The organism is Dyella solisilvae (assembly GCF_003351225.1).
Lineage (GTDB): Bacteria > Pseudomonadota > Gammaproteobacteria > Xanthomonadales > Rhodanobacteraceae > Dyella > Dyella solisilvae.
Genome location: NZ_QQSY01000006.1, coordinates 1 through 56,905 on the forward strand (window position 1 = coordinate 1; position 56,905 = coordinate 56,905).

Genomic DNA, 56,905 nt, shown 5'->3' on the forward strand with positions numbered 1-56,905 from the left:
GTGCAGTCGACACGGACGCCAGAGCTAGGGGATGCTTGGCAAAGGGGAGGAGTCCATATACGGACCTTTTCGCGCAATTCGCTTGCCGACGCAGCTAGGCTTGGTCATCTCGACCCGAGGGAGGGGGAATGGATAGTGGATCGCCGGGGCGGACGAGCTTCAGCCCAGTGGCGCTGCTCGGATTTCTCGCGGTTTGCGCCGTGCTTGGTTGGGGGATTCAGACCAAATCTGAACTTCTGCGAGTCGGTTTGATGCTGCTGCAAGCAACTTGGCTGGTTGCGGGCTCGGTGGCAGTAGTGTCTCGATGGATGAGTCGTCGGCATCCACGGAAGTAGAGCGCTGGAGTCCGCTTCCGACCCGGGGCGGACACTTCGAAATCGCGAGCAGCGGTCCCAGGCAGTTCCACTGAGTCTAGGTGACACAAATGGATTCGTTCTCTGTTCGAAGCATTTTTCTTTGGGGCCAACGCGATGACCAAAGGCTCGAATACTTATATGAAGAACGAATCACACTTTGGCGAGCGGAGACCATCGACGCTGCCATTGAAATGGCCGAAATCGATGCTCGATCCTACATAGAGGGGTCGGGCGAATACCTAGGGTTTTCGCAAGCATTTGCCCTGTTTGAGCCAGTGGCGTCATCCGGTGCTGAGGTCTTCTCCTTGCTTCGCGAAAGTGATCTTCCGCCGAGGGACTACCTAAATTCGTTCTTCGATACTGGCCATGAACGAGAGCAGATTTCGCCTAAGGAATGACTCCGTTTTACCGTGAACATGTGTGGTTCAATCTGGGCGTCAGGTCCGCTCCCGACCCTCAGCGGACACTTCCCATCTCTGCAACCGGCTCAGTCGAGGCATTGCTTGCTTCGCCCGCTGGGTCGCCGTCGCTCGCATCAGCGTCGTGCTTCCACCACACCTGGATCTCGCGCCACAGGCGATTGCCGCCCACGGCGCCATCCTCGCGATTGGGATCAACGCCAAGCAGGGCCGCCAGGCCCGCCAGCTCTGCCTCCATCGGGTAACGGGCGCCAAGTCCGGTGATGGATCGAAGAATCGAGTAGTGCGAGTGCTCCAGTTCGCTCACCTTGTGGTGTGCGATCACTTGACGCGTGATGATTGCCGACGCCTCGCCGAGCGCAACGTAGGCGCCCGCCAATGCGTTTTCGATTTCCGTTCCTCGCCTCAGGTCGGCGGTGAGGCCACCTGGCAACTGCGCGACGCCGCGGCGAATGGGTACCACGCAGTTGAGCTCGCCGAGCAGTCGCAGTACCGAATCGGCCTGGCGATTGATGCTGGCCAGAGGCAGCTCTGGCCGGTTCGCCCCGGGCTTCGCGCCAATGATGTAGACGCGGGCGTGGCGGCGGCATTCGTCGGCGAAGTCCGCCACATCCTGGTTGGGCGGAGTAAAGAGCGGGTCGCTCTCGACCTTGCGGCGCCACCACTGGTCCGCCACCGCCGCGCCGAGGCCTGCTGCACCCAACAACGCGACAGCGATAGTGAGCGCTAGGAGCACGCATGGCCTCCCAAGCCGCAGCTGCTCCATGAGCCAGCGGAACATCGCACTGGCGCCGCCATGGGCGTCGTGCGACGTGGCTGGCCACTTGCTGATGTCGGTATCCCGGATGCCGCCTCGCTACACATGGATGAGCGCGGTGCGCTGGATTGCGCACGGGGCAAGTGGGTTGGTCGAACGGCGCTCACCGCGCCGGATGGCAGGCACGTTGGGCGCCACCAGAGCATCGAGGCTCGCCCCCGACCGGCCCCGATGGCTGCGATCAGGCCGATGACGAGCAAGGAGCAAACCATTTCTTCCACGGCAACCCTATGTCATTGATTTGGCGGCGATCGAGGCGCCACGTTGATCATCCCCCCGAGACGAACCCGGTTGTCTGCATTACGTGTTTCGGCGCGCTGCCACAAAACCTGAGCGCTACCCCTGGGCCGCCGCAGAGGCACAAGCGAAACCATGTCCACGCAAGGGCCGGCCTTCCCGTATCCACCATCAAGGTCGAGAGCGCAAAGCCATCAGACGGCCTTCGCGCGCGCCCCGCCATGGGGGTTCATGCCCCGAGCATCGTCACATCACCGGGTTATGGCCCGGCAAGTCATGTCGAAGATCGAACCGCGTATTCCGTTACGCGAAACGATCCCCAGTCCTGGTCGCGCCTGCCTGCTGTCCCAATGCCCCCAGGGTGGCGGGATCCCTTATCGCTAGCCTCCCAAACGCGTGCTCTCGACCCTGATCGGACCAAAGCAAAGTGCTCCGGCACGCCTGCGAAAACGAGGTCAGGTACACCTACTGGGGAAAGTGAACCTGACCTTGGCGGGCCCTATGTCAGATCGTCTTCACTGTGGTTTTGCACCGACAGTGCGATCAAGAAATGCGTGAATCTGCGCGGCGATCTCGGGCCCGTTGGTTTCCAGGGCGAAGTGCCCGGTGTCGTAAAAGTGGATCTCTGCGCCGGGGATATCTTTCTTGAACGCCAACGCGCCAGCAGGCGAGAAGAAGGGATCGTTCTTTCCCCACACTGCCAGCAGCGGCGGCTGCCACTTCTTGAAGTAGGCCTGATACGCCGGGTATTGCTTGACGTTGTTTGCGTAATCCAGGAACAGGTCGAGCTGGATGTCGTCATTGCCGGGCCGCGCGAAAAGCGCGGAATCCACGGTATAGCTTGCAGGGTCCACCACCGAATGATCGGGCACACCATGGGTGTACTGCCATTTGATCGAGTCGGGCTTCAGAAAGTCACGCAGGGCCGCGCGGTTCTCCGGCGTGGGGTGCTGCCAATAGGTCTGGATGGGATTCCAGGCGCTGGCCAGGCCTTCGGCATAGGCATTGCCGTTCTGGGTGATGATGGCCGTGATCCGTTCGGGGTGCGCCACCGCCATACGCCAACCCACCGGGGCCCCGTAATCGAACACTTCCATGGCGAACTTGTTGAGGCCAAGCGTCTCGGTAAACGCCTGCATCGTCTCGGCGAGATGATCGAACGAATACGTGTAGTGAGCGTCGGCCGGCACCTCGGTGAAACCGAATCCCGGCAGGTCAGGCGCAATCACGTGATACCGGTCGGCCAGCAGGGGTATCAGGTTTCGGTACATCAGGGACGATGTGGGGTAGCCGTGCAGCAGGAGCACCGTGGGAGCCGCAGGATCCCCCGCTTCCCGATAGAAGACCTTTACGCCTTCAACTTGAACGTAGTGGACGCTTACTGTGGGCGAGGCGGCAGCGGCGAAGGCCTGCCCCCCAGGGGCCAGGCTATCCATCAACAGGGTGAGCGCGCTGGACATCGCGAAGGAACGGAACTTGTTCATGGGACACCTCACACGGCGGGTTGGAAGGGGAGCCACACTTGCTAACCTGTAAAACGCACCGATAGTAGTTACACTATCAGTGTAACTTGTCAAGCACTTCAATACTGGTTACAGTGACTTCGTCCTGGTCACTGCGTGCCCGCCATGAGCAGCAACCATTCGCCTTCCGAAGCACACGACGTCGAGATGCGGTTCCTTGGGGATGATCTCGCCCTGAATTTCATCAATACGGCGTATGGCGTGGGAAAAGGGGCACGCGAATGCCTCCGGACCGACGCGGATGTGTTGAATTGGCTTGGCCGTGCGGAGCTACCGGCGCAAGCGTCAGGGATCAAGCGGGGCGAGCTGGTCCGTCAGGCTCTGGAACTGCGGCAGATCGCGCTTGAACTCGTGGAAAAGCGCGCCACTGGAAAAGCCGGCAATCCGCAGGGGCTGAATCGCCTGTTGGAGGCTGGCTCTCGCTACAGCCAGTTGGTGTGGCCGCGAAGCGGCCCGCCTGCGCTTGCGACCCATGAGCGCCTGGGTGGCGTCGAGGGTTTGCTTCTGCCCGTGGCGCAAGCCGTTGCCGATCTGCTGTCCGGAACTGACTTCCGTTACGTGCGCCGATGTGAAGGTCCGGAATGCACCCTCTGGTTCCTGGACCGCACCAAGGCGCACAGCCGTCGGTGGTGCAGTCCGGCGCTGTGCGGCAATCGCGCGAAGGTGGCTGCCTTTCGGGATCGATCCCGCACCGCATAGCTCGTGTCGAGCGAAACGGTGGCAGGTTCCCCATCGGGGTGTGGAGAGTGCACGCGCCCGATCGTTCGGAGGCGGCTCCGCGTCCAAGCGATGGCGGGTCTCTCCACCGGATGCATGAGGTGATGCACGCTTTCACGGCCGCCTCTCAGACGGCTGACGACGAGTTCGAGCCGTCGGATGCACGGAGTGCTTGGCGTCATGGCATCTGCGCACTCGTATAAGAGCCGACTTCAACCGACCGGAAGCCGGAGGCTCTCGCACGGATGGGCGCTGCGCGCCTTGGTTGGAGCCGCGGTGACCGGTTGGATCACCCTGGCGGGTGATCACTCAGCCGTTAGTCGTCCGCCGTGATGCCATGCACGACACCCGGGGCCTTGCCAACCTGGGAGGCCAATCCGAATGCGATGGCGCCGTAGATGGTTATGCCGAGCAGGGACAGCAGGATCAGCGCAACCGTCGTTCCGGTGGGTTTCTTCAGTTTGAAAGCTTTCATGATTGTTTAGCCCTCGGGCCTCATTCGCACGATGACGTCATGCTTGGGGGTCAAGAGTCTGACAGGTGGATTGATCAACCTTGCGTGGCAAGAGGACGCATGCGTCAAAACGCGCGTTCGTGATAGGCGCTGTTGACCGGTGTGAGGTCGCGCGTCGATCGCCGTGCCCCGGTCCCGGCAGGGTGTGAAACGAGCCTCCGAGACCGCATTGAATCTTGCCGTACGCCCGCCGCGAAGCCTCAAACGCGCCGAACGGACCACTACCCGTTGTGCACCGGAACCGTCCACCGCGTAGAACTCAAGGTCTAACTGACGGCATGGATCGAATGATGAACTTCTCGATCTCCACCACCAGGAAGAACGCGATGCCTCCGCCGATGAGCCAAAGCCATTCCGACCAGGGTAGGGCGTCGGTTTCGAAAACGGCATGGAACGGTGGTGCGTACGTAAACAGGAATTGCAGCACCACCACGCTGGCAATGCCGTACCAGACATAGGCATTGCCTCTGTGCGCGCGCAGCGAAAGCGACGAATCAATCAGGCACCGGCTGTTGAGCAGATAGAACACCTGGCCCAGCGTGATGGCGTTGACGGCGGCCGTGCGCGCCACCTCGTCCGAGGCGCCATTCGCCTTGTTGAGGAAAAAGGTCAGGAGCGTGTAGACCACCAGCGCCGAGCCGACAAAAAGGATGCGCCAGATGCCGAAGCGGGAGACGATCGGCCGTTCCGTGGCGCGGGGCGGCCGCCGCATGATGTCGGCCTCGGGCGGCTCGAACGAAATGGCCAGGCCCAGCGCCACGGAGGTCACCATGTTCACCCACAGCACTTGGGGCGCGGTGATCGGCAGCGTAAAGCCGAACAGGATCGCCACGGCGATCACCGCGCCCTGGGCGATATTGGTCGGCAACAGAAACAGCATCGCCTTCTCGATATTGTTGTAGACCGTGCGGCCTTCCTTCACCGCCGCGGAGATCGAGGCGAAATTGTCGTCGACGAGGATCATCCCCGCCGCCTCCTTGGTGACCTCCGTACCCTTGATGCCCATCGCGACGCCGATGTCCGCTTTCTTTAGTGCGGGTGCATCGTTGACGCCGTCACCCGTCATGGCCACCACCTCGCCGTTGGCCTGGATAGCCTTGACCAGCCGCAGCTTGTGCTCGGGGCTGGCGCGCGCGAATACATCCACGTCGCGCACGCAGTCCTGCAGGGCCGCATCGTTCATCGCCTCGATTTCGGTTCCCGCCACGGCTGTCGCGCCGTCGCCGATGCCAAGCATCTTTGCGATCGCCGCGGCGGTGATCTTGTGATCGCCGGTGATCATCGTCACGCGGATGCCGCCACCATGGCATTCCTGCACGGCTTCGATGGCTTCCTTGCGCGGCGGATCCATCAGGCCGACGAGTCCCAGCAGCACGAGGTTCTTTGGCAAGTCCTGCGGCCCGAGGCCGCCCGCGGCCAGACCCGGGCTCGGCAGCCACGCCAGCCCCAACACCCGCTCGCCCTGCGCGGCGAGGCGGTCACCCTCGCTCGCGAAGCGACTGCGATCGAGCGGCGCCGGACCTGTCTCCGTCTGCTGCCGGTCGCAATGCTCGAGAATCACTTCGGGCGCGCCCTTGACCAGCAGCATCTCCGCGCTGGCCGATCGGTTCAGGGTCGCCATGAACTTGTGCTCGGATTCGAACGGAATCGAGTCGACCCGCGGCGCAGCAACCGTTTCTGCGGCGCGATCCATGCCGAGCTTGTTGGCGAACGGATAAAGCGCGCCCTCGGTGGGGTCGCCCTCCACCTTCCACTTTCCGTCGTCCTGCAGAAGTTCGGCGTCATTACACAAAAGGGAGACACGCCCCATCAGCGTGAGCACCTCCGGCATGGCGCCGAGCGGCTTGCCGGATGCCGACACCTCACCCTCGGGTGCGTAGCCATCGCCGCTGACGTCATAGGCGGCTTCGGCCGTGACGGCGGAGGTGACCATCATTTCCATCAGGGTCAGCGTGCCGGTTTTGTCCGAGCAGATGCGCGACACCGAGCCCAGCGTCTCGACGGCCGGCAGTCTGCGGATGATGGCATTGCGCCTGGCCATGCGCTGCACGCCGATGGCCAGCGTCACGGTGATGAGTGCCGGCAGGCCTTCCGGAATAAGCGAAACCGTGATGCCCACGACGGCCTGGAACAGCTCGACGAAGGTCATGTGCCCGAGCCAGTGACCCCAGGCGAACAGCAGCACGCTGATGAAGGCGATGGCGATCGTGATGACGTGGCCGAAGCGCTTGATCTGGCGAAGCAGCGGCGTCTCCAACGCACTGACCTCGGCGAGCATCTGGTTGATGCGGCCAAGCTCGGTCTGGCTGCCGGTCGCCACGACGATGCCAGTCGCCCGACCGGACACCACCATGGTGCCGGAGAACGCCATGTTCTCGCGATCACCGACCGTCGCCTTGGCTGACACCGCGGCGGTGGACTTCTCGGAAGGCACGGATTCGCCCGTCAACGCCGCCTCTTCGGTGCGCAGGTTCTTGGCGTCGACCAGGCGAAGATCAGCGGGAATCTTGTCGCCAGACTCCAACAGCACGATATCGCCCGGCACCAGTTCCTCGGACGGAATCAGGCGGACCGAGCCACCGCGCAGCACGCGCGCCTCCGCCGAAAGCATGTTGCGCAGCGAGTCGAGCGCCTTCTCGGCGCGCCCCTCCTGTATGAAGCCGAGCAGTGAATTGAGGACGACCACGGCGAAGATGATCGAGGCGTCGAGCCACAGGCTCAGCATCAGCTTGATGAAGCCGGCCACCAGCAGGACGTAGATAAGAACGTTGTTGAACTGTGCGAGAAACCGCGCAAAAGGCCCCTTCTTCTTGCCCTGGGGCAGGCGGTTCGGCCCATAGGTGTTCAGGCGCCCGGAAACCTCGCCGGGATCGAGGCCTTGGGAAGGGTCGACGGCAAACTCCTTCTCCACCGCCTCGGCCGGCATCGCATGCCACGACCTTCCGCTCTCTGTTGAAGGCGTGGTCTCGGTGGGACTCATTGCTGCGTCTCCGGATGAGGTTTTTTGGAGGGCGGGGACTCATGTGAGATGGAAGGCGCGGCGTCGAGATCGAGCGCTTCCGGCGGCTGGCCGCCGCGGCCGAGAAGATGCGTCGCCGCGCGCCAAGCGTGATGGGTGATCCTGGCGAGGCGCCGCGCCGTCTCGATCAGCGAGAACGCATCGGCGGCCGTCAGCTTGCCGGGCGCGACAGACGCGAGGATGGCGGCGCGTTGGTCGCGCTTCAGCCCATCCAGCTCCGCCGCCACGCGTTCCAGTTCGGACAGTCGGGCGCTCACTTCGTCGGAGACCGTCCAGCCAATCGCTTTCGCCCGGTCACTCAGCGCGGATTCCGCCGTGATGGATGCACCAATCGCCTGCGTCGCTCGCATGGCCTGGTCGCACAGCACGACGGGGCGAAGATCATCGGGCGTCGCCGAAGCGGGCGCTTCGGCATACTCCACCAGAATGTCGACGAGCCGCGAGGCATGCTCGAGCGCATGCAACGTACTGGTCAGGCGGAAGCGCTCCTGCTCGGTTTCGGGGGGTTCCTTCAATTCGGACAGGAAATCCCTGGCCTTTTCGAGTGCGGTAGCCGCGGACGCGATGTCCAGCATGGGGCCCCTCTTTCCGACCGAGAGCGCCGCCGATACGGCCATGACGGTCGTCGAGAGCGCATCGGCCACCACGCGTCGCGCGGTCTCGATCGCGATCACCGGGCTCACCAACGCACTTGGATCGAGCGCGCGCTCGAGCGCCGTCTCCTTCGACGGAAGCAGTCGCTCGACGACACGGGTGAACCATTGCGTCGCCGGCAGCAGCACCGACACGCCGACGACGTTGTAGGCCGTGTGATAGGCGGCCAGCAGCGTGGCTCCGTCAACCGACGATGACCAGCGCCGCATCAGCGGCGCCGTGACGGGAAAGGTCGCCACCGCGATCAACGCGGCAATGGTCTTGAACAGCACGTAGGCGAGCGCGAGGCGTTTGGCCGTGGCGCTGGCGCCGATCGCCGCCATGGCCGAGCTGGTCGCCGTGCCGATGTTCTGGCCAATGATCAGCGCGGCTCCCTGCTCGAGGCTCACCGCCCCAGCGAGGAAAGCCGAGAGCGTGACGGCAATCGCGGCCGTGGAGGACTGCATCACGGCGGTCATCGCGATGCCCACCACGATCAGTGTCAGCAGGCCGACAGAACCGGCTGCCCATCCGACACCCGGCGCGCCAAGCACCGCCGGCAGATTGGACGGATGCAGGCTCTGCGCAAGGCCACCCATACCCTGCTGCAGCGTGGTGAGCCCGTAGAGCACCAGCGCGAAGCCCGCAAGCGCGCTGCCCGACGCAGCAATTCTCCCACCGGCCAGCAGCTTCGCCAGGGCGCCGATGAAGATGATCGGCAGTGCATAGGTCGACAGCGACACGTTCACGCCGATGAGCGCGACCAGCCAGCCGGTGCCCGTGGTGCCCACGTTGGCGCCGAACACCAGGCCCAGCCCTTGCGGAAAAGTCAGCAGTCCGGCGCTGACCAGGCCGATGGTGGTCATGGTCACGGCGCTCGATGACTGCACGAGCAGCGTGATCACGGCGCCCCAGAACGCGCCCGAGAGTGGCGTGGATGCCGCCTTGCCGAGCACGGTGCGCAGCGCGGATCCCGCCAGCGCCTTCAGGCCATCGGTCATGATGGCCATGCCGAGCAGGAACAACCCGACGCCGCCGAGAATGACAATGATTGTCGACATGGGATTCTCGCCCCGTCTAGCTTTCGGCCTTGAGCTCCTCGCGCGCCGCGGCGAGATCCTTTTTCTGTTCTGACGTTACCTTGGGATAAGCCAGGTCAAGCTTCTCCAGTGTCTCGACGATCGCCGCCGCGACCACGAGTCGCGTGAACCATTTGTTGTCGGCCGGCACGACAAACCACGGCGCCGCGGGCGTGGCCGTGCCCCGGATCGCCGCTTCGTAGGCCTGCATGTAGTCATTCCAGTACCGACGCTCACGAACATCGGAGGCAGAAAACTTCCAGTTCTTGTTGGGCTTGTCGAGGCGGTCCATGAACCGCTTCTTCTGTTCCTTGTACGAAAGGTTCAGATAGAACTTGAGGATGATCACGCCCTGGCGCGAGAGATACTCCTCGAACCGATCGATGTCGTCGAGCCGCTCGTCCCAGACTTTCTTGCCGATCAGCGTCGGTGGAATTTTCTGTGCCGAAAGCAGCGCCTGGTGCACACGCACCACCAGCACCTCTTCATAGTAGGAGCGGTTGAAGATGCCTATGTGCCCGCGTCGAGGAACTTTCCTGGAGTAACGCCACAGGAAGTCGTGCGCAAGCTCTTCGGAAGAGGGTTGCTTGAACGAGAAGACATCGCATCCCTGTGGATTGACGCGGGACATGACGTGCTTGATCGTTCCGTCCTTCCCTGCAGCGTCCATGGCCTGGAACACCAGCAGCAGTGACCAGGAATCCTGTGCGTAAAGGATGTCCTGCTCCATCGCCAGCCACTCCGACCCGCGCTGGAGCAGCTCTACGGCTTCCTCCTTGTCCATCTTGAGGCCGAGCGTATCGCCGGGATCAAAGTCCTTCAGGCGGAAGCCCTTGCCATCGGTGACGCGAAACGGATCCGTATACCGGCTCAGCGCGTCCAGGATTTCTTTGCGAGGCATCGACGCTTCCTCTCCGTTGTCCGCAGTCAGTGACATCGACGACTGACGCCCATGGGCGGCCACTGAAAGCGTGCGCATGCTGACGGGCCACGGGACGTCATGTGGGGAAGGACGGTCACCGGGCTCGCGTTGTCTTCGACGTCGGCATGCATGGGTCAGGACAGCCGCGTCGACCCGCCCGACGAAGCTGGCCTCACCGGCGTGTACTTCATGTGAAGCGGTCTCCAGTGACGCAGGTCGGCCGGCCCGGTCTTTGGCGCAGGCGAAAATCCTGTGGCGGCGTGCATCCACGTCGCGCCACCTGGAGAGGGCCAGTGCGCGGCGACCCGCGGTCCACGCGCGAGGGAAAGTGGGCAGACACTCGGTAAAACTACTTAGACGCATGGCGTCTCCTGGGTTCCCAAGCGGGATCTGGAATACACCGTGGCGCAGCGGGCATTGCGCAGATCATGGCGGCGCGGATTCCGGCCAGTGTCGGTGGAGAAGCGCTGGAGACGATGCGGCAAGTCGACCCGTGAGCGTGGTGGTATCGTCGCGCCACCTCAAGGGCTCGGTCGGAGGTCAGCGTGTCTCGCATGAAATGGTTTGCGTCGTCATGGACCATGTCTTTGCTGGTCCTCATGGCAGGGTGGTTTGGTGTGGCGCTGTCGACGTGGGCCGCAGACAACGTCGATGACCCGACGGCCGTATTCGCCGTGCCACCACGTGATGGATCGCACGACTTCGACTTTCTTATCGGCGACTGGAAGGCCCACGTCCGGCGCCTGCCCGACCGCCTCAACCATTCCACTGCCTGGGATGTCTACGACGGCATCTCCAATCACCACAAGCTGCTCGATACCAACGCCAACTTTGAGCAGTTCGAGGTGACGAGTCCGGACAAGAAGTTGCACATCAAGGCGCAGACGCTCCGGATGTACAACCCGGAGACGCATCAATGGAGCATCTACGGCCTGGACCTGGACAAGGGTCAACTCGATGCGCCGGTGGTGGGTGAATTCCACGGCAGCCGCGGCGAGTTCTACAACCATCAGACGTGGAAGGGCCGGGTGGTGCTGGTGCGCTGGATGTGGCTCAACATTTCCCCCACCTCGGCGCGCATGGAGCAATCGTTCTCGCCCGACGGTGGCGGGCACTGGGAGGTGAACTGGATCTGCGAGTTGTCGCGATAGGTCGATGCCATTCCCACATGACCGCTCATCCGTAGTGGCGTTCGCAGTGCAAGGAACCTCGGCTATTCGGCCGATGAAATTCTTGGCGAGCCAATCGAGCGCCTTCTGTCTGAAAAGTTTCGCGGGAACCACCACCGCAATGTGCAGCAGTTCGCACGGTCACCGGTGCGTTCGCGGCAAATGGATGAGCGAAACCGCGTCTATGGTCGGCACCGCGACGGCACGCTTATACCAGTCGAAATCGCCATTTCCAAGATCAACGTCAGCGGCCTGATCGAATTCACCGCGGTGATTCGTGACATTGCCGATCGCGTGCGACTGATGGACCTTCTGCAAAAACAGGCGATCACGGATGAGCTGACCGGTCTCCCCAATCGCCGCGAGTTCCTCGATGTGGTGGAGGCGGTGATGGGCGCCGACGCAGACCTGTCGGTGTTCCTGCTAGACGTCGACCATTTCAAGAAGATCAATGACAGCTATGGTCACGACGTGGGCGACGAAGTGCTTCGCCTGTTGTCCGAAGTGGCCATGGCGTCGAGCCGCTCCGAGGACATCTTCGCTCGCTGGGGTGGTGAGGAATTCATTGCGGCGCTTCCCGGCGTCAACATCGAGCAGGCGAAGGCGGTCGCGGAAGATCTGCGTGCCCGGATCGAGCAGCAGGAATTCCAGCACCACTGGCGAAACGGCAAGCCGATTCCTTTCACGGTCAGCATAGGCGTCGCGCGGCGGTCGAGCCGGGAGCGAAATATCCTCGAGCTGATCAAGCGCGCGGACCAGGCGCTCTACAAGGCCAAACAGACCGGCCGCAACCGGGTCGAGGTGGACCCGTCCTGACGTCGGCGCCGCGTGAAGGAAGGGCCTGCCGCGCCAGTTCCGGACAATGCTTTCGATAGCCGGCTCTCGTGGACGGGCAAACTACGTAGTTGACGGCGGGCGATGGTGGTTGTCGCTTCATGCGAAGCCTATGATGGTCCAGACCGTGGCTTGATCAGGAACATCGACGAATGCCATCCGACACCCCTCTATCCCACGTCGAATACGTTGCGGTCAGGCCAGAGGGATGGCTCCGCTGGCTGCCGGGCTGGCAGACGCTGAGCACGTACCAGGCCAGCTGGCTTCCCAAGGACATTGCCGCGGGTCTCGTCCTGACCACCATGCTGGTGCCCGTCGGCATCGCCTATGCCGCGGCCTCGGGTGTCCCCGGTGTTTACGGTCTCTACGCCACCATCGTGCCGCTGCTGGCTTATGCGGTGTTCGGCCCCAGCCGGATTCTGGTGCTCGGCCCCGATTCCGCGCTGGCGGCGCCGATTCTCGCGGTCGTCGTTGCGCTTGCGGCGGGCGACCCGTCGCGGGCCATCGCGGTGGCCAGCATGATGGCCGTGGTCTCCGGCGTGTTCTGCATCGTGATGGGCCTGCTGCGCCTGGGCTTCATCACCGAACTGCTATCCAAGCCGATTCGCTACGGCTACATGAATGGCATCGCCCTGACGGTGCTGATCAGTCAGTTGCCGAAACTGTTTGCAATCAAGTTCGAGGACGAGGGGCCGCTGCGGGATCTGATCAGCCTTGGCAAGGCGATCGCTGCGGGCCAAAGCAACGGTTACAGCCTTGCCGTCGGCGTAGGCAGTCTCGTGCTGATACTGTTCCTGAAGCGCTTTGAGCGAGTGCCCGGGATCCTGATCGCCGTGATACTGGCGACCTTGTGCGTCTCCGTGTTCAAGCTGGACGAGGCTGGCGTGAAGGTGCTCGGCGCCATTCCACAAGGATTGCCGACATTTGCGCTGCCTTGGGCGAGCGGCGTGGATCTGGTGAAGATCCTGCTGGGTGGTTGCGCCGTGGCGTTGATTTCGTTCGCCGATACCAGCGTGCTCTCGCGCACCTTCGCGGCGCGTTACAACACACGTGTCGATCCGAATCAGGAGATGGTCGGCCTCGGTGCGGCGAATCTTGCAGCGGGGTTTTTCCAGGGTTTTCCCATCAGCAGCAGCTCCTCGCGCACGCCGGTGGCTGAAGCGGCTGGCGCGCGCACCCAATTGACGGGCGTGGTGGGCGCGGTGGCGGTGGCGATCGTGCTCGTGGCGGCCCCCGGCCTAATGCGGCACCTTCCCAACAGCGCATTGGCCGCCGTGGTCATCGCCTCGGCGCTCGGGTTGTTCGAATTCGCCGACCTCAAACGCATCTACCGCATCCAGCAGTGGGAGTTCTGGCTGTCCATCGCCTGCTTCGCGGGCGTGGCGGTGTTTGGCGCCATTCCAGGCATCTGCCTGGCGGTGGTGCTGGCCGTCATCGAGTTCCTGTGGGATGGCTGGCGCCCGCATTTCGCCGTACTGGGTCGCGTCGAAGGGCTGCGCGGCTACCACGACATCAAGCGCTACCCGCACGCCGCACGCATTCCAGGCCTGTTGCTGTTTCGCTGGGACGCGCCGCTGTTCTTCGCCAATGCCGAGCTGTTCCAGGAGCGGCTGGTGCAGGCGGTCGACGACGAACCGACGCCCGTACGAAGGGTCGTGGTGGCCGCCGAGCCGGTGACCAGCGTCGATGTCACTTCCGCCGACATGTTGCGGGAACTGAGCCGCGTCCTGAGCGAGCGTGGCGTGGCGCTGCACTTCGCCGAGATGAAAGATCCCGTGCGCGACAAGCTTCGGCGTTTTGAGCTGATGGACATCATTGGCGAGCAGAGCTTCCACCCAACGATCGGCAGCGCGGTTGACGATTACGAGGGCAAGCCCTGACGGGGCCGGACGCCCTGGTTCAGGCGGCGGTCCGGGCCGGGGACGGAGCCGGCAGGCCGGCGACAGCTGCACAAAACGTCCACAGGGCTTCGGCTCTGATGAACAAACGTCTCGCGCCCGATTCGAGAGCCAGGCGCAGGGGCGTGGCGCGGTGCACTCTCCATGAAGAGGGGGACATCATGACGAAGCAAGGACACATCCCATCGCTTGCGATGGGCGCGTCTCTGGCGTTGGCGTGCCTGATCGCCGCTGCGCAGGCGGTTGCCGCCGACAAGGGCGATTGGCCGCCCAGCAAGGCGAGCGACGCCACGCCCGAGGCGGCCGGGATGCCGCCTGAGCTGGCGAAGAACCTGGCCAACTTCGACGACCTCGACTTCCACGTCTACTCCGAGCAGCAGTGGGAGAACCTTCACCAGAGCCACGCCAAGGACATCGTCGTGCATTACCCGGACGGCCACGTCACCAAGGGCATTCCCGAACACATCAAGGAACTGAAAGCCTTGTGGACGTTCGCGCCGGACAATCGCATCACCGAGCACCCGGTGCGCTTCGGTACCGCCGATGCCGAATGGACGGCCGTGATGGGTTTCCTGGACGGCACATTCACTGAGCCGATGGTGTTGCCGGACGGCACGGTGATCCCGCCGACCGGGCAGGGTTATCACGTGCCCATGGCGACCCTCGCGCACTGGAACAAGGACGGCGTGATGGACGAGGAGTATCTGTTCTGGGACAACGCCACGCTGTTGAAGCAGGTCGGCATCGGCGCCCAGGCTTTGTCCAATTGATTGGGCGTCAGCGGTCGGGCAGGGCCCTGCATCATCCGCCCAGTGCAATGATGGCCATGGTGAGCAGGACACCCAGCACCGTCATGCCGAGGCCGGCCAGCCAGGCGTTCAGGCCGGCGTGGCGGCCCAGCGCGAAGCCACCGGCGAAGAGCATGGCGAGCGTCAGCGCGCGCGAGACGAACAACGCCCTGGGGATGTCATCCAGCAGGACAAAGGGCAGGGCGACCGGAAAGGTCGAGAGCACCACGATGAAAAACACGCGCGCGGCCCAGAGCACGTCGTGCAAGTGAAGGCGCGGACCGTCCGGTAGCCGGGGCAGGTTGACGAGATTGAGCCGCAGCGGCTCGAGGTCCACGTCCGCCATGATCGACTGGATCAGCGGCGGCATGGCTTCCCTGACGATGCCAATGCCGCTGGCCGCATCGGGCGCGCGCTTCACCGCGAGAACCAGGCTCAAGCGACGTCCGCGACCGGCCAGGGTGTTGACCAGGTGCATGAGGGCGTCGGCCAGGCCCCAGGCGAGATTGCAGCCGAGGGCAGCCCGCAACATCGTGTGTCCCGCATCCGGGCCGGACAACCCGGTGGATACGGCGCCGACGAAGGTCAACGCCATGAACAGGCCAAAGCACATCTCGGAGACGCGGTCGACTATGTCCAGGCCCGATTCGCTGGGAAGCGGCGCCGGCGGCTCTTGGTATCTCGTCGAGAAGCTCATCGTCGTTCTCCTCGAGGCTGGCGGGTCTCACTGTAGCGCGACGCCGCCACCGGCGGCCCAGGCGACCGCAGGAACGGTCGATCGCCCTACACCTTCCTCGTGTGATGGCGCGTTCACACAGGTTGCACCGGCGGGGGGGAATAGTCCGGATCAACAGCGCCGATGCCCCCGGCACGCTGGCCGCCTGCCCCGTGCGGAGGCCAGAGGTCGCCATCGAGTGCGTTCACCCCGGTGAGGACAGGAGCCCTATGGACCAGCGCGTGCGGGACGAATCGTCGAGCGGGCTTGCGCAGGGCGTGTCACGCAATCCGCTACCGGCTATCTGCGATGTCTCGGTAACCAATGTGTGCAATGCCGCGTGTGACTTCTGCGGCTTTGCGCGGGACAAGAAGCTGGCCGGTCCGCGTCACCATCTCGATCCCGATGACTTCGAGCGCGCGCTCCCCATCTTGCGCCGGCGCAGGATTCGCTACATGACCCTGCAGGGTGGCGAGCCTCTGGTGCATCCGCAGATCGTGTCGCTGGTGGCGTCGGCGACCAAGGCCGGCGTGCGTTGCGGCTTGATCAGCAACGGATGGTTCCTGCCCGAATACATCGACCGCCTCGCCGAAGCCGGGCTGGACCGCCTGCTGGTGTCCATCGACAGCGCCGACATGGCGGCCCACGAGCACAACCGCGGCCTTGCCGGCCTTGGCCGGCGCATCGAAACCGGCGTAAAGCGCGCACGCAGCCTGGGCATTCCGACCTGTGCCTCGGTGACGGTCAGCCGCCTGGTCAACTATCCCAAGCTTCCTTCCGTGCTTGAGCGGCTGGGCTTCGACGCGGTGGCGTTTTCCTACCCGAGGCGCGAAGCCTTCGGCTCGTCGTCGCTGGTGTACGACGAGTCCTCCACCCTGATCGACCTGAGTCGCGAAGAGCTGCTGGACGCTCTCGGCCAGATCCGCGAGCTCAAGAAGCATTTTCGCGTGATGGACCCGGGGTTTTCGCTCGAGGAAGTGGAACGGTTCGTTCGCGACGAAGCGCAGCACGTCCCGTGCATCGGCGGGCACAAGTACTTCTACATCGACTGGAATCTCGACATCTGGCGTTGCGAGGCATGGCCCAAGCCCATGGGATCGGTGTTCGATCTTGATCTCCTGCCTGACGATCGTGAGCCTTGCAACGCCTGCATGATGGGCTGCTACCGGCACGCCAGCGCGCTCATGCATGGGCCGATCGGCGTCGTGGACGCCGGGCAGGCGTTTGCGCGAGGTCATGTGCAGGATGCCATCGGCCACTTGTTCCGGCGTAGCGTTGCAGAATCCTTCGTTGCGCTCGCACGCGAAGAGCTGCCGCGCATGATGTTCGAGAAGCGCCATCGCAAGCAGAGGGCGATACATTCCGTCACGTTGTGAAGCATTCGCCTCGCACGCTTACCAGTGCGAAAAGCGTGCTGGAAAACCAACGTGTCGCCGTGGAAATAACGCCTCTTTCGTGTCTTGCGCGTAGCTGACGTGATCCAGTTCGCATCGAGTGACGCGACCCTTTCGGCGTGATGTTGCCTTGAAGACCAGCTTGTCAACGCAAGTTCACGTCAAACGCTGCGCGTGACACAGTTGACAGTCGGGCCTTTCGAGTCGCGCCATGCGCGCGCTTTTCGTCATGTTCTTCGGGCCTTGCAGCTGCTTTGAGAATCGCACCGTACAAGTGCTGTTTTCGCAGTACGTGCCGCACGATATTTCGATTTGCATACCTGTCACCAATGAGTCACCTTTGCCGCCGGGGCGATCGTGACCACCGCGTTTGATCGCGTGTGAGAGGGGACTCGTCATCGCCCTGTTCTCCTCCGTGAGGGGCGGAGGGAAAGCAGCTACGTGGAATTCGCCGCAACTTTTCCAGTTGCGGTGCAAGGGTGTTTTGTCGCTATGCGTCATCGGCCTCTGGATGGTCCAGGGATCGAAACCAATTGACATTCGCATACCACGGAGAATTTCAATGCGAGCAAAACTTACGTTTGCGTTGGTAGCTGGTTTGGCAAGTGCGACTTGCTTCCCCACGGTTCACGCTGCGTCGTCCGCCGGGGCGTCGCCTGAAATAGTCAGCCCGTTGGAAGCGCAGGCGCGTGCGAACTGGCGCGAAGACATCTCGCGCACGGCCACGCCGTCCGAAGGCTGTTTCCAGGCCACCTATCCGAGCATCATCTGGAAGCAGGTGGCGTGCAAGGAAGCGATCCCCCGCGTTGCGCCGGTTCCGCGCTGGTCGAGCTTTGGGGCGTCGGAGACCGCCGGCAACGGCAACGACTACACGCTGCAATCGTCGACGCTGATCACCCAGGCCGTGGGCACCTTCCCGGTGGTCACGGGCGTGACGTCGGAGAAGGGCGTAGGTGTGGCGGCGTACGGCGGCGGCGGCATCCTTGGCGCCAACGAATACTCGTTGCAGATCAATTCCAGCTTCAACTCCACCACGGCGGCTTGCAAGAGCCATTCCGGTTGCACCGTCTGGCAGCAATACGTGTATGCGCCCGATTACAGCGTGCAGGGCGAGGCGGCAGTGTTCATGCAGTACTGGCTGATCGGCTACGGCGGCACGCGTTGTCCGAGCGGCTGGGGCAGCGATGGCGCCGGTGACTGCTACAAGAACAGCGCGGCGGCCACGGCGCCGGATGTGCCGGCCACCCAGCTCGGCAACGTCAAGCTCACTGGCACCGTCACCTCGGGCGGCAACGACACCGTGGTGTTCACCAACGGCACGACGGCGTACAGCTCCAGCGGCAAGGACAGCGTGCTGTACCTGGCGACGGTATGGAAAGTGGGTGAGTTCAATGTCGTCGGCAACGCGGGTGGTTCGGAAGCCGAGTTCAACAGCGGCTCGTCGATCACCGTTCACCTGGCGGTGACCAACGGTTCCACCACCGCGCCGTCGTGCGTGGCGAACTCCGGCAGCACTGGCGAGAGCAACAACCTGAATCTCGGTAGCTGCACGGCCTCGAGCGGATCCACGCCGTCGATCCAGTTCACCGAATCGAACTGATCAACCGCATCGCTCTTGCTTGAAGAGAACGCCGAGGGGACGCCCTCGGCGTTTTTTTGTGGGAGACATTCCGGTTGAACCGGCTGGCCAAGGCGTCGGAATCGAGGCCAAACTCGCGTGCCTAACCTTGCCTGAAACGGTGTCGTGGCCAACGCTGGCGCGGAAGGTAAGCGCAAGCCTCGCTCGTGATGATGCGGCCGCATTCACACCTGGGAGGGACGCATGAAATTGCTTCAAAAGCGCATGTTTTTGACTGTGGGTCTGGGTCTGCTATTGCCGCTGGCCGCGCATGCCGACATGCCGGGGCGCCACCCCGCGTATCTGCACGCCTTGTCGGATCTGCGCGCCGCGCGCTGGATGATCGAACATCGTCCGGCCGACGCCGCCGTGAGCGGCCAGGAAGATGTGGCGATCTCCGAGATCGACCACGCGATCGACGAGATCAAGCATGCTGCCTACGACGACGGCAAGGATTTGCATGACCATCCGCAGGTGGACCTGGCGATGGACCAGCCGGGTCGGCTGCACCAGGCCGCCGATCTGCTGGCGCAGGTGCATAACGATATCGATCGTGAGGAAGACGATCCGGAAACCCGCGAGCTGAAGCATCGCGCGCTGTGGCACGTCGATGAGGCCAGGCACGCGGTGGACCACGCCATCCACGACGTGCGCAACGGTCGCTGATCGGCATCGAGGGACAGGCGCCCTGATTGAGCCGCCGCCCGTCAGTGAAGGGCGGCGGTTCGTTTTCAGGGCTGGCACGGGTAACCCGCGCCGCCATCCGGCGGCTGCGAACACCACCGCACTCTCGGCCGTTCAGGCGCGGACGCGCTTGCAGTCGCAACCTGCCCACGGCACTCTTGCGCGTTTCGTCCCAAGGAAGCGCCATGTCCAGTCAAGAAACCATCATCCAGATCATGCCGGCCACTGGCTGGGTTGCGGTGTACGCCGAAGACGGTGAGGAAGCCGCCGAGGCGTTGGTCTGCTTCGCGCTGGTGGAGTCCGTGCAGAACGGCGCCACGCACCGCGCCGTGCGCCCGATGCGTGCCGACGGCAAGCAGATCTCCCTCGCCGATACCGTCGCCAACTACCTGCGCGTCGAGGAGCTGGCGGAATTCGAAGAGGATGAGGAAGACGAGGAAGAAGACGAAGAGGAAGAAGTCGAGGAGTAATCCTCGCGTCTTATCCCGTTGATTCAAGGTTGTTCCAGGCGCGCCGCCAGTTCCACGCTGCGCGGCGCGGCCAGGCCACCGAAGTGCGTGTCGATGCCATCCAGCTGCCGGCGCGCCTCATCGATTTTTCCGCCGCCGAATTGGGCCTGCACCTGGTCGAGCGCCGCATTGAGCGCATGATCGACATGTGCGCGGCAATCGGCGAGCTGGCCGGCATCGCGCGGGACACGCGCATCCAGTGAGGCAAGCGCACGGCCGAAAGCGGCGGCATCAGCCAGTTCGTGGCCGGTATGCGGCATGTCCAGCACGTCGATGTCGGTGACGCACCAGCTCTTCAGGGCCTGGCGACTCTGGCGATCGGTGCCCTGATGGAAACGGTCCTCTTCGCCGGTGAGGTAGACCACGCGCGTGTCATCCTGGAAGCGCTCGAACAGTTCGCGCGGCGGTGGTGGAATCTGCACGCCGATCGCGTCACTGCCGGCATCCAGCAGCGCGCCATGGAACAGGTCCGGATAGCCGAGCGCCAGTCGCAGCGCCACGCGCGCGCCGCCGGAAAATCCTCCGACATAGATCCGCTGCGGATCGACGCGGTACTCGCCAGTGACGTTGTGGGCGGCCAGCAGTGCGAGCGGCTCGCGCCGGTCGATCAAATCCGCCTCATTGCCCGAGCGTGCAGCGGTGACGAGAATCACCCCTAGCCGATCAAGCACGGGCATCCAGGCGGCGGGAATCTTCGCCTCATCCCATGGCGGTACGAACACCAGCAGGCCATAGCCCTCCGCCGGCATGTGTGCGGGCACGTAGAGGGCGAAGCGCTCCTGCGAGAGATCAACCGGCTGTTCGCGGATGGACGCGCCCGTGGCAGCGGCGCGACGTTGCAGGCGCCAGGCGTTCAAGGGACTGACCAGGCGGCGCGCCAGCTCGGTGCTGCTGGAGAGATCGCCGTACTGGCTGAAGACCACCGCCTCCTGCAGGCCGGTGGGCGGACCCGGCGCCTGCCCGGCCCACGCCATCGCGCAGGCCAGCCACAACAGCAGTGGCAGCGGCCATTTCATGCGGGCAGGCTAACAGTTGAGCGGCGCCGCCCGCCACCGCGAGACGTCACGTGCCGGCCAGATCCTCGATCTAGCGGAATGGCCCGTGGCGCGCGGCGTCTCAGGGCGCTGTCGGCGTACCTGCGTGGGGAAAGACGATCGTGCTCGCTCCATAGGGCGTGTGCAGCACGCCCTTGGCATAGTCGAGGGTCATGCGCATGTATCCGTTCGCATAGCGGGTGTCCACGCGATTGCCGTCGGGCGCCAGCTCGAACTCGGTCATGCCGTGCTCGGCCCCTGGAAACAGCGCCGTGGTGATCGGAAGTCCCTGCGCCTGCAGCGTGCCGAGGCGACGCAGTGTCTCGGCGCTCGGCGCGTCGATATCCATGTCACCGAGTATCCACAGCTGCGGCGTGTGCAGTTTCCTCAGCACCGCCATGGAGTCGTAGCGCCACGGCGTGGCGAACATGTACGCCTTGCCCTTCTCGCGAATCTCGTCGCTGCTCATGGGCAGCACCAGATAGCTGAAATCGCCGCGCACATCCTTGTACCAGGGTTCGTTGCGGTACTTCGCACGCGCCGCGTCGAGCTGATCGAAGCCCTGGGTGAGATGGCTGGAGAGAATCAGCCCGATCGCGTCGGACAGCTCCCACGCCTTGTCGATCACCGACTGATCGTAACCTTTCAGCTTGAGCCCGAAGGCCACGGCCTCGCGATCCTCCTCCAGCGGCGAAATGGCGAGACCGTAGCCCACGATCACGAAATCCACCTTGGATCGCGTGGCGGCCAACGGCGCCACCCAGCCACCCTGGCTGCCACCGCGAAAACCGACGCGGCCGGCACGGTCGCCCGCCAGCTTGCGCGCCTCGGCCACAGCGGCGACCGCATCGTTGGCGAGCACGCTGTAGTCCTGTGTGTACTGGCCATCCGATTCGCCGGTGCCGCGCTTGTCATAGACGAAGGCGCCGACGCCTTCGGCGGGCAACTGGCGCTGCATGGCGTCCCACACGCGCGCCGAATCGTGTTCCGAGCCATGCACCAGCACCACGACCGGCACGCGGTCCTTGCCAGGCGGCAGGATCAGTCGCCCGACCAGTCGCGTGCCGCCGTCGCCGGCAAAGACGGTGTCGTGGACCTCGAAGGCGATGCGATGGCCGTTGACGCCATCGAAGCGGATGCCGCCGCTGGCGCAATCGGTGAAGGTCACTTGCTTGTGGTCGGGGCGATCGGTCCAGCCCAGCGTGCTGCTCCAGGTGTCGCCCTGGCCGTGGGTGAGCTTGCCGGTCGCACCGTCGATGCGGCGCCAGCGCAGGCCGTCCGGGTCGGCGGGCGCGATGTCCACGGTGCTGCCGTCGGTCAGGCGGTAGGCGCCGATATGGCAGTCCGGCACGGGTTGCGCGCTGGCGAGCAGGGCAACGAGCAAGGTCGCGAGCATGGTCATGAAGGCCCATGTGAGGTTGAAGCCACGCTACCAGCCGCGATGCGCGTGGCCATCCGACGCAAGTCATGAGGGTGCCGCCAGTCATGCCCTGACTTGCGTATGCTGTCGTTTCAAACGTGACGCCACCCGGATGTCAAGGAATCGACATGCAGGGCCGCCACCATGGCTGGATGACTGCGCCGGACTGGCGTTTCGCGAAGGGTCACGAGGGGTTTGCGATGGGTCGTTTAAGCTGGGCCATCTTGTTGCTGGGTGCGTGGATGATGGCGGCGGACGTGCAGGCGAACGAGGCGCCGCTGGCGCCGAAGGTGCTGGTGATCGGTCATCGTGGCGCCAGCGCGCTGCGCCCGGAACACACGCTCGCCTCTTACGGCAAGGCCATCGCCGATGGCGCCGACTTCATCGAGCCGGATCTGGTGATGACGCGCGACGGCGTGCCGGTGGCGCGCCACGAGAACGAGATCAGCGGCACTACCGACGTGGCGCAGCATGCGGAATTTGCTTCGCGCAAGACCACCAAGACCATCGACGGCCATGCCGTGACGGGCTGGTTCACCGAGGACTTCACGCTCGACGAACTCAAGACCCTGCGTGCGCGCGAGCGCCTTCCGCAGTTGCGCAGCACCGCGTACGACGGGCAGTTCCAGATCCCCACGCTGGACGAGATCATCGATTTCGTCGCCACCGAGTCGGCGACCCGCGGCCGGGTGATCGGCATCATCCCCGAGATCAAGCACAGCACGTATTTCCAGAAGGCGGGCCTGCCGATGGAAGATCGCGTGCTGGCCATCCTCGCCGCGCACGCCTATACGCGCACCGCGCCGGTGGAGATCCAGTCCTTCGAGATCGCCAACCTCCGCTACCTGCGCGGCAAGCTCGGCAAGGCGCATCCCAACATCCGCCTGTTGCAGCTGCTGGACGATCCGGGCGATCAGCCCTATGACGTGGTCGCCGCCGGCGGCAAGCTGAGCTATGGCGACATGATGAAGCCGGCGGGCCTGCGCGAGATCGCCAGCTATGCCGATGCGATCGGCCCCAACATCCGCGCCATCATCCCGCTCAACGCCGACAGCACGCTGGGCCAGCCCACGGCGCTGGTGCACGACGCGCACGCGGCAAAGCTGGAGCTGCATCCATTCACGTTCCGCCCGGAGAACTACTTCCAGGCCAGGAACTTCTGGAAGGGCAGCGATCCGAAGACCTTCAATGAAGCCGGTTCGGTGGCGGAGATACGCGCTTACCTCGACGCCGGCATCGATGCGTTCTTCACCGACGACCCGGCGATCGGGCGTGAGGCGGTGGACGGGCGTTGAGGGGTCGTTGACGCTCTGCTGGCGCCCGGCGGAAGTCGCTGGATACCTGCTCTTGCTGGGATGACGGCATCCCTGTGACGGTGCGTCGTCGGGTTTAGCTCGTCATTCCTGCGAACCCCCAAAAGGGGGCCCAGAGCAGGAATCCAGTGCCTCTTGGTCTTGCGACAAAACACACCATTTCAGCCCCGTCGAAACAAAGGCGAGGGTTGTTGGCGTTACATTGCAGCTCAAATCAGGGTGAACCCAACATGCGCTTCTCCACGCCCCGCCTCGCCGCCATCCTGCTGGCGCTCGCCCTCGGCGCTCCCGCCGCAGCATCCCCGGTACTCATGATCTCCATCGACGGCCTGCGTCCCGCCGACGTGCTGGAAGCCAAGGAGCGCGGGCTGCATCTGCCGAACCTCGAGTCGTTCGTGCAGCAGGGCAGTTACGCCGACGGCGTGCGTGGCGTGCTGCCGACGCTGACCTATCCCAGCCACACCACCCTGATCACGGGCGTGACGCCGGCGCGGCATGGCATCGGCGGCAACCTCACCTTCGATCCCTACAACAAGAACCAGCTGGGTTGGTACTGGTACGCCAGCGACATCCAGGCGCCCACCTTGTGGGATGCTGCGCGCCAGGCTGGGCTGCATACCGCCAACGTGCACTGGCCGGTCAGCGTGGGCGCGCCGGTGGACTGGAATCTCCCCCAGATCTGGCGCACCGGCACGGCGGACGACCGCAAGCTGATGGCCGCGCTCGCCACGCCGGGCTTGCTGCCGTCGCTGGAGAAGGAGCTTGGCCCTTACGCGGATGGCATCGATGAAAGCCTCGCGGGTGACCGCACCCGCGCACGTTTCGCCGTCGCGCTGCTCGAGTCGCGCAAACCCGACTTCATGACCGCCTATCTCACCGCGCTGGACCACGAGCAGCACGTCAGCGGTCCCGATACGCCGCAGTCGCGCGCCGTGCTCGAACAGATCGACACGCTGATTGGTGACCTCGTGCAGGCGGCGCACCGCGTGCATCCGGATGGCGTGGTGGTGGTCGTGTCCGACCATGGATTCCTGCCGGTGCAGCAGGACGTGAACCTGTATGCACCCTTCATCCAGGCGGGGCTGATCACGCTCAAAGGCGCCGAGGTGGCGGACTGGCAGGCGGCGCCGTGGAACGATGGCGGCAGCGCGGCCATCGTGTTGCGTGATCCATCGCGAGCCGACGTGCGCGAAAAGGTCGCTGCGTTGCTCGCGCAACTGCAGAAAGACCCGTCCTATGGCATTGCCCGCGTCCTCGACAAGGACGAGGTGGCCACGGGAGGCGGTACGCCGATGGCCAGCTGGTTCGTGCTGTTCAAGCCGGGCTATGAAATGGCGCTCCGTCCTGATCTTCCGGTGCTTTCGCCGGGCCATTACCGCGGCATGCATGGCTACGACCCAGCCTTGCCTGCGATGCGTTCCACCTTCCTCATCGCCGGCAAAGGCGTGCCGGCGGGCAAGGATCTTGGAGAGATCGACATGCTCGACATCGCGCCGACCGTCGCGCGCGTGCTCGGCGTAAGCCTGCCGCAGGCCCAGGGTAAGGCGTTGCTTCCCTGAGCGTTAGCGCTGACGGGAAAGTGCTGTTTTCAAGGCGTTTTCCGCGTGTTTTAAATATGCGTGTCATCGCTGATACACACGCGCCATTCACACTTTCGTGATGTCGTCCTGATCATTCGGACGTCTATTCCCCGCTCGTTTACCTATCACTTGACCGTGCGGATTCAAGACGAATCCGCGCGTAAGGATTTGTCATGCCCAAGCATTCCCTTCGCAGGACCGCGATCGCGCTGGCAACACTGGCATCCCTCTACGGCGGCATCGTGCACGCCGACGACAACACTCCCGCCGCGCCGGCGGCCGTGGCCGACGCCACGGCCAGCAACAGTCGCGACAAGGCCAAGGACATGGACGCTATTTCGGTGGTCGCGACCGGCGAAACGCGCCAGGTGCAGAAGATCACCAGCGAAGACATCCAGGCGCTGACGCCGGGCAGCAGCCCGCTCAGGGCGCTCGACAAGCTGCCGGGCGTGAACTTCCAGTCGGCCGATCCGTGGGGTACCTACGAGTGGTCGACGCAGATCACCCTGCATGGCTTCGACCAAAGCCGCCTTGGCTTCACGCTGGACAATATCCCGCTCGGCAACATGAGCTACGGCACCACCACCGGCCTGCAGGTGACGCGCGCGATCAGCAGCGACAACATCAGCTCGGTGGAGCTGGCGCAGGGCGCCGGCGCCCTCGGCACGCCATCCAACACCAACCTGGGCGGCACCATCCAGTTCTTCTCCGCCGATCCGGATGCCGTGGCCGGCGCCCGCATCAACCAGGTGCTCGGTTCCGACTCCACCACGCGCACCTTCGTGCGCCTGGATACGGGCGACCTCCACGGCTTCTCCGCTTACGTCTCTTACGACCATGCCTCTACCGACAAGTGGAAGGGCTACGGCGACCAGCGTTCGGATCAGGTCAACCTGAAGTCCGTGTATCAGTGGGAAGGCGGCAGCGTGAGCCTGTTCTACAACGAGTCGCGCCGCAAGGAATACGACTACATGGACCTGTCGCTGGCCAGCCAGAAGGCGCTGGGCTGGAACTGGGACTACCTGCAGCCGGACTGGAACACGGCGGTGCAGATCGCCAACGCCTATAACGGCAAGGGCAGCTATCCCGCGGTGCTGTCGCCGCTGCCGGCGGGCTACGACCTCGTCGATTCGACTTATTACGCCGGCGGCGGCATCCGTCGCGACAGCCTGGCCGGCTTGAGCGGCAACTTCTCGCTGAGCGACCACGCGACGTTGAATCTAGGGACCTACTATCACGACAACCGCGGCGAAGGTCAGTGGGCCACGCCGTATGTGGCGTCCTCGCCGACCGTGCCGCTGGCGATGCGCACCACCGACTACGGCCTCGACCGTTACGGCGGCACCGGCTCGCTGGTGTTCGCGCTGGGCAACAACGACATTGAAGTGGGCTTCTGGGCCGAGAACGCCAAGACCAACCAGGAGCGCAACTACTTCTACCTGACGGGCGCCTACGACTACCTCAGCAACTTCTACGAGAACGAGGAACCGTTCCTGCGCGGCTTCTTCCAGCACTACAACACGAATACGCGCATGGCGTACGCCCAGGACACCATCCACCTGATGGATGACCGCCTCACCGTGAACTTCGGCGCCAAGGCGCTCGACGTGACCAACACGGCCGATTCGCTGGTGGTCAGCAGTGCGCTGGCTGAAGGCCGAATCCGCGCCAGCGACGGCTTCCTCCCGCAGGTGGGCGCCAGCTACAAGCTCGACGCCAACCAGGAGGTGTACGGCTCCTACAGCAAGAACCTGGCCGCTTACGGCTTCCTGCCGTTCACCCAGTCGCAGGCCTCGTTCGACGCCAGCAAGGGTTCGCTCCAGCCCGAACAATCGCAGACTTTCGAGCTGGGTTACCGCGTGCATGGCGACAGTTTCGAGGCCTCGGCCGATGCGTACTACACGCGCTTCACCAACCGGTTGCTGGCGGTGTCGCCGTGCAGCGCGGTGCAGACCTGCGCAGCCATCATCAACAATGTGGGCTCGGTGAAGAGCACCGGCATGGACCTGGCGGTGATCTGGCGCCCGGTGGATCACCTGCGCTGGCTCAATACCGTCTCGTACAACAATTCCAAGTACCAGGACGACTACCTGAACAACGGCGTGGTCGCCACCGACGGCAAGTACGTGGTGGGTATCCCCAGCTGGATGTTCACCTCCGACCTGAGCTACAGCTACGGCGCCTGGCGGGCGACCATCGACGGCAAGTACACCGGCCGCCGTTACATCACCTACCTCAACGACTCCCAGGTCCCCTCGTACTGGCTGTTCGACGCCGGGGTGAACTATGACCTGGGCTCGCTGTCCGTCTTGAAGGGCCTCAGCCTGGGATTGAACGTCACCAACCTGTTCAACAAGCGCTACTTCGCCACCACCGGCACCAACGGCTACGTCGCTTCCGATCCGCTGGGCTGGAACCAGACGCTGATGGCCGGCGCGCCGCGCCAGGTGTTCTTCAGCGTCAACGCGAAGTTCTGATTCCCGCGAGGTTCAAGGGTTCAGCGCCACGCCAGCGATGGGCGTGGCGGGGCGTGGCAGGCCTTCCCGCTGGCGGCCTCCGCCCTTTCCCCGGCCCTCCCCCGCAAGGGGAGGGTTTTTTTTGTTGCGGCGCGCGGCGCGTAGCGCCCCCGGTAGGCACTAAGATCACCATTCATTCTTGGGGAAGGGGAATCCAGGCATGTTCGTTTCAAACGCCAGCGCTGCGCCCGTGGCGCCGCGTGGCATCAACGTGGTCATCGCGCTGGCTGCGATCGCCACGATCGTGGGCGCCACCTATGGCGAGCCCGGGACGGTCGACGGCTGGCATTGGCTGCACTGGCTGTGCAAACCGCTGGCCACCGCAGTCATCCTCTGGTCCGCCTGGAGCGCCTCGCCGCCCGTCTCGGCCACCTACCGGCGCTGGATTGCGATTGGCATGGTGTTCTCGCTGGCGGGCGACATCTTCCTGATGCTGCCGGTGGACGCCTTCGTTCCCGGGCTGGTGGCTTTCCTGATCGGGCACCTGTGTTTTCTCCGGGCGTTGACGAGTGACACCCGCTTCGCCGCCGTCCCCCTGGCGCTGCTGGCCTGCGTGGCCTACGGCGTGCTCAACCTGTGGGCGCTGTGGCCCTCCCTGCCAGGCGCGCTGCACGTGCCGGTGGTGGTCTACGTGGCGGTGCTGACCTGCATGGCCGGGCAGGCCGTGGCGCGGGCGCTGTGGCGCGCCCACGACGCCCTGGCGGGGCCGGCGCTGTGGGCGGCGGGGGGGGCGCTGTTGTTCGTGCTCAGCGATACACTGTTGGCCTGGAATCGCTTCCGTCTCGCCATCCCGCTGTCGGCGCTTTGGATCCTGGCGACCTATTACGCGGCGCTGTGGTGCCTGGCGCATTCGGTACGCGACATGGGCAGACATCCATGAACACGCAGGAAACCATCATTACCTGGGCAACGCCGGTGTTCTTCGCGCTGATCGCGATGGAACTGCTGGTGGCCAGGCTGCGTCGTCGCAACGTCTACCACTCCAGCGACGCCATCAACAGTCTGGCGCTGGGCGTGATCTCGCAGATCGTTGGCGTGTTCAGCAAAATCCTCACGCTGGGCATCTATGCCTGGTGCGTGCAGCATCTGGCGGCGTTCTCGCTGCCGGCGAACAACCTGCTGGTGTGGGTCACCGCGCTGATCGCCTACGACTTCTGCTACTACTGGCTGCACCGCGCCGGCCACGAAGTGAACATCCTGTGGGCCGCCCACGTGGTGCATCACCAGAGTGAGGACTACAACCTCTCCACCGCGCTGCGCCAGACCGGCAGCGGCGTGCTGCTGGGCTGGCTGTTCTACCTGCCGATGGCCGTGATCGGCTTTCCGCTGGAAGTGTTCGTGGTGGTGGCGCTGATCGACCTGCTCTACCAGTTCTGGGTGCATACCGAACTGGTTGGCCGCCTGGGATGGTTCGACCGCGTGTTCTGCTCGCCCTCCAACCATCGCGCGCACCATGCGGTGAACGACAAATACCTCGACCACAACTACGGCGGCATCCTGATCGTGTGGGATCGTCTGTTCGGCACCTTCGTCGAGGAGGACGACAAGGATCCGCCGGTGTACGGCACCCGCGCGCCGCTGCGCAGCTGGAACCCGCTGTGGGCCAATGCCGAGGTGTACTGGGCCACCGCCAAGGACGCCTGGCGCGCACGACGCTGGCGCGACAAGCTGCTGGTGTGGCTCAAGCCACCGGGCTGGCGACCGGCTGACGTGGCGGCGCGCTTTCCGAAGGCGGATTTCGACATCCAGCGCGCGCGCTTCCAGCCAGCGCTCTCGCGCGGCCTCACGGTGTACAGCCTGGTGCAGTTCGCGCTGCTGCTGGGCATGGCGGTGCAGTTCCTTGACCTCGCCAAGCACCTCTCATTGGTCGTGCTCGGTGGCTATGCGGTGTTCCTGGTGCTGAGTCTTACCGCGCTGGGCGCGCTCACCGAAGGGCGGCGCGTCGGCGTCGTGCTGGAGCTGGTGCGCTTGCTGGTGACGGCGGCGATTCCGCTTTTGACAGGGGGATGGTTTGGGCTGCCGCAGCTGTCCGGGAGTGTGCTGGGCGCGATGGTCGCGATTCCTGCCTTGAGTGCGTTGGTGCTGGGGTGGGTGGTGTTGGTGGGGCACCGGCGGGAAGGGACGGGGAAGGTGATTCCGGGTTAGGAGGGTGGGAGTTCCGGCGTTTCGCCCGAACTCCATCGGCTCGGTCCTTTCTGTTCGTCATCCGTGCGAGGCGCATTTCAGCAGCCGAAGACTGGTCAGGCAGGACGGAGCGCGAAGCGCGCAAAACTCCCCTAAAGCGGCTGCGAAAGGCATCCTTGCCTCACACTCTCCTACCCGTCATCCCAGCGAAAGCTGGGATCCAGTGACTTTGGCTCCTGGCTTCGTCTGAAGCGCTCCCGCCAGCGTGCCGCCTACGCGGCGGGCGCTTCGACCACCGTGAAGGTGGCAATGTCGCCTGCCGGCGCTCGAGTCACTTTTCTTTGCTGGCCCAAAGAAAAGTAACCCAAAGAAATGGCCTTACAGGCTCGTAGCGACATGCGGGATACGAGCCCGTGCGACCGAGGCCAACCGGATGGGCTTCGTGCTACCTCAGGGACAGCGGCTACCCCGCAACGCGCCGTCGCGGAGAGGGGGCGCAGCGATGCCTGGCATACAAGCCCTGATGACTGCGGCCAGCCGAACTCGTTGCGTGCTACCTCGCGGACGGCGGCTACTCCGCGGGGCGTCGTCGTATTGAGGACTTAAGGCGTGTGCGCCACGCCGCTTCGCGCTTTGCTCCCTCTCCCCTCTGGGGAGAGGGTTGGGGGTGAGGGGCCAGTCTTGCCTCAGTCCTGCTATACGCTCAAAAAAAGGAGCCGCCTGAGGCCGTCCTGACCTGAGAGGCGCACGCTCCGTACCCCAGCGAACGCCACAAGACCCCAACCTCATAAGAACCCCCTCCGCGCGCTGCAGCATGGCAGGGGCGGGGGCATTCGTTATGATCGCGGCTCAATTTCCGGGGATGAGCCGATGGGTTTCTTGAACAAGTTGGTGCGCCACAAGCCTGTGGAGCTGTTGCAGGCGGAGGCTGGCAAGCGGGGTGATTTCCGCCGCGTGCTGGGGTTGTGGCAGCTCACCGCGATCGGCATCGGCGGCATCATCGGCGTGGGTGTGTTCGTGCTGGCCGGTCAGCAGGCGGCGTTGAACGCCGGCCCGGGGGTGGCCATTTCCTTCCTGATCGCGGGCATCGCCAGCGCCGCCGCGGCGCTGTGCTACGCCGAGTTCGCCGGCCTCATCCCGGTCACCGGCAGCGCCTATACCTACGGTTACGCCGTGCTGGGCGAATTGGCCGCCTGGCTGATCGGCTGGGATTTGTTGCTGGAATACGCGTTGATCGTGGCGGTGGTGGCGATCGGCTGGGCCGGCTACGTGCAGTCTGCGCTGTCCAGCGTGGGGCTCGGCCTGCCGGTGTGGGCGCAGGGCGCCGTCGGCACTGGCCCGGGCCACGTGTTCAACGTGGTCGCCGCGCTGGTGACGCTGGGTGTGTCGGCGCTGCTGACCTTCCGTACCGAGTGGGGCGCACGCTTCAATACGCTGGTGGTGGCGATCAAGGTCGCCGCGGTGGCGTTGGTGATCGGCGTGGGCGTGTTCTACGTGAATCCGTCCAACTGGGTGCCGCTCATTCCCACGCGCGTGATCGGGCCTGACGGCATCGGCCATTACGGCTTCCAGGGTGTGGCCACCGCGGCCGCCGTGGTGTTCTTCGCCGTGTTCGGCTACGACACGCTGACCACCGCCGCGGAGGAATCGAAGAATCCGCAGCGCGACCTGCCGCGCGCCGTGCTGCTGTCGCTCGCCATTTCGATGGCGATGTATCTCGCCGTCTCGCTGGTGCTCACCGGCATCGTGCACTACAGCACGCTCAATACCGATGCTCCGGTGGCCGATGCGTTCAAGGGCCTGGGCCTGCATTGGGTGGCGCTGACCGTGTCGGTGTCGGCGGTGTTCGGCCTCATCAGCGTGCTGTTCGCCTTCATGCTGGGCGCGTCGCGCATCTGGTACGCGCTGGCGCGCGATGGGTTGCTGCCGGGCTGGTTCGCCCACGTGCATCCGCGCTACGGCACGCCGCATCGCCCGACCATCGCGCTTGGCGTGTTCACTGCGCTGGTGGCCGGTTCCACGCCGATCCAGAAAGTGGCGGAACTCGTGAACATCGGCGTGCTGTCGGCCTTCATCGTGATCTGCACCTCGGTGATGATCCTGCGCAAGCGCAAGCCCGACCTGCCGCGCTCGTTCCGCACCCCGCTGGTGCCGCTGGTGCCGCTGATCGGTATCGGCTTCTCGATCTGGCTGCTGTCCGAGCTGCCGGCGATCACCTGGAAGGTGTTCCTGATCTGGGTGAGCATCGGCATGGTGATCTATCTCACCTACGGCATGCGCAACAGCAAGCTCGAAAAGCAGGCATGACACCACATGCAGGGGCGCACCAGGTGTGCTCCTGCATGAAGCCACGCAGGTGACGCAAAGAGAAACGGCCGCTTGCGCGGCCGTTTTTCGTTACTGCATTTACCGCGACGATCAGAAGCGGTATTCGACCGAAGCCGAGTAGGCCGCCACGTTGGCGTTGTCCTGCGGCTGGCCCGAGCCGCCGCGACCGTACTTGACGTGGTAGTTGTCGTAGTTCAGCGCCACGCTCACGTTCTTCGTGATGTCGTAGCCCACGCCGGCGCCGGCGTACCAGCCGTTGTTCCAGCTGCGCTGCGAGGCGGACACGTCGCCCACGGTGACGCCGGCGGTGGTGCGCGAACGCAGGTAGCCGCCGTGACCGGTGACGTACCAGTTGTTGTAGAAGTTGTACTTCGCGGTCACGCCGAGCTGGGCGACGCGCGGCTTGGCGTAGGTGGTGGCGAAGTCGTAGGTGTTCTTCACCTGGCCGAGGTAGGCGTAGCCGATTTCGGCGCCGACGATACCGTTCCAGCGCCAGCCGAAGCGCACGTTCTGGAAGACATCGCTCTTGTCGGAGGCGCCGCCGATGCGATAGTTGCTCTGGCCGAGATTGCCGGCGACGAAGAAGTTGTCGAGCTGGTTGTTTTCGTCGGCCTTGGCGGCGAACGGCGCAACAGCGACTACGGCCAAGGCGGCCGCCATCAGAGTCTTGATCATGGAGTGCTCCATCTTTTTTTGTGATACCGCCGCGACAACGAGGGGGAATGTCGTGGCGGCCCGCGTGGGGATCGCGGAGTGCAGAGGATACGGGTTTTTAACGCTTGAGAACCCCTGCGACATGTTGTCGGGACGGGCGAGGTTCAGGCATCAACATGACCTCTGGCAGGGGGTGTGGCGCGCAGTCGCACACTAGCATCGGAGGTTCATGTGTCGTGCAGCCTGCTTCTGTGCGACATCGCGTCGCCACAGGAGAACCACTTGAAAGTCTCGCGTCTCGCTTCCGCCATCCTCGCTTCCGCTTTTGGAATGTCCAGTTTTGCCGCGCTTGCCGACGTGCCTGCGCCGCAGGACGTTCCGTTCGATGGCACGCTGAAGATCAATGTCGACGCCACGGATATCGCCCATCGCGTGTTCCGCGTGCACGAAGTGGTGCCGGCGAAGCCGGGTCCGCTGACGCTGCTGTATCCGCAGTGGCTGCCGGGCAACCATTCGCCGACCGGCACGATCGACAAGCTGGCGGGACTGGTGGTGAAGGCGAACGGCAAGGTGGTCCCGTGGAAGCGCGATCCGCTTAACGTGTTCGCGTTCCACGTGGATGTGCCCGAAGGCGCGAACAACGTCGAAGTGGAGTTCCAGTTCCTCTCGGCGCAGGACACGCGCCAGGGCCGCGTGGTGATGACGCCGGAGATGCTGGACCTGCAGTGGAATTCGGTATCGCTGTACCCGGCCGGTTATTTCGCCAAGCGCGTCAACGCCGAGACCAGCGTGACCTTCCCGGCGGGCTGGCAGTATGGCAGCGCGCTGGAGCTGGCCTCGCGCGACGGCGACACGGTGCACTTCAAACCGATCAACTTCGAAGACCTGGTCGACTCGCCGATCTACGCGGGCAAGTACTTCAAGCGCGTGGACCTCGACCCGGGCGCCAAGACGCCGGTGTTCCTCAACATCGTCGCGGATGATCCGAAGTTCCTCGAGATCAAGCCGGAGCAGCTGAAGGTGCATCAGAACCTGGTGCAGCAGATGTACAAGCTGTACGGCGCGCACCACTACAACCACTACGACTTCCTGTTCTCGTTGAGCGACAAGATGTCGGGCAACGGCCTCGAGCACCATCGTTCGAGCGAGAACGGCGTGGGCACCGGCTACTTCACCGAGTGGGACAAGAGCATGATCATGCGCGACCTGCTCTCGCATGAGTTCAACCACTCCTGGGACGGCAAGTACCGTCGCGGCGCCGATCTCGCCACGCAAAACTTCAACGTGCCGATGCAGGACAGCCTGCTGTGGGTGTACGAGGGCCAGACCCAGTTCTGGGGCTATGTGATGGCCGCGCGCTCGGGGCTGTGGAGCCACGACGAGGCGATCGACATGCTGGCCAACGTGGCCGCCACCTACGACCGCGGCCGTCCGGGCCTGCAGCAGTGGCGCAACGTCCAGGACACCACCAACGACCCGATCATCGCGATGCGCCGCCCGCTGCCGTATCGCAACTACCAGATGAGCGAGGACTACTACTCCGGTGGTCAGATGATCTGGCTCGACGTCGACGGCAAGCTGCGTGACCTCACCGGCAACAAGCGCTCTATCGACGACTTCGCCAAGTCGTTCTTCGGCATGAAGAACGGCGAGTGGGACGTCAACACTTACGTCTTCGAGGACGTGGTGAAGACGCTCAACGACATTGCGCCGTTCGACTGGACCACCTACCTGCGTGAGCGTCTGGATGGCCATGGCCCGATCATCGGCGGCTTCGAAGCGAACGGCTGGAAGCTGGTCTACAACGACAAGCCTTCGGCCGCGGCCAAGGCCGTGGAAACGCGTCTGGGCGGCGCCAACCTCACCTACTCGCTGGGCGTGTCGGTGGGCAAGGGCGGCGACATTGTCGACGTGCTGTGGGACGGCCCCGCCTTCAAGGCCGGCCTGTCGCCGGGCATGAAGCTGATCGCGGTGAACGGCAAGGAATACTCCAGCGACGCCGTCAAGGATGCGGTCACCGCCGCGGCGAAGGACAAGAACCAGCCGGTGGAACTGCTGGTGAAGAACTTCGATGAGTACAAGACGCTGCGCATCGACTACCACGACGGCCTGAAGTACCCGCACCTGGAACGCATCGAGGGCAAGGCCGACCGCCTGTCCGAGCTGCTCAAGGCGCGCTGAGGCAAACGCTCTTTCCCTCTCCCCTCGGGGGAGAGGGCAGGGTGAGGGGCGGGTGCTTGCACAGACGCTAAATCAGGCGCGCTTTGATGTCGCCATATCGCGAGATTGACCCCTCGCCCCAACCCTCTCCCCGGAGGGGAGAGGGAGCTGAAGGATGAGGATCGACTAAAAAAGGCGGCACCTTGTGCCGCCTTTTTGCCTTCCCGTCTCCCAGCGGGCGACCCGTAGGGGAGAGGCAGGCGGCGCAACAGGGGTTGCCGCACCCTCGGCCACTCCCGCCCCAACTCCGCTATACTGCGCGTCCGCCGCGTGTTTCGATGCGTGCGTGGATGCTCAAGCGCCCGTAGCTCAGCCGGATAGAGTAGTGGCTTCCGAAGCCATTGGTCGGGGGTTCGAATCCCTCCGGGCGCGCCATCTTCCTGACGAAACGGCCTCCGCCACGCGGGGGCCGTTTTGCTTTGGGCGTCGGACTGCTGTCACCGGCCCGGGCGCAAAAAAATCCCGCCGCTGGCATGTCGCAGGCGGCGGGAGTCAGGGTGGCGCCGCACGCCGCTCTCCCGATGGGCGCGGCGGCAGCTCGGTGGTGTTTAGAACTTCACGCGGAACTCCACGCCATACATGCGCGGCGGGGTGATGTACGCGTAAGGCGTGCCAAGCACGGACTGCGACACCGTGCCGAGGCCGGTGACATAGCGCTGGTTGAACAGGTTGTTGACGTAGGCGGCCACGCCCCAGCGGCCGCTGTTGGACGTCCAGTCCAGGCGCATGTCGGTGCGGTGCTGGGCCTGGTTGAGGTCGAAGTTGGTCGGCAGCGAGCACTTGCCCTGGTACACCGAGGCGTCGTTGCAGCGCAGCGGGCCGCGGAAGCCGTAGATCACGTCGTAGGTGAGGGCGCCGTTGGCGATGTCGTGCCACGTGTAGGCGGCGCTCACCGAGTAGGACAGCTTCGGCTCGCCCACCGGCTGGCCCGACACGTTGGCGTAGACGATCTGGTTGGCGGTGTTCAGCCCGATCGGCACCTGCGCGTTGGTGTAGGTCTGGTCGATGTAGCCGCCGTTGAAGCTCAGGCGCAGGTTGTCGATCGGCGCCCACTGCACCTGCAGGTCCACGCCGGTGGCCTTTTCATTGGTGTTGCTGACCTGATACTCGGGCACGTTGAAGCCGGCCGTGGACGGGATCACCGTCAACGTCTGCACGTTGTCGTAGCGGTAGTGGTAGATCGAACCGTTGACCAGCAGGTTGTACTCGGGGAAGGTCGCCTTGATGCCGGTTTCCAGGTTCCACACCTTCTCGGGTGCGAATTCCGCGCCCGGCTCGGTGCCGTCGAAGCCGCCCGCCTTGTAGCCCTTGGCCAGCGATGCATAGGCCATCATGTCCGGCGCGAACTTGTACGACAGCACCAGGCGCGGGCTGGTGTCGTTCCAGCGACCCCTGCCGTCCACCGTCTGATTGACCGCGGTGGCGAAGATCTGGTTCTGCTGCAGCAGCGCCACCAGTTGCTGGCCGGTCACCTTGCCGCCGGTAAGCAGCGAGACCAGGTTGAGCAGGCCGGCGGCCTGCATTTGCGCCAGCGTCGCGTCCAGCTCAGGCGCCGAGCGCGTCGGCGTGTACCACGTGAAGTCCTTCTGGTCGTGGGTGAAGCGCAGGCCGGTGGTGAGGTCCCACTGGTCGTTGAGGTGCCAGATCACGTCGCCATACAAGGCGCCGGCGCTGTAGTGGCCGGTGTTGTAGATCGTCTCGGTCCACTTGTCGCCCAGCAGGTTGTAGGGCAGGTTCAGCGCCTGCAGCACCGAATTGAAGTAGCCGAAGATGGTGCCGGTGGGCGTGTACTGCTTGCCCACGCCGGTGTTGAGCGCCAGCGTGTCGTAGGTGTCGGTGTTCACGCGCGCCAGGCTGGTCTGGTCGGTGTCTTCCTTGTAGTAGCTGGCCCCGGCGATCCAGTCCATCAGGTCGGTGTTGCCGGCGAACTTGAACTCCTGGTACCAGGTGTGGCCCGAGCTGATTACGCCGGTGTTGAGGTACTCGGTGACCTGCTGCAGGCCGGTGCCGCTTTCCACGTGCGACATGTCATAGCCGGTCCAGTTGGTGGTGGAGGTGAGGCTGCCCCAACCGAAATTGTGGTCGATGGTGAGGGTAGCGTCGTTGTAGTTGCGCTCCTCGCGACCGTCGGTGGCGCTGTTGTAGAACGGCGCGTGCCGCGGGTCGTAGTAGGTGCCCGGGTCGGGCGGGAACGGCGCGCGCGCATACAGGTCGTTGGCGGGCAGCGGGATCAGCCCCATGTCGATGCGCGAGGGCTGCTTCACACGATCGTGGTCGTAGGCAAGCTGCACCTGGGTGTCCGGCGTGATGTTCCAGCGGTACACCACGCGTGCGCCCCACTCGTCGTCCTTGCCGTAGTGCTGGCCGGTAGCGGCGTCCTTGAGCCAGCCGTCGCTCTGGTTGTCGACCACGCTCACGCGCAGCGCCATGTCCTTGTTGAGCGGGATGTTCACCAGCGCATCGGCGTAGCGCCTGCCGTAGTCGCCGAAGCGCACGCGGGCGTCGCCTTCGAACTTGTCGGTGGGCTCGTTGGTGATGATGGAGATGGCGCCGGCGGCGGTGTTGCGGCCGAACAGCGTGCCTTGCGGGCCCTTCAGCACCTCGACGCGGGCGACGTCGTTGAAGGCCATCAGCGAGCCGCCGTTGCGCGTCTGGTAGATGCCGTTGATGTACACGCCCACCGCCGAATCGGTACCGATGCCGAAGTCGTCGGTTTCGATGCCGCGCAGGCGGTAGGTGGGCTGGGTGGCGTCGGTGTTGTCCACCACCAGGCCTGGCACGAACAGGTTCATGTGGCTCAGGTCGGTCGCCGCCACGGTGTCCAGTTCCTTGGCGGTGACAATGTTCATGGCGATCGGTACCGCCTGCATTTCCTGCGTGCGGCTCTGCGCCGTCACGGTGATCTGCTCGAGCCGGGTGGCGTTGCTGGAGGAGGGCTTCTGGTTGCCGCTGTCGCTCTGGGCGGGTGCTGCGGTGTTGGCGTCCTGGGCGAGTGCGGCGCCGGCGAAAAGCACGCAGGCAACGGCGGAGGCAAGCCCTCTCTTGCGGATCAGCATAAGTTGGAAATTCCCCTGGGTGTGCGGACAAGGCGCGCGGTCATCGCGGCGCCGATGTTTCCCCCATGGCGCCGTCGATACGTCCGCGCATGTTCACTTGCCCGCCGCAGGCATGTATAGGTGCGGCGCAGCAATCGACGCGGAAAGCACGCCAGGCGGCGCACCCTTGAACAGGGTCGGGTCGGGCTATATATTAGCAAGTGCGAATATATGAATATGAGGAGGCCTGCGTGCATCCCTGGCTGTTGGCCGCCATTGGCGGCGTGTTGATCGGACTGGCGGCGGTCGTGCTGATGGCGGCGCTGGGTCGCATCGCCGGCATCAGTGGTATCGCCAGCGGCTTGCTGGCTGGAGCGGCGGCCGGCGATCGCGGATGGCGCGTGGCCTTCGTGGCCGGACTGGTGGCGGCGCCCCTGCTTTTGCTGCTGGTGCGCGGCGACAGCGGCATCGGTTCGCCACAGGTGGCCTGGCCGTGGATGGTCGCGGCCGGATTACTGGTGGGCTTTGGTACCCGCCTGGGCGGCGGCTGCACCAGCGGCCATGGCGTATGCGGCATGGCCCGACTGTCGCCGCGCTCGCTGCTGGCCACCGTGGTGTTCATCGTGTTTGGCGTGATCACGGTGTACGTGACGCGTCATCTGTTCGGAGGCCTGGCCGCATGAAATACCTGCCCGCCTTGTTGGCCGGCCTGCTGTTCGGGTTCGGTCTGGCCCTCGCAGGCATGACCCAGCCGGCCGTAGTGCTCGGCTTCCTCGACGTGTTCGGCGCCTGGAATCCGCGCCTGCTGTTCGTGATGGCCGGCGCCGTGCTCACCACCGCCATCGGCTATCGGCTGGTTTGGCGCCGCGCGCAGCCGTGGCTGGCGCCGCGCTTCAGCCTTCCCGACACGCGCCATATCGACGCGCGTCTGGTGGGCGGCGCCGCGCTGTTCGGTATCGGCTGGGGCATCGCCGGCTACTGCCCGGGTCCGGCCCTGGCTTCGCTTGGGGCAGGCCTGTGGTCGGTGTGGCTGCTGATGGCCGCGATGGCGATCGGTTGGTGGCTGGCGGCGCAGTTGCCCGCACGCAGTGACGCGAAGCGAGGTTGAGCCCCATGAAACGTCCCGAGGTCAAGTCGTTCTTCGACGAGGCGAGCAATACCTTCAGCTACGTGGCGTGGGATCCGGCGACGGCGAAGGCCGCGGTGATCGACAGTGTGCTGGACTACGACGCCGCCTCGGGCTGCACGCACCATGAGTCGGCCGACGCCATCATCGATTTTGTCGAGGCCAGCGGCCTTGAGGTGGAGTGGGTGATCGACACCCACGTGCATGCCGATCACCTCTCGGCTGCGCCGTATATTCGTTCCCGCCTGGGCGGACGGCTCGCCATCGGTGAACACATCCGCCACGTGCAGGAGACGTTCGGCAAGCTGTTCAACGCGGGCGACGAGTTTGCCCGTGACGGCAGCCAGTTCGACCACCTGTTCAAGGACGGCGACACCTACCGGCTGGGCGAGATCGACGCCGTGGCCCTGCATACGCCGGGCCATACGCCGGCCTGCATGACCCACGTGATCGGTGACGCCGCTTTCGTGGGCGACACCTTGTTCATGCCCGACTACGGCACGGCGCGTTGCGATTTTCCCGGTGGCGACGCACGCGTGCTGTACCGCTCGATCCAGAGGCTGTTCGAGCTGCCCGACGACACCCGCCTGTTCATGTGCCATGACTACAAGGCCCCGGGACGGGACGCGTTCGCCTATGAGACCACCGTGGCGGCGGAGCGGCGGGGCAATGTCCATGTGCGGGAGGGCACCGGCGAGGACGCCTTCGTGCAGATGCGCACCGCGCGTGACGCCACGCTTCCCGTGCCGCGCCTGCTGCTGCCTGCCGTGCAGGTGAATATGCGCGCAGGGGAGTTGCCGCCGCGCGAGGACAACGGCATCAGCTACATCAAGATTCCGCTCAACGCGCTGTGATGCCGATGAACCGTCCACGCCTGATCCAACGGGCCAACGCATGAGCCGTGCACTGAAATCGCCAGCGTCGCGCTCGCGCAAGACCGCCGTGGATATCGACGCGATGCAGCGCCATGCCGACGAGGCGGTGGCCGTGCTCAAGGCCATGGGCAGCCCGAACCGGCTACTGCTGTTGTGCCAGTTGCTCGAGGGCGAGCGTTCGGTAAATGAACTGGCCGAGGCGCTGGGCCTGGCGCAAAGCGTGGTGTCGCAACACCTTTCCCTGCTGCGGCGCGACGGGCTGGTGACCGGCCGCCGCGATGGCCAGTCGATCTTCTATGCGATCTGCGATGCCCGCGTACATGGCCTGATGGCCACGCTGTTCGAATTGTTCTGCGCCGGGCGCGCCTGAGGACACACACTGACCTGCCGCATGCCCCCTCTCCGCCGCGGGAGAGGGGGCGTGGAAAGTGATCAGTGATGGCGTATCTGTTTCTCGAAGGCCTTGACCTGCTTTTCGGCCTCATCGCGAGCCATGCCGTAACGCTCCTGCAGCTTGCCGGAGAGGTATTCGGCGTTGCCTTCGGCCACCCTGAGGTCGTCGTCCGTGAGCTTGCCCCAGTGCTGCTTGATCTGGCCGCTCAATTGCTTCCAATGGCCCTGGATCGTGTCTTGGTTCATGGCGTGTCCTCGTGCTCAGTGGGGAAACGCAATGCGCATTGCGGGGAGCGATTCGAGCAAGCGGCGAGTTAAGCGCGCGTGCCCGCCACGTGGCGGCAGGTGGCGACGGTTCACGGGCGTATGACGGGGGCTTGATACCGCATTCGCGTCGCGTCGACATCGAAGATGCGTCGATGGTGTCTCGGCGTCTCGGGCGACAGGGGAGCGTCGGGGCCATGGATCGATTCCACAGCGGGCCGACCAGGGTCCGCTTCTCTACGTCATGGAGGTACGCGTATGAGTTCCGTATTGCGGCACGGAGTTGGACGTACCGGCTGGGTGCTGATCTTCTACGGCATCATCTCGATCGTGTTCGGCTTCACTGCGCTGATCTGGCCGGGCAAGACGGTGGTCGCCCTGGCCTGGGCCTTCGGCGTGATGGCGCTGGCCGAGGGCATCATCAGCCTGTTCGCCCTGTTCCGGCGCGAGGTGGCGATTTCGCGAGGCTGGCTGGTGCTGTACGCCATCGCCTCGATCGTGTTCGGCCTGCTCGCCATCATGCATCCGCTGGCGGTGGTCAAACTGTTGCTGGTGTTCCTTGCGGCCTGGCTGATCGTGGCGGGCGTCTACCGCATCATCTTCGCCGTTCGCGTGCGCAAGGAGATCAAGGGCGAGTGGATGATCGCGCTGAGCGGCGTGCTGGCCATCGTGCTGGGCTTCATGTTCATGGCCTACCCGGTGGCCGCCTTGCTCACCGTGGCGATCTGGATCGGCGCGGCGGCGCTGGTCTACGGCATCCTGCAGCTCGTCGCGGGCGTGCGGATGCAGCGGTTCAAGCGCGCGCTCTGAGTCTTCCGGCCCGCAAACAAGGAAAAGGCGCCCGAGGGCGCCTTTTCTTCAAGTCGCGGTGCGAGTGGCGTCAACTGCGGATATCGAAATCCTGGCTGGCCACCGTCTTGCCGTTGAGCGAGATATCCAGCCGGTAGCGGCCTTGCGGCCACGCGTTCGGGTTCTGCACCTTGAACGTGGTGGTGGCCGGTCCATCGGTGGCAATCGACTCGCTGGTGCTGCTGAAGGTCTGGCCCTTGCCTTCCACATAGCTCCAGGTCGCGTTCAAGGTCGCGCTGCTGGTGCTGCCCACGGTGGCGACGCTGGCATAGATGGCCTTGTCCGCCGGGTTGAAATGCCGCTGCTCCTTGCTGATGGCCAGCGAGTCGTCCACGGCGTTGCCGAGCTTCACCGAGGCCACCTTGATCTCTTCAGCCGGTGTCGCCGCCGCCATGCCGCCGCCGGTCGGCGCAGTGGTCGGGTGGGCCGGGGCGGTGCTGGCCGGCGCGGGTGTCGTGGCAGCCGGAGCCGGCGCGGCCGTGGCTGGTGTCGCGGGCGCTGCAGGCGCCGGAGCGGTGGCGGCCGGCGCGGCCGGCGCGGAGGTGGATTCCTGCTCGTTCTTGCCGCACGCGCTGAGCATCAGCAGGCCGGCAAGGGTCGCGCAGGTCAGAGCGGTATGGCGTGCCTGAACTTTCATGACGGACCCCGTGGCTGGTGACGAAACATGCACCCGGGACGGCAAAACGCGACCCGGTTCCCGTACGTTAAGAGGCTAGTCCCCATGGACTGAAGCGCCCATTACCGGGCGTCTCAGCCTCGACGCAACCTTAACGGGGCGCGGCGCTCATTGCCGCGCGCCGCGCGGATTGCCCGGCTGTTCGGCGCCGGTGCTGCGGTAGGGGTTGATGTCCAGGCCGCCACGGCGGGTATAGCGCGCGTAGACGCTGAGCCGCTCCGGTCGGCAGCGTTGCATCACGTCCACGAAGATGCGCTCGACGCACTGCTCGTGGAACTCGTTGTGATTGCGGAACGACACCAGGTAGCGCAGCAGGCCAGCGCGATCGATCGGCGCGCCGCGGTAGCGGATCTGCACGCTGCCCCAGTCCGGCTGGCCCGTGACCGGGCAGTTGGATCGCAGCAGGTTCGATACGAGCATTTCCTCGACCATGGGCTGGCTGGCGTCCGCCTGCAGGTAATCGGCGCGCGGCGGGCCGTAGTCGTCGATGTCCAGCGGCAGTTCGTCGATCACCAGGCCGTCGAGGTCGGAGATGGCGTGGCCGTGGGCCTCCACGCGCCCCAGGTTCACCACGACCGGAGCGCCGGCCGCCGCGGAAAGGTCACGCTGCAGAGTGGCCGCCAGCGTGTCGGCGTCGGCCATCCGTTCCTGCGAAAAGCCGTTGAGGTACAGCTTGAACGACTTGGACTCGATGATGTTGGGCGAATCCGCCGGCACGCGGAACTCGGCCAGCGACACCACCGGCTTGCCGCGCGGATCGAGCCAGGAGAGTTCGTAGGCGTTCCAGACGTCCACGCCGTGGAACGGCAGCGGCGTCGACACGCCAATCTCGTCGCGCTTGGCCGTGCGCGGAATGGGAAACAGCAAGGAGGGGTCGTAGCGATCGGCGTAGGCGGTGGTCTTGCCGAGCGGGGAATGTTCAGGAGTGCTCATCCGTCCATTCTACCGCCCGCGGCCGCCAGCCATCGCAGGAAGCTGCGATGACCGACCATGACCATTGACCCGGTTCAGCGAGCGGCGGCTTCCTTTAGTGTCCGGTGGAGTACCTGGGGAGTCCGAAGGAACACGCCCGATGAAGAAATCCGACCTGGCTGGCCGCATCGCGGCGGGCTTGCTTGCGGCTGGCGGCATGGCCGCGCCCGCGTTTGCCGACGGCGCGCCGGCCGGCTTCGATCCGCAGGCGCTGTTCGCGCCGCTGTCGCTGCCCGATGCCGCCAACGCCTTCCGCGACAGCGCGGGCAAGCCCGGTCCGCAGTTCTGGCAGAACCGCGTGGACTATGCCATCCAGGCCGAGATCGACCCCGCCTCGCACGCGCTGCGCGGCGACGAGACCATCACCTATACCAACCACAGCCCCGATGCGCTCGACGTGCTGTGGGTGCAGCTGGACCAGAACGCCTACCGCGCCGACTCGCGCGGTTCGCTCGGCTCGCCGCGCCCGCGCAAGGACTTCACCGACGGCTACCAGCTCGATGCGGTGGAAGTGGACGGCAAGCCGGTGCATTACCTGGTCGACGACACGCGCCTGCGCGTGGACTTGCCGCAGGCGCTCGCCAGCGGCGGCAAGCAGCTCAAGCTGCGCATCCGCTACCACTACACCGTGCCAGGCACCTGGGGCGGGCGCACGGCGGTGACGCCGACCAGGAACGGCGACATCTACGAGATCGCGCAGTGGTTTCCGCGCATGGCCGTCTATGACGACCTGCGCGGCTGGGACACGCTGCCTTACCTCGGCTCGGAGTTCTACCTCGAATACGGCAACATCGATTACGCCGTGACCGTGCCGTCGAACTACATCGTCGCCGGCTCGGGCGAGCTGACCAATCCCAAGGACGTGCTCACCACCACCCAGCAGCAGCGCCTGGCCAAGGCCGCGCAGAGCGACGCCACGGTGATGATCCGCACGCCGCAGGAAGTGAACGACCCGGCCAGCCATCCGAAGCAGGGCGGCACGCAGACCTGGCGATTCCACATGGAGCACACCCGCGACGTGGCCTTCGCGGCTTCGCCGGCCTTCGTGTGGGACGCCGCGCGCATCAACCTGCCGGACGGCAAGCATTCGCTCGCCATGTCGGTGTATCCGGTGGAAGGCGTCGGCAAGGACAAGTGGGACCGCTCCAGCGAATACGTGAAGGGCGCGATCGAACACTTCTCCTCCAAGTGGTACCCCTATCCGTGGCCGGTGGCGGTGAACCTCGGTGGACACGGCGCCGGCATGGAATACCCCGGCATCGTGTTCGACGGCTTCGACGACAAGGGCCCGATGCTTTTCTGGATCAGCGCCCACGAAATCGGCCACACCTGGTTTCCGATGGTGGTGGGCTCGAACGAGCGCCGCAGCGCGTTCATGGATGAAGGCTTCAACACCTTCATCGACGTGTATGCATCCGATGCGTTCAACCACGGCGAGTTCGCACCCAAGCGCGACAGCGAGTACGCGCCCAAGGGCGGCAACCCGGTGGACGAGATCCTGCCGCTGCTGGCCGACGCGGATGCGCCGACCATGATGGCGCCGGCCGACTCGGTTGCAGAGAAGTACCGCCACTCGGTGAGCTACTTCAAGGGCGCGCTGGGACTGGTGCTGCTGCGCGAGCAGATCCTCGGCCCGGAGCGCTTCGATCCCGCCTTCCGCAAGTACATCGCCACCTGGGCGTACCACCATCCGACACCATCGGACTTCTTCCGCTTCATGAGCAGCGAGGCGGGCGAGGACCTGTCCTGGTGGTGGCGCGGCTGGTATCTCAACAACTGGCAGCTGGACATGGGCATCAGCGCCGCCAGCTATGTGGACAACGATCCGTCCAAGGGCGCGGTGGTGACCCTGGCCAGCAAGCAGAAGCTGGTGATGCCCGCCACGCTGCGCATCGACTATGCCGATGGCGGCCACGAAGACATCCGCGTGCCGGTGGAGGCGTGGCGCCAGAGCGCGACGCCGAAGCTAGCGCTGCGTACCGGCAAGCGCATCAGCAAGCTGACGCTCGATCCGGACCACAAGCTGCCGGATGCGGATCGGAGCAACAACACCTTCAACATGCCGTGACCCATTTGGGTGACGGAGCCTCCCATGTTCCGTCGTCCCAGCGGAAGCTGGGACCCAGTGCCTTTTCGCAAGACATCGAAAGGCGCTGGATTCCGGCTTCCGCCGGAATGACGGAAATGGAGGACTCGGCAAGACACGAACGACGCGCTTCAACCACGCCTTAGCGACACCTCGATGAATTACAACGTCAAACCGCTCTTCCGCCCTCTGCTTCTGCCCACCGCGCTGTTGCTCGCATTGGGAGCAACAGCCGCCCAAGCCGCGACTGCTGACCAGGCCCGCTGGCAATCCGAAGCCAAGGCCGTCAGCATCACCCGCGACGACTGGGGCATCGCCCACGTGCACGGCAAGACCGATGCCGACGCGGTGTTCGGCATGGCCTATACCCAGGCCGAGGACGACTTCAATCGCGTCGAGACCAACTACCTCAATTCGCTTGGCTGGCTCGCGCAGGCCGAGGGCGAGCGGGCGATCTGGTCCGACCTGCGCCAGCAGCTCTGGATCGATCCGGCGGAGCTCAAGCGGCTGTATGCGCAAAGCCCGGGTTGGTTGCGCGACCTGATGAACGCGTGGGCCGATGGCCTCAACTATTACCTGGCCACCCATCCGAACGTGCACCCGCGGGTGATCACCCACTTCGAGCCGTGGATGGCGCTGAGCTTCAGCGAAGGCAGCATCGGCGGCGACATCGAGCGCGTCTCGCTCAAGGAGCTGCAGGCGTTCTACGGCAAAACCGACGACAAGGTGGCGTTCGTCGACACGCCTTCATGCTGGGTCGAACCCACCGGTTCCAATGGCATCGCGATCGCGCCCAAGCTCAGCGCCGATGGCCATGCATTGCTGCTGATCAATCCGCACACCTCGTTCTTCTTCCGTTCCGAGTTGCAGATGAGCTCCGACGCCGGGCTTGATGCCTACGGCGCGGTGACGTGGGGGCAGTTCTTCATCTACCAGGGCTTCAACCCGCATATCGGCTGGATGCATACCTCGACCACCGCCGACGTGGTCGACGAATTCGCCGAGACCATCGTGCGCGACGGCGACAAGCTCAGTTACCGCTACGGCAAGGAGCAGCGCCCGGTCAGCACGCGCGACATCCGCGTGGCTTATCGCAAGGCCGATGGCTCCATGGGCGCGCGCACGTTCACCACTTACGCCACCCATCATGGCCCGGTGGTGCGCGAGGCCGATGGCAAGTGGATCAGCGCCGCGCTGATGAACAAGCCGCTCGAGGCGCTGGAGCAGAGCTGGCTGCGCACCAAGGCCAGCGACTTCGCCAGCTTCATGAAGATCGCGCAGCTCAAGGCGAACTCTTCCAACAACACGATCTTTGCCGACGACAAGGGCGAGATCGCATACCTGCATCCGCAGTTCATCCCCAAGCGCGACAACCGCTTCGATTACACCAAGCCGGTCGACGGCAGCGACCCGGCCACCGACTGGCAGGGCCTGCTGCCGCTGGAGGCGGCACCGCATCTGCTCAATCCGGCCAACGGCTGGATCATGAACACCAACAACTGGCCGTATTCGGCCGCCGGCAAGGACAGCCCAAAGCGCGCCGACTACCCGCGCTACATGGACAGCGTGGGCGAAAACCCGCGCGGTATCCACGCCACCCGCGTGCTGAGCGACAAGCGCGACTTCACCAAGGCCTCGCTGATCGACGCCGCGTTCGATTCCTACCTGCCGGCTTTCGCGCGACAGATTCCGATCCTGCTCGCCGACTACGATGCGCTGGCGGCCAACGATCCGCTGAAGGCGAAGCTGGCCGGTCCCATCGCGCTGCTGCGCAGCTGGGACTATCGCTGGGGCATCGCCTCGATGCCGACCTCGCTGGCGGTGTTCTGGGGCGACATCCTGTGGGACAAGGTCGACAAGTCCGACGTGTCCGAGAGCCTGTCGGTCTACGACATCATGGCCGAGCGCGCCGGACCGCAGGCGCGTCTGCATGCGCTGGTCGAAGCCAGCGATCGTCTCGAGAAGGACTTCGGCAGCTGGGGCGTGCCGTGGGGCGAGGTCAATCGTTACCAGCGCCTCAACGGCGAGCTGGTGCAGCCGTTCGACGACAGCAAGCCAAGCATCCCGGTGCCGTTCACGTCCTCGCGCTGGGGCTCGCTGGCCTCGTTCGGCGCGCATCGCTGGCCGGGCACGCGCCGCTACTACGGCACCAGCGGCAACAGCTTCGTGGCCGTGGTGGAATTCGGCGACAAGGTCAGCGCTCGCGCGATCACCGCCGGCGGCGAAAGCGGCCATCCGGATTCGGCGCACTTCAACGACGAAGCCGAGCGCTACACCACCGGCAACCTGCGCAAGGTGTATTTCTGGCCGGAGGACCTGGCCGGGCATGTCGAGAAGGTTTATCACCCGGGTGAGTGATCCGGGGCGGAGCTTGCTGTTAGCCCTCGTTCGACCCGCTACCCGGAGTCGCCCACGGTCTTTCGCGCGCTCACATCATTCGTCATCCCTGCGAAAGCAGGGGTCCAGTGCCATTCGTACGGATGGAGCCACAAGTCACTGGATTCCCGCTTTCGCGGGAATGACGGCAAAAAGCGAACTTTCAAAGTTCTCTCTAGCCCCGCCTGCCATCCTTGGTGTTAAGTAGCGGGGTCATCCACACGCCAGTTGGGAGTCCCTCATGACCCTCGCCGCTCCTGCCCATACGCAGGCCGCTTCCCGTCGCATGTTCTCGCGCCTCGCCCTGGCCGTGGCGCTGGCGCTCGCCGCCGGTGGCGCCGCCGCGGAGGACGCCCGCACGTCCAGCGTGCCGCCGCCGCAGGACACGACGTACGCGGGCACGGTGAAGCTGCACGTGGACGCCAGCAATACGGCGCAGGGCATTTTTCTCGTGCGCGAAACGATCCCGGTGAAAGCTGGCGCGCTGACCCTGCTGTACCCGCAGTGGATACCCGGCGATCACTCGCCGACCGGCCCGATCGCCATGCTGGCCGGCCTGAAGATCACCGCGAACGGCAAGCCGGTGGCGTGGAAGCGCGACAAGTACGACGTGTACGCCTTCCATCTCGAGGTGCCCGCTGGCGTCTCCAGCATTGATGCGGAGTTCCAGTACCTCTCCGGCCGTACCGAGAGCCAGGGCTTCGAGGTCACCGACCGCATGATGGACATGGAGTGGAGCAAGGTCTCGCTGTACCCGGCGGGCTACTACTCGCGCGGCATCACCTTTGCGCCCAGCCTCACGGTGGCGCATGGCTGGCAGGTCGGCACGGCGCTGGAGACTGCCTCGCAGTCGGGCGACACGGTCACCTTCAAGCCGGTGACGTACAACAACCTGGTCGACTCGCCGGTCTACGCAGGGCGCTACTTCAAGCGCGTCGACCTCAACCCGGGCGGCGACACGGCGGTGCACCTGAACCTCGTGGCTGATGCGCCGAAGTACCTGGAGATGACGCCCGAGCAGCTGCAGGTGCACCGCAACCTGGTGACGCAGGCGGTGAAGCTGTTCGGCTCGCACCACTACGACCATTACGAATTCCTGTTCTCGCTGTCGGACCAGCTCGGCGGCAATGGCACCGAGCACCACCAGTCCAGCGAAAATGGCCTGGGCGCCGACTACTTCACCGCATGGAAGGAGGCCGCGCCTGACCGCGACCTGTTGGCGCACGAGTACACCCACTCGTGGAACGGCAAGTTCCGCCGGCCGGCCGATCTGTGGACGCCGAACTTCAACGTGCCGATGGCCAACTCGCTGTTGTGGGTGTACGAGGGACAGACCCAGTACTGGGGTTTCGTGCTGACCGCGCGCGCCGGCATGTGGTCCGCCGAGCAATTCCGCGACGCGCTGGCCATGGTCGCGGCCAACTATGAGCGCAACCGCCCGGGCTTCCAGTGGCGCTCGCTGGAAGACACCACCAACGATCCCATCTCCGCGCGCCGCTCCAGCCTGCCGTTCCGCAGCTGGCAGATGAGCGAGGAGTACTACAGCGGCGGCCAGATGATGTGGCTGGAAGTGGATGGCAAGCTCCGCGAGCTGACCCACGACAAGAAGTCGCTGGATGATTTCGCGCGCGCCTTCTTTGGCGTCGACAACGGCAGCTACGTGACCCGGACCTACACGTTCGACGACGTCGTGGCGGGCCTCGACGGCGTGGCCAAGTACGACTGGGCCAAGTTCCTGCGCGAACGCGTGGGCGAGCTTAATCCGCCGCTGCAGAACGGCCTGGCCGCCACCGGCTGGAAACTGGTCTACACCGATCAGGAAAGCGAGTTCGAGCGGCAGTACAACAGCCGCCCGCAATCGCCGCGCCACCTGTACAACTTCGCCTGGTCGATCGGCATCACCGTGGACGACAAGGGACAGATCAACGACGTGCGCTGGAACGGGCCGGCGTTCAAGGCTGGCGTGAGTACCGGCGCCGCCATCGTGGCGATCAATGGTCAGGATTACTCGAACGATGCGCTGAAGGACGCGATCACGGCGGCCAAGGGCGGCAAGGCGCCGATCCAGCTGCTGCTGAAGTACCAGGGCGTGCTGCACACCGTGCCGGTGGACTACCACGATGGCCTGAAGTACCCGCACCTGGAGCGCGTGGAAGGCACGCCGAACTATCTGGACGAGATCATCGCGCCGCGCAAGTAAGCGAAGAAGGGGGAGCGTCCGCATCGCGTGACGCTCCCGCCTTTGTCCTGGTCAGGGGCAGAGCAGTGGAATCGAGACCCGTACGCGCAGCCCTGAGCTGTGCGGCGAGTCGAGCAGCTCGATCGTCGCGCGGTGCAGGCGGGCGGCGCGGGCGACGATGGAAAGACCCAGCCCGTAGCCATCGCCGCTGCTGCCGGCCTCGCGGTGGAAGCGCGCGAACACGGCGTGGCGGCGGTCGTTCGGAATGCCGGGGCCGTTGTCGATCACTTCCAACGTGGCTTCCTGCCGGTGCTGCGCGATCTCCAGCCGGATGTTGCCGCCCGATGGCACGTAGCGCAGCGAGTTCTCGAGCAGGTTGCGCAGCAGCGCGGCGAGCGCCGCCTCGTGGCCCTGCACCAGCACCGGCGTGCGCTCCGGCGGGCGGCTCAGCTCGACGCCGCGCCCACGGATGACCGGAAGGAATTCCTCCACCACGGTGTCGGCCATGCCGACCAGGTCGACCGTGGCGGGCGAACCGGAGGCGGCGCCGACTTCCAGCTTGGCCAGCGTCAGCAATTGTTCGATGCGATGGGCGAGCGCCGCGGCGCTGTGGTGGGCGCCGCCGAGGCTGTCCTGGATCTCGTCGAGATCGGCCGTGCTCATGGCGCTTTCCAGGTTGAGCATGATCGACGCCAGCGGCGTGCGCAGTTCATGCGCGACATCGGCGCTGAAGCGCCGCTCGCGCTCCAGGGCATCTTCCTGGCGACCCAGCTGTTCGTTGAGCGCCGCCAGCACCGGGCGCAGCTCGCGCGGCGCATCGGGCAGGTGAATCTGTTCGCGGCTACCGGGTTCGCGCGAGGACAGCGCCGTGGCCAGCGCCTCCAGTGGACGCAGGCCGCGCACCACCGCCCAGCCCACCAGCAGGGCGAGCACTGGCAGGCCGAGCAGGAACGGAATGCCGTGGTCCAGCCACAAGGCATGCACGATCTCTTCGCGGCTGTCGTAGCGGTCGGCCACGCGGATCACGTAGCCGCTTTTCGGATCGACGTAATCGTAGGTGCGCCAGACGTGGTGCTGCTTCTTCAGGTCGTGGTAGTCCGAGCGGTCGCGCGGCGTCGCGGGCAGGGTCATCAGGTTGACCGTGCCGAGCACGAGCTTGCCGTCGTGGTCGAACACCTGGAAGCCCACCACCGATTCGTTGGTGGCGATCTCGCCGGCCTGTTGCAGTTCGGTGCGCTTGCGCACCGGCACCAGCATGCTTTCGCGACCGATGAAGGTCTCGATGCCGGCCTCGTGGATGATGGTCGCGATGGTGTGCGCCGACTCGGCCAGCCGCGCGTCGGACAGCTGGGCCATCTCATCGCTGGTGCGGCGGAAACTGAACAGCGCCAGCGGCAGCAGGCACGCCACCAGCATGGCGATGATCATCCAGCGCAGCCGCCCGCGCAGACTGTCGGGCTTCAACGTGGGTCCCGCGGAATCATGTAGCCGAACGCGCGCACGTTCTGGATGGTGTCGAAGCTCAGCTTGCGGCGCAGCGAATGCACCAGCACGTCGAGCGCGCCGTCGCTGACCACCTTGTCGCTGCCATACAGCGAGCTCTCCAGGGTTTCGCGCCGCACCACCCGCCCGGCGCGCTCCATCAGGGCCTGCAACAGGGTGAATTCACGCCGGGTGAGATCGACCTTCTGGTCGCGGAACGTCACTTCCAGCGTGCCTAGGTCCAGGCAGAGCACGCCGGCCTTGATGCGATTGCCAGCCAGGCCCTGGATGCGGCGGGTCAGCGAGCGGATGCGCGCGGCGAGCTCATCGAGGTGGAATGGCTTGGTGAGGTAATCGTCGGCGCCGGCGTCCAGGCCGTGCACGCGGGCCTGCACCGCATCGCGCGCGGTGAGGATCAGCACCGGCGTGCGGATGTCGCGCTGGCGCGCTTCGCGCAGCAGATCGAGGCCGTCGCGACCGGGCAGGCCGAGGTCGAGCAGGACCAGGTCGGCGTTGGGATCTTCCAGCGCGGTCATCGCGCTGAGGCCGTGGGTCAGCCAGGTGACCGTATAGGACAGCCGGTCGAGCGCGCGTTGGATCGCGGCTCCTAGCTGCAGGTCGTCTTCCACCAGGATGATGTGCACTTGTCCTCCGAATGTCGCCAGCAACGACGGGCGCACCTCGCGCCCGTCGCCCTGTTTCGCCAATTGTCTTGCCGTTTTGTGACGGCCTAAGGAAAAGTGCCCGTCCCTGGGCGGATCTCCTACCTTGCCTGCGGAGGGTTGGGACTCGCCGATGCAACCAGACCGGCGGCGCGCAATTCCTCACGCGCAGCCGCCAGGTCGTGCTGCATGGCCGGCGAGGCCAGCATGTCGGTGGCCAGCGTCTGGCCGAATTCGCGTCCCGCGTAGATGTCCTGCAGGGTGTGCACGCCCTTCACCACGCGACGCCAGCCGATGTCGCGGGCGTGCTGCATGAGGGCGTCGGCATCCTGCGGAAACAGTTGCGCGAGCAGGATGGCGTCCACCGTGGCCTTGCTGGAGTGGCCGCTGGGGTAGCCGTAGCTCTTCTTCGCCGCTTCGGCGGGGTTCTTCGCGCAGTCGGAGGCGGGCGGGCACGGACGCAGGCGCTTCCAGTGGTTCTTGGAAAGGTCGACAGCCTCCTTGGTCTCGCGCTCGGCCTCCTTGAACAGGGCGGCGACGTGCGGGAACTTGTCGGCGCGGAAGCCGGCGCCGATCACCGGCGCGAAATCGAAGGCGCCGAACTTCTCCTCAAGCTTGGCCTGGGCGAAATCGGCCTCGCTGCGCGCCGCAAAGGCACGGTCGGTGGCGGCGCGGTCAGCCTGGTCCTCGGCGCTGCCGGGCGCGCTGGGCGCGGGCAGAGCGGCCATGGCGCCGTCCAGCTGGGCCTGGGTGAGGTAGCCGCCGGCATCCTGGGCCACGGCGAGCGCGGGAGCGAGCAACAGCAGTGCGATGAATGGACGTTTCAGCATGGGCGTTCCTTACTCCTTACAGCTCCAACGACACCGAAGCGAACCCGTGGCGGCGCGGCGGCACGCAGTACGCGCCGACGTTGCCGCTCACCGGGTGGATCACCAGGGGCGGGAAGCAATGGACTTGGTGGCTTGTGGCGTTGGCTGGAATCAGCGCGCTAGCGTGATTTGACCGTTTGACAGTTCTGTTGCACGAGGGTGATGCGGGCGGACGGTTTGCTTAGCGTCGTCTTAGACGCCGCCCATCCGCCCTGCAGGAGCGAGGCCTGTTCGTTGCCGTAAATCGGCTATTTGACGGGCTCGGCCAGCGGCTTGCCCTTGTCCAGCACCCAGGTCGACACCGCCACGCCACCATCCGTGCCCGGCGCAGCCTCCATGCTGTGCACCGCGCCGCGCGGATTGAAGAAATGGTCGCCGGCCTTGAGCACCTGGTCGGGCTTGCCCCGCGTCTTGAGCACCAGGTTGCCCTTGAGCACGTAGCCCGACTCGTCGCCGGGGTGCACATGCCATCCCACCGACGTGCCCGCCGGGAACTCGGCGGTGCCCAAAATGATTTCAGTGCCAGGCGCGCCCGATTCGTCATGCTGGTCCAGGATGGTGCGCTTGGGCTGGGCGTCCTGGGCGCTGGCGCCGAGCGCAGCGGCCAACATCGTGGCGATCGCGATGGAACGTAACCGCATGGCCGTCTCCTCGGTGCGCGGACGAACGATGCGCATCCTGCGCGCCGCGCTGTTACGGCCGTGCGAAGCATCCCGGGCCGGCGTGGGGCGGAAGGCGATGGCTTACCATGCAGGTTCCCCGCCTCCGTGATGACTGCACCGGATGAACGATAGCCTCCCCCCGCTTCGCGTCGCCCTGATCGGCTACGGCTACGCCGGCAAGACCTTCCATGCGCCGCTGATCCAAAGCGTGAGCGGCCTCGAGCTGGCGGTGGTGGCCTCGCGCGATGCGGACAAGGTGCATGCGGATCTGCCGGGGATGGTCGTGACGGACGTCCAGGCGGCGATCACCGATCCGCAGATATCGCTGGTGGTGATCGCCTCGCCCAACGACACCCATGCGCCACTGGCGCACGCCGCGCTCGAGGCAGGCAAGCACGTCGTGGTGGACAAGCCGTTCGCGCTCGACGTCGGTCAGGCGCGCGAGTTGGTGGCGCTGGCGGAGCGGCGCCAGCGCGTGCTGTCAGTGTTTCAGAATCGCCGCTGGGACAGCGATTTTCTCGGCGTGCGGCAGGTACTCGCGCAGGGTTTGCTTGGCGAGGTGATGCATGTCGAGTCCCACATCGACCGCTTCCGTCCACAGGTGCGTGCGCGCTGGCGTGAACAGCACGGACCCGGCAGCGGCCTGTGGTATGACCTGGGGCCGCACCTGATCGACCAGGCCCTGCTGCTGTTCGGCGTGCCGGAACGTGTGTGGGCCAGCATGGCGGTGCAGCGCGACGGCGGCGAGGTGACTGATTGGGCGCACGTGGTGCTGGAGTACGGTCGTCGCCGCGTGGTCCTGCACGCCGGCATGCTGGTGGCCGGCGGCAGTGCGCGCTTCACCTTGCATGGCAGTCGCGGCAGCCTGGTCAAGCCGCGCGGCGACCGCCAGGAGGCGCAGTTGCTGGCCGGTATCCAGCCCGGCGCACCCGGCTGGGGCGAGGATGACAATGCCATGTGCTTCCACGACGGCGGCGCCGAACCATCGATGTTGCCGACACCGGCGGGCGACCAGCGTGAGTACTACCGGCAATTGCGCGACGCCGTGCTTGGCAGTGCGCCGAATCCGGTCACGCCGTTGCAGGCGGTGACGGTGATGGCGGTGCTGGAGGCGGCGATCGCGTCAGCGATGGGTGGCCACGCGGTGATTCCGGATGTATCGGTGCGCGAGCGACTGGCCTGGGATGTCGCCGCTCAGTGAACGTAATTCAGCGCAATGGCCGGCGTCACCGTGTGGGTGCTGTTGTGGCCGCCGGTGAACACGCGCACGCCCATGATCAGACCGAGGTTGCTGCGCCAGTTGTACTCGATGGCTGGCGCGAAACCGAAGCTGGCGCTTGAACCGGTGCGGAAGTTGAGCGGCGCATGGCCCGCGTCGGTGGTGATGGCGCCATCCACCTGCGCGCCGCGCGAGTAGTGATAGAGCAGGTCGAACGCGAGCACCCAGCGCAGCGTCATGCTGTATTCCCAGGCCGCGTTGGCCAGGAACGCGTTGCCCGCTACGCCGTGCCCATGAAAACCCGCCGGTGTGCCGTAGACACTGACACCGTTGACCGGCACTGCGCGAGAGAACGACTGCCCCACGTTGAAGCGCATGCGCAGGATGCGTCCGTTCGGCAGCCAGAAATACATCTGCGTGTTGAGCTGCACGGTGGTGGTGTAGGCGCCGCTGCCCTGCGCATCCACCAATGGCCGCGACAGGCGGTCGTACTGCCCGGTCGGCAGGGTTTCCTGCACCATCAGCGCCATGTCGGGTACCCAGCTCCCTTCGTGGAAGCGCGTGAGGCTGTATTGCGCGAGTACGCTGAAGTCGCCCTGCGCAATGCCGGCGCTGTTCTGGCCATTGCTGGCGCGGCTGTAGCCGAAGGTGGGCACCACACCGGCCATCAGGCGGTTGGTCACGGCGTATTCCATGTAGGTGAGCGATCCGAAGGTGTTCACCTGCGAGGAGCGCACGTCGTACAGATAGGGCTCGATCAGCACATGACCCTGGGGCAGCGCGCCGGCCGAGTTCGCCACCAGCGGACCGGTCCACCAGGCGTCGCCCAGCGACTGCCGCTCATCGTCAGCGAGTGCGCGGCCCGGCGCGGCGCCCATGAGCAGCAGCACAATCACCACCACGATGAGCAGCGTAATGGGAGGCGGGCGGCGCGGCTTCATCGGTGTTCCGCCACTCGTCGATGCAAAGTCACACTCAGCACCGCTGTGATCCACTGAAACAGCGATCGGCCGACCGGAGCTGTGGCGCCGCTGGTGGGTTCGGCGGTCACTTGCACGCCATTACGCGTGGTCAGCTCCACATGGCCCTGAGTGGCGTGACGATTGGGTCGCGCCAGCAGCAGTGCGACGGGGCCATCGCCCATGCGGATGTCGGGTATGCGGCGCGTAACGGCGCTGCAGCTTTCCGTGGCGGAGAGCGAGGCAACGCACTCATCACGGCCATTCGATGCACGGTTCATGGTCAATTCCTGCATGCAAGCCCAAGGCGATGGGCATAGGGGACCACTGGCGCGGTGCACATGCTGTCAGATTCTTTAGCCAACCATCCACGTCCACCGGCACAGGCCGGATCGGCAGGGGCTTGCTAAGCTCCGAGTGTCGCCATACGCCTCGCCAGAGGGCGTCCAAGGGTGCTCGTCCCATGTCGAGCTTCACCATCCGAACCTTGTTGTCGACCGAGTCGCTGATGCTCAGCGATGTGCGTTGCGCGGGCGCCTGCCGTCATCGCAGCGAGGAAGAATGCGCCAGCGCCACGCACCTGGTGTTCCCCTATCGCGGCGTGTATGTGCGGCATGTAGCCGGCGACCAGGCCGTAGCCGACGCCAACCACGTGCTGTTCTTCAATGCGGAGGAGGGTTATCAGGTCAGCCATCCGCTGGACGGTGGCGATGCGTGCCTGTCGCTCACGCTGCCTGAGGCGTTGCTGGAAGAACTGGCGCCGCGCGCGTTGCTGCGCCCCGGCGGAAGCCTGGCGTTCCGCTCGCAGTCCTTGCGCATCGATGCACGCGCGCAGGCGCTGGTCGCCTTGTTGCGGCATGGCCTGGAACACGGCGGCGCCGAACCGCTGGAAGCGGAGGCGCTGTTGCTCACCCTGGTCGGTCGAAGCCTGGGTCCGCGCACAGCGCGCGAGCCTGGCGCGACACACGCGCGGCGGCGCCTGGCCGACCGCGTGAAGGTGCTGCTGGCCAGCGACCTGTCGCGACGCTGGACGCTGGCGGAAATCGGCGAGGCGATCGGCAGCTCGCCGGTGTACCTGACCCAGGTGTTCCGGCAGGTCGAAGGCGTCCCGCTGTACCGTTACCAATTGCAGCTGCGGCTGGCGCGCGCGCTCAACCTGCTCGACCAGGTCGACGACCTGTCGGCGC

At 65.1% G+C, this 56,905-nt stretch carries 48 protein-coding genes and 1 tRNA gene (1 of these 49 cut by a window edge); 29 read left to right on the forward strand and 20 right to left on the reverse strand.

Going from position 1 to position 56,905, the window contains the following annotated elements:
* Positions 1–424: 424 nt before the first annotated feature.
* Positions 425–754 (forward strand): hypothetical protein, encoded by a 330-nt coding sequence (locus DVT68_RS17400; protein ID WP_114826486.1) that lies wholly within the window; start codon positions 425–427, stop codon positions 752–754.
* A gap of 58 nt (positions 755–812) precedes the next feature.
* Here the strand turns inward: DVT68_RS17400 and DVT68_RS17405 are convergent, their stop codons facing one another.
* A complete protein-coding gene (locus DVT68_RS17405; protein ID WP_147281765.1) occupies positions 813–1,511 on the reverse strand; it encodes a hypothetical protein in 699 nt (232 codons plus the stop codon).
* 833 nt (positions 1,512–2,344) lie between these two features.
* Positions 2,345–3,313, reverse strand: a complete 969-nt coding sequence (locus DVT68_RS17410) for an alpha/beta fold hydrolase (protein WP_114826488.1) — start codon at positions 3,311–3,313, stop codon at positions 2,345–2,347.
* Positions 3,314–3,457: 144 nt separating this feature from the next.
* Between DVT68_RS17410 and DVT68_RS17415 the strand changes: the two genes are divergently transcribed.
* A complete protein-coding gene (locus tag DVT68_RS17415) occupies positions 3,458–4,051 on the forward strand; it encodes a CGNR zinc finger domain-containing protein (RefSeq protein ID WP_233523538.1) in 594 nt (197 codons plus the stop codon).
* Between the two features lie 334 nt (positions 4,052–4,385).
* Here DVT68_RS17415 and DVT68_RS20485 read toward each other — a convergent pair whose 3' ends face one another.
* From DVT68_RS20485 to DVT68_RS17425, 3 genes are all read right to left on the reverse strand, one after another.
* Positions 4,386–4,544 (reverse strand): hypothetical protein, encoded by a 159-nt coding sequence (locus DVT68_RS20485; protein ID WP_158543535.1) that lies wholly within the window; start codon positions 4,542–4,544, stop codon positions 4,386–4,388.
* A 298-nt stretch (positions 4,545–4,842) separates the two neighbouring features.
* On the reverse strand, positions 4,843–7,563 hold the full coding sequence (locus tag DVT68_RS17420; RefSeq protein WP_114826489.1) for a cation-transporting P-type ATPase: 2,721 nt from the start codon (positions 7,561–7,563) through the stop codon (positions 4,843–4,845).
* Positions 7,560–9,215: a Na/Pi cotransporter family protein gene (locus DVT68_RS17425; protein WP_233523552.1), complete on the reverse strand. Its 1,656-nt coding sequence runs from the start codon at positions 9,213–9,215 to the stop codon at positions 7,560–7,562. Before DVT68_RS17425 ends, DVT68_RS17420 begins: the two co-directional genes overlap by 4 nt.
* Here DVT68_RS17425 and DVT68_RS20770 point away from each other — a divergent pair.
* Positions 9,100–9,369: a hypothetical protein gene (locus DVT68_RS20770; RefSeq protein WP_233523559.1), complete on the forward strand. Its 270-nt coding sequence runs from the start codon at positions 9,100–9,102 to the stop codon at positions 9,367–9,369. The genes DVT68_RS17425 and DVT68_RS20770 overlap by 116 nt on opposite strands.
* Here DVT68_RS20770 and DVT68_RS17430 read toward each other — a convergent pair.
* The gene (locus DVT68_RS17430) at positions 9,313–10,506 is read right to left on the reverse strand and encodes a polyphosphate kinase 2 family protein (protein WP_233523539.1); all 1,194 of its coding nucleotides are present in this window, start codon (positions 10,504–10,506) and stop codon (positions 9,313–9,315) included. The two genes, DVT68_RS20770 and DVT68_RS17430, sit on opposite strands and share 57 nt — an antisense overlap.
* A 329-nt stretch (positions 10,507–10,835) precedes the next feature.
* Between DVT68_RS17430 and DVT68_RS17435 the strand changes: the two genes are divergently transcribed.
* The 4 genes from DVT68_RS17435 to DVT68_RS17450 all read left to right on the forward strand — a co-directional run bounded on the left by DVT68_RS17435 (position 10,836) and on the right by DVT68_RS17450 (position 14,907).
* Positions 10,836–11,387, forward strand: coding sequence for a hypothetical protein (locus DVT68_RS17435; protein WP_233523540.1), 552 nt, complete (start codon positions 10,836–10,838; stop codon positions 11,385–11,387).
* 27 nt (positions 11,388–11,414) lie between these two features.
* Positions 11,415–12,221 (forward strand): GGDEF domain-containing protein, encoded by an 807-nt coding sequence (locus DVT68_RS17440; protein WP_114826493.1) that lies wholly within the window; start codon positions 11,415–11,417, stop codon positions 12,219–12,221.
* Positions 12,222–12,391: 170 nt separating this feature from the next.
* Positions 12,392–14,119, forward strand: a complete 1,728-nt coding sequence (locus DVT68_RS17445) for a SulP family inorganic anion transporter (protein ID WP_114826494.1) — start codon at positions 12,392–12,394, stop codon at positions 14,117–14,119.
* Between the two features lie 179 nt (positions 14,120–14,298).
* The gene (locus tag DVT68_RS17450) at positions 14,299–14,907 is read left to right on the forward strand and encodes an ester cyclase (RefSeq protein ID WP_199536126.1); all 609 of its coding nucleotides are present in this window, start codon (positions 14,299–14,301) and stop codon (positions 14,905–14,907) included.
* A 31-nt stretch (positions 14,908–14,938) separates the two neighbouring features.
* On the opposite strand, the gene DVT68_RS17455 is transcribed toward DVT68_RS17450, so the two are convergent.
* Complete coding sequence (locus tag DVT68_RS17455) at positions 14,939–15,622, reverse strand: VIT1/CCC1 transporter family protein (RefSeq protein WP_114826496.1); 684 nt, start codon at positions 15,620–15,622, stop codon at positions 14,939–14,941.
* 248 nt (positions 15,623–15,870) lie between these two features.
* On the opposite strand from DVT68_RS17455, the gene DVT68_RS17460 reads away from it, so the two are divergent.
* From DVT68_RS17460 to DVT68_RS20490, 4 genes are all read left to right on the forward strand, one after another.
* Positions 15,871–17,016, forward strand: coding sequence for a radical SAM protein (locus DVT68_RS17460; RefSeq protein WP_114826497.1), 1,146 nt, complete (start codon positions 15,871–15,873; stop codon positions 17,014–17,016).
* Positions 17,017–17,707: 691 nt separating this feature from the next.
* Complete coding sequence (locus DVT68_RS17465; RefSeq protein WP_233523541.1) at positions 17,708–18,634, forward strand: hypothetical protein; 927 nt, start codon at positions 17,708–17,710, stop codon at positions 18,632–18,634.
* Between the two features lie 222 nt (positions 18,635–18,856).
* Complete coding sequence (locus DVT68_RS17470; protein ID WP_199536127.1) at positions 18,857–19,318, forward strand: hypothetical protein; 462 nt, start codon at positions 18,857–18,859, stop codon at positions 19,316–19,318.
* 203 nt (positions 19,319–19,521) lie between these two features.
* Positions 19,522–19,806, forward strand: a complete 285-nt coding sequence (locus DVT68_RS20490) for a hypothetical protein (RefSeq protein ID WP_158543536.1) — start codon at positions 19,522–19,524, stop codon at positions 19,804–19,806.
* 23 nt (positions 19,807–19,829) lie between these two features.
* Here DVT68_RS20490 and DVT68_RS17480 read toward each other — a convergent pair whose 3' ends face one another.
* Together DVT68_RS17480 and DVT68_RS17485 are read right to left on the reverse strand one after the other, a co-directional pair.
* Positions 19,830–20,861: an alpha/beta hydrolase gene (locus DVT68_RS17480; RefSeq protein ID WP_199536128.1), complete on the reverse strand. Its 1,032-nt coding sequence runs from the start codon at positions 20,859–20,861 to the stop codon at positions 19,830–19,832.
* A gap of 100 nt (positions 20,862–20,961) precedes the next feature.
* Positions 20,962–22,281, reverse strand: coding sequence for an alpha/beta hydrolase family protein (locus DVT68_RS17485; RefSeq protein ID WP_233523542.1), 1,320 nt, complete (start codon positions 22,279–22,281; stop codon positions 20,962–20,964).
* A 260-nt stretch (positions 22,282–22,541) separates the two neighbouring features.
* On the opposite strand from DVT68_RS17485, the gene DVT68_RS17490 reads away from it, so the two are divergent.
* The 6 genes from DVT68_RS17490 (at position 22,542) to DVT68_RS17515 (ending at position 32,139) form a co-directional block, all read left to right on the forward strand.
* Positions 22,542–23,594 carry a glycerophosphodiester phosphodiesterase gene (locus DVT68_RS17490; protein ID WP_425477534.1) on the forward strand — a complete coding sequence of 351 codons (1,053 nt, stop codon included), beginning with the start codon at positions 22,542–22,544 and terminating at the stop codon, positions 23,592–23,594.
* A gap of 248 nt (positions 23,595–23,842) precedes the next feature.
* A complete protein-coding gene (locus DVT68_RS17495) occupies positions 23,843–25,171 on the forward strand; it encodes an alkaline phosphatase family protein (protein WP_114826499.1) in 1,329 nt (442 codons plus the stop codon).
* 194 nt (positions 25,172–25,365) lie between these two features.
* On the forward strand, positions 25,366–27,669 hold the full coding sequence (locus tag DVT68_RS17500) for a TonB-dependent receptor (protein ID WP_114826500.1): 2,304 nt from the start codon (positions 25,366–25,368) through the stop codon (positions 27,667–27,669).
* A 199-nt stretch (positions 27,670–27,868) separates the two neighbouring features.
* Positions 27,869–28,588, forward strand: a complete 720-nt coding sequence (locus DVT68_RS17505) for a lysoplasmalogenase (RefSeq protein ID WP_233523543.1) — start codon at positions 27,869–27,871, stop codon at positions 28,586–28,588.
* Positions 28,585–29,853: a sterol desaturase family protein gene (locus DVT68_RS17510; RefSeq protein WP_114826501.1), complete on the forward strand. Its 1,269-nt coding sequence runs from the start codon at positions 28,585–28,587 to the stop codon at positions 29,851–29,853. Before DVT68_RS17505 ends, DVT68_RS17510 begins: the two co-directional genes overlap by 4 nt.
* Positions 29,854–30,702: 849 nt before the next feature.
* A complete protein-coding gene (locus DVT68_RS17515; protein WP_114826502.1) occupies positions 30,703–32,139 on the forward strand; it encodes an amino acid permease in 1,437 nt (478 codons plus the stop codon).
* Positions 32,140–32,250: 111 nt separating this feature from the next.
* On the opposite strand, the gene DVT68_RS17520 is transcribed toward DVT68_RS17515, so the two are convergent.
* Entirely contained in the window at positions 32,251–32,835 is a 585-nt protein-coding gene (locus DVT68_RS17520) for an outer membrane protein (RefSeq protein ID WP_158543537.1), read from the reverse strand.
* Positions 32,836–33,096: 261 nt separating this feature from the next.
* Between DVT68_RS17520 and DVT68_RS17525 the strand changes: the two genes are divergently transcribed.
* A complete protein-coding gene (locus DVT68_RS17525) occupies positions 33,097–34,995 on the forward strand; it encodes a M61 family metallopeptidase (RefSeq protein WP_114826627.1) in 1,899 nt (632 codons plus the stop codon).
* A gap of 337 nt (positions 34,996–35,332) precedes the next feature.
* Positions 35,333–35,409, forward strand: a tRNA-Arg gene (locus DVT68_RS17530).
* Positions 35,410–35,582: 173 nt separating this feature from the next.
* Here DVT68_RS17530 and DVT68_RS17535 read toward each other — a convergent pair.
* Positions 35,583–38,090, reverse strand: a complete 2,508-nt coding sequence (locus tag DVT68_RS17535; protein WP_114826504.1) for a TonB-dependent receptor — start codon at positions 38,088–38,090, stop codon at positions 35,583–35,585.
* A 230-nt stretch (positions 38,091–38,320) separates the two neighbouring features.
* Between DVT68_RS17535 and DVT68_RS17540 the strand changes: the two genes are divergently transcribed.
* From DVT68_RS17540 to DVT68_RS17555, 4 genes are read left to right on the forward strand one after another with little or no spacing between them, the layout of a single operon-like run.
* The gene (locus tag DVT68_RS17540; RefSeq protein ID WP_114826505.1) at positions 38,321–38,752 is read left to right on the forward strand and encodes a YeeE/YedE family protein; all 432 of its coding nucleotides are present in this window, start codon (positions 38,321–38,323) and stop codon (positions 38,750–38,752) included.
* A complete protein-coding gene (locus tag DVT68_RS17545; RefSeq protein ID WP_114826506.1) occupies positions 38,749–39,177 on the forward strand; it encodes a DUF6691 family protein in 429 nt (142 codons plus the stop codon). The genes DVT68_RS17540 and DVT68_RS17545 overlap by 4 nt, the downstream gene beginning before the upstream one ends.
* A gap of 5 nt (positions 39,178–39,182) precedes the next feature.
* Positions 39,183–40,049, forward strand: coding sequence for an MBL fold metallo-hydrolase (locus DVT68_RS17550; protein ID WP_114826507.1), 867 nt, complete (start codon positions 39,183–39,185; stop codon positions 40,047–40,049).
* Between the two features lie 40 nt (positions 40,050–40,089).
* Positions 40,090–40,440, forward strand: a complete 351-nt coding sequence (locus DVT68_RS17555; protein ID WP_233523544.1) for an ArsR/SmtB family transcription factor — start codon at positions 40,090–40,092, stop codon at positions 40,438–40,440.
* 62 nt (positions 40,441–40,502) lie between these two features.
* Here the strand turns inward: DVT68_RS17555 and DVT68_RS17560 are convergent, their stop codons facing one another.
* Positions 40,503–40,709: a CsbD family protein gene (locus DVT68_RS17560; protein ID WP_114826508.1), complete on the reverse strand. Its 207-nt coding sequence runs from the start codon at positions 40,707–40,709 to the stop codon at positions 40,503–40,505.
* Between the two features lie 276 nt (positions 40,710–40,985).
* On the opposite strand from DVT68_RS17560, the gene DVT68_RS17565 reads away from it, so the two are divergent.
* The gene (locus tag DVT68_RS17565; protein WP_114826509.1) at positions 40,986–41,537 is read left to right on the forward strand and encodes an HdeD family acid-resistance protein; all 552 of its coding nucleotides are present in this window, start codon (positions 40,986–40,988) and stop codon (positions 41,535–41,537) included.
* 70 nt (positions 41,538–41,607) lie between these two features.
* On the opposite strand, the gene DVT68_RS20495 is transcribed toward DVT68_RS17565, so the two are convergent.
* Together DVT68_RS20495 and queF are read right to left on the reverse strand one after the other, a co-directional pair.
* On the reverse strand, positions 41,608–42,213 hold the full coding sequence (locus tag DVT68_RS20495; protein ID WP_158543538.1) for a hypothetical protein: 606 nt from the start codon (positions 42,211–42,213) through the stop codon (positions 41,608–41,610).
* A gap of 147 nt (positions 42,214–42,360) precedes the next feature.
* Entirely contained in the window at positions 42,361–43,185 is an 825-nt protein-coding gene (gene queF / locus DVT68_RS17580) for an NADPH-dependent 7-cyano-7-deazaguanine reductase QueF (protein ID WP_114826512.1), read from the reverse strand.
* 139 nt (positions 43,186–43,324) lie between these two features.
* Here queF and DVT68_RS17585 point away from each other — a divergent pair, with 139 nt between their 5' ends.
* From DVT68_RS17585 to DVT68_RS17595, 3 genes are all read left to right on the forward strand, one after another.
* The gene (locus tag DVT68_RS17585) at positions 43,325–45,292 is read left to right on the forward strand and encodes a M1 family metallopeptidase (protein WP_114826513.1); all 1,968 of its coding nucleotides are present in this window, start codon (positions 43,325–43,327) and stop codon (positions 45,290–45,292) included.
* A 174-nt stretch (positions 45,293–45,466) separates the two neighbouring features.
* Positions 45,467–47,668 (forward strand): penicillin acylase family protein, encoded by a 2,202-nt coding sequence (locus DVT68_RS17590; RefSeq protein ID WP_114826514.1) that lies wholly within the window; start codon positions 45,467–45,469, stop codon positions 47,666–47,668.
* A gap of 259 nt (positions 47,669–47,927) precedes the next feature.
* Entirely contained in the window at positions 47,928–49,886 is a 1,959-nt protein-coding gene (locus tag DVT68_RS17595) for a M61 family metallopeptidase (RefSeq protein WP_114826515.1), read from the forward strand.
* Positions 49,887–49,937: 51 nt separating this feature from the next.
* Here DVT68_RS17595 and DVT68_RS17600 read toward each other — a convergent pair whose 3' ends face one another.
* From DVT68_RS17600 to DVT68_RS17615, 4 genes are all read right to left on the reverse strand, one after another.
* On the reverse strand, positions 49,938–51,329 hold the full coding sequence (locus tag DVT68_RS17600; protein ID WP_233523545.1) for a sensor histidine kinase: 1,392 nt from the start codon (positions 51,327–51,329) through the stop codon (positions 49,938–49,940).
* Complete coding sequence (locus tag DVT68_RS17605) at positions 51,326–51,991, reverse strand: response regulator (protein WP_114826629.1); 666 nt, start codon at positions 51,989–51,991, stop codon at positions 51,326–51,328. Before DVT68_RS17605 ends, DVT68_RS17600 begins: the two co-directional genes overlap by 4 nt.
* A 119-nt stretch (positions 51,992–52,110) precedes the next feature.
* Entirely contained in the window at positions 52,111–52,839 is a 729-nt protein-coding gene (locus DVT68_RS17610) for a phosphatase PAP2 family protein (RefSeq protein ID WP_114826517.1), read from the reverse strand.
* A gap of 287 nt (positions 52,840–53,126) precedes the next feature.
* A complete protein-coding gene (locus DVT68_RS17615) occupies positions 53,127–53,519 on the reverse strand; it encodes a cupin domain-containing protein (protein ID WP_158543539.1) in 393 nt (130 codons plus the stop codon).
* Positions 53,520–53,661: 142 nt separating this feature from the next.
* Between DVT68_RS17615 and DVT68_RS17620 the strand changes: the two genes are divergently transcribed.
* Complete coding sequence (locus DVT68_RS17620) at positions 53,662–54,741, forward strand: oxidoreductase (protein WP_114826519.1); 1,080 nt, start codon at positions 53,662–53,664, stop codon at positions 54,739–54,741.
* Here the strand turns inward: DVT68_RS17620 and DVT68_RS17625 are convergent.
* Both DVT68_RS17625 and DVT68_RS17630 read right to left on the reverse strand, forming a co-directional pair.
* Complete coding sequence (locus tag DVT68_RS17625) at positions 54,735–55,700, reverse strand: transporter (protein ID WP_114826520.1); 966 nt, start codon at positions 55,698–55,700, stop codon at positions 54,735–54,737. The two genes, DVT68_RS17620 and DVT68_RS17625, sit on opposite strands and share 7 nt — an antisense overlap.
* A complete protein-coding gene (locus DVT68_RS17630) occupies positions 55,697–56,014 on the reverse strand; it encodes a hypothetical protein (RefSeq protein ID WP_147281766.1) in 318 nt (105 codons plus the stop codon). Before DVT68_RS17630 ends, DVT68_RS17625 begins: the two co-directional genes overlap by 4 nt.
* A 167-nt stretch (positions 56,015–56,181) precedes the next feature.
* On the opposite strand from DVT68_RS17630, the gene DVT68_RS17635 reads away from it, so the two are divergent.
* Positions 56,182–56,905: the 5' portion of a helix-turn-helix transcriptional regulator gene (locus tag DVT68_RS17635; protein ID WP_114826522.1), read on the forward strand. Its footprint extends 113 nt past the window's final position; 724 of the gene's 837 nt are visible here — the first part of the coding sequence; the start codon lies at positions 56,182–56,184; its stop codon lies off the right edge, out of view.

Excerpts from the sequence above, each read along its gene's own strand:
- DVT68_RS17400 (WP_114826486.1), top strand. The coding sequence starts at position 425 with ATGGATTCGTTCTCTGTTCGAAGCATTTTTCTTTGGGGCCAACGCGAT.
- DVT68_RS17410 (WP_114826488.1), bottom strand. The coding sequence starts at position 3,313 with ATGAACAAGTTCCGTTCCTTCGCGATGTCCAGCGCGCTCACCCTGTTG.
- DVT68_RS17415 (WP_233523538.1), top strand. The coding sequence starts at position 3,458 with ATGAGCAGCAACCATTCGCCTTCCGAAGCACACGACGTCGAGATGCGG.
- DVT68_RS20485 (WP_158543535.1), bottom strand. The coding sequence starts at position 4,544 with ATGAAAGCTTTCAAACTGAAGAAACCCACCGGAACGACGGTTGCGCTG.
- DVT68_RS17420 (WP_114826489.1), bottom strand. The coding sequence starts at position 7,563 with ATGAGTCCCACCGAGACCACGCCTTCAACAGAGAGCGGAAGGTCGTGG.
- DVT68_RS20770 (WP_233523559.1), top strand. The coding sequence starts at position 9,100 with ATGGTCACGGCGCTCGATGACTGCACGAGCAGCGTGATCACGGCGCCC.
- DVT68_RS17435 (WP_233523540.1), top strand. The coding sequence starts at position 10,836 with ATGGCAGGGTGGTTTGGTGTGGCGCTGTCGACGTGGGCCGCAGACAAC.
- DVT68_RS17445 (WP_114826494.1), top strand. The coding sequence starts at position 12,392 with ATGCCATCCGACACCCCTCTATCCCACGTCGAATACGTTGCGGTCAGG.
- DVT68_RS17450 (WP_199536126.1), top strand. The coding sequence starts at position 14,299 with ATGACGAAGCAAGGACACATCCCATCGCTTGCGATGGGCGCGTCTCTG.
- DVT68_RS17455 (WP_114826496.1), bottom strand. The coding sequence starts at position 15,622 with ATGAGCTTCTCGACGAGATACCAAGAGCCGCCGGCGCCGCTTCCCAGC.
- DVT68_RS17460 (WP_114826497.1), top strand. The coding sequence starts at position 15,871 with ATGGACCAGCGCGTGCGGGACGAATCGTCGAGCGGGCTTGCGCAGGGC.
- DVT68_RS17470 (WP_199536127.1), top strand. The coding sequence starts at position 18,857 with ATGAAATTGCTTCAAAAGCGCATGTTTTTGACTGTGGGTCTGGGTCTG.
- DVT68_RS20490 (WP_158543536.1), top strand. The coding sequence starts at position 19,522 with ATGTCCAGTCAAGAAACCATCATCCAGATCATGCCGGCCACTGGCTGG.
- DVT68_RS17480 (WP_199536128.1), bottom strand. The coding sequence starts at position 20,861 with ATGAAATGGCCGCTGCCACTGCTGTTGTGGCTGGCCTGCGCGATGGCG.
- DVT68_RS17485 (WP_233523542.1), bottom strand. The coding sequence starts at position 22,281 with ATGACCATGCTCGCGACCTTGCTCGTTGCCCTGCTCGCCAGCGCGCAA.
- DVT68_RS17490 (WP_425477534.1), top strand. The coding sequence starts at position 22,542 with ATGATGGCGGCGGACGTGCAGGCGAACGAGGCGCCGCTGGCGCCGAAG.
- DVT68_RS17495 (WP_114826499.1), top strand. The coding sequence starts at position 23,843 with ATGCGCTTCTCCACGCCCCGCCTCGCCGCCATCCTGCTGGCGCTCGCC.
- DVT68_RS17500 (WP_114826500.1), top strand. The coding sequence starts at position 25,366 with ATGCCCAAGCATTCCCTTCGCAGGACCGCGATCGCGCTGGCAACACTG.
- DVT68_RS17505 (WP_233523543.1), top strand. The coding sequence starts at position 27,869 with ATGTTCGTTTCAAACGCCAGCGCTGCGCCCGTGGCGCCGCGTGGCATC.
- DVT68_RS17510 (WP_114826501.1), top strand. The coding sequence starts at position 28,585 with ATGAACACGCAGGAAACCATCATTACCTGGGCAACGCCGGTGTTCTTC.
- DVT68_RS17515 (WP_114826502.1), top strand. The coding sequence starts at position 30,703 with ATGGGTTTCTTGAACAAGTTGGTGCGCCACAAGCCTGTGGAGCTGTTG.
- DVT68_RS17520 (WP_158543537.1), bottom strand. The coding sequence starts at position 32,835 with ATGATCAAGACTCTGATGGCGGCCGCCTTGGCCGTAGTCGCTGTTGCG.
- DVT68_RS17535 (WP_114826504.1), bottom strand. The coding sequence starts at position 38,090 with ATGCTGATCCGCAAGAGAGGGCTTGCCTCCGCCGTTGCCTGCGTGCTT.
- DVT68_RS17545 (WP_114826506.1), top strand. The coding sequence starts at position 38,749 with ATGAAATACCTGCCCGCCTTGTTGGCCGGCCTGCTGTTCGGGTTCGGT.
- DVT68_RS17550 (WP_114826507.1), top strand. The coding sequence starts at position 39,183 with ATGAAACGTCCCGAGGTCAAGTCGTTCTTCGACGAGGCGAGCAATACC.
- DVT68_RS17555 (WP_233523544.1), top strand. The coding sequence starts at position 40,090 with ATGAGCCGTGCACTGAAATCGCCAGCGTCGCGCTCGCGCAAGACCGCC.
- DVT68_RS17560 (WP_114826508.1), bottom strand. The coding sequence starts at position 40,709 with ATGAACCAAGACACGATCCAGGGCCATTGGAAGCAATTGAGCGGCCAG.
- DVT68_RS17565 (WP_114826509.1), top strand. The coding sequence starts at position 40,986 with ATGAGTTCCGTATTGCGGCACGGAGTTGGACGTACCGGCTGGGTGCTG.
- DVT68_RS20495 (WP_158543538.1), bottom strand. The coding sequence starts at position 42,213 with ATGAAAGTTCAGGCACGCCATACCGCTCTGACCTGCGCGACCCTTGCC.
- queF (WP_114826512.1), bottom strand. The coding sequence starts at position 43,185 with ATGAGCACTCCTGAACATTCCCCGCTCGGCAAGACCACCGCCTACGCC.
- DVT68_RS17585 (WP_114826513.1), top strand. The coding sequence starts at position 43,325 with ATGAAGAAATCCGACCTGGCTGGCCGCATCGCGGCGGGCTTGCTTGCG.
- DVT68_RS17590 (WP_114826514.1), top strand. The coding sequence starts at position 45,467 with ATGAATTACAACGTCAAACCGCTCTTCCGCCCTCTGCTTCTGCCCACC.
- DVT68_RS17595 (WP_114826515.1), top strand. The coding sequence starts at position 47,928 with ATGACCCTCGCCGCTCCTGCCCATACGCAGGCCGCTTCCCGTCGCATG.
- DVT68_RS17610 (WP_114826517.1), bottom strand. The coding sequence starts at position 52,839 with ATGCTGAAACGTCCATTCATCGCACTGCTGTTGCTCGCTCCCGCGCTC.
- DVT68_RS17615 (WP_158543539.1), bottom strand. The coding sequence starts at position 53,519 with ATGCGGTTACGTTCCATCGCGATCGCCACGATGTTGGCCGCTGCGCTC.
- DVT68_RS17620 (WP_114826519.1), top strand. The coding sequence starts at position 53,662 with ATGAACGATAGCCTCCCCCCGCTTCGCGTCGCCCTGATCGGCTACGGC.
- DVT68_RS17625 (WP_114826520.1), bottom strand. The coding sequence starts at position 55,700 with ATGAAGCCGCGCCGCCCGCCTCCCATTACGCTGCTCATCGTGGTGGTG.
- DVT68_RS17630 (WP_147281766.1), bottom strand. The coding sequence starts at position 56,014 with ATGCAGGAATTGACCATGAACCGTGCATCGAATGGCCGTGATGAGTGC.